The organism is Streptomyces sp. NPDC047853 (genome assembly GCF_043204535.1).
GTDB lineage: Bacteria > Actinomycetota > Actinomycetes > Streptomycetales > Streptomycetaceae > Streptomyces.
Genome location: NZ_JBIDCI010000008.1, coordinates 169,754 through 225,439 on the forward strand (window position 1 = coordinate 169,754; position 55,686 = coordinate 225,439).

At 72.2% G+C, this 55,686-nt stretch carries 50 protein-coding genes and 2 pseudogenes (2 of these 52 only partly in view); 22 read left to right on the plus strand and 30 right to left on the minus strand.

Annotated features, from left to right (window positions below; all coding sequences use genetic code 11):
* Both ACGF5T_RS17435 and ACGF5T_RS17440 read right to left on the minus strand, forming a co-directional pair.
* Positions 1-1,236, minus strand: partial view of an aldehyde dehydrogenase family protein gene (locus tag ACGF5T_RS17435; RefSeq protein ID WP_366767068.1) — the 5' portion only. The gene continues 174 nt to the left of window position 1, outside the view; only the first 1,236 of its 1,410 coding nucleotides appear in the window; the start codon lies at positions 1,234-1,236; the stop codon falls past the left edge of the window.
* A 7-nt stretch (positions 1,237-1,243) separates the two neighbouring features.
* Positions 1,244-1,999 carry a (5-formylfuran-3-yl)methyl phosphate synthase gene (locus ACGF5T_RS17440; RefSeq protein WP_356611655.1) on the minus strand — a complete coding sequence of 252 codons (756 nt, stop codon included), beginning with the start codon at positions 1,997-1,999 and terminating at the stop codon, positions 1,244-1,246.
* Between the two features lie 441 nt (positions 2,000-2,440).
* Between ACGF5T_RS17440 and ACGF5T_RS17445 the strand changes: the two genes are divergently transcribed.
* Positions 2,441-2,971, plus strand: a complete 531-nt coding sequence (locus tag ACGF5T_RS17445; RefSeq protein WP_366767069.1) for an EF-hand domain-containing protein — start codon at positions 2,441-2,443, stop codon at positions 2,969-2,971.
* Positions 2,972-3,126: 155 nt separating this feature from the next.
* Here the strand turns inward: ACGF5T_RS17445 and ACGF5T_RS17450 are convergent, their stop codons facing one another.
* Positions 3,127-3,330 (minus strand): cold-shock protein, encoded by a 204-nt coding sequence (locus ACGF5T_RS17450; RefSeq protein WP_356611630.1) that lies wholly within the window; start codon positions 3,328-3,330, stop codon positions 3,127-3,129.
* Positions 3,331-3,537: 207 nt separating this feature from the next.
* Positions 3,538-4,803, minus strand: a complete 1,266-nt coding sequence (locus ACGF5T_RS17455; protein ID WP_392888303.1) for an MFS transporter — start codon at positions 4,801-4,803, stop codon at positions 3,538-3,540.
* A 101-nt stretch (positions 4,804-4,904) separates the two neighbouring features.
* Between ACGF5T_RS17455 and ACGF5T_RS17460 the strand changes: the two genes are divergently transcribed.
* The 3 genes from ACGF5T_RS17460 (at position 4,905) to ACGF5T_RS17470 (ending at position 8,784) form a co-directional block, all read left to right on the plus strand.
* Positions 4,905-5,492 (plus strand): TetR family transcriptional regulator, encoded by a 588-nt coding sequence (locus ACGF5T_RS17460; protein ID WP_366767070.1) that lies wholly within the window; start codon positions 4,905-4,907, stop codon positions 5,490-5,492.
* 311 nt (positions 5,493-5,803) lie between these two features.
* Positions 5,804-6,418, plus strand: a complete 615-nt coding sequence (locus ACGF5T_RS17465) for an SRPBCC family protein (RefSeq protein WP_356611626.1) — start codon at positions 5,804-5,806, stop codon at positions 6,416-6,418.
* Positions 6,419-6,471: 53 nt separating this feature from the next.
* Complete coding sequence (locus tag ACGF5T_RS17470) at positions 6,472-8,784, plus strand: FdhF/YdeP family oxidoreductase (protein ID WP_361013324.1); 2,313 nt, start codon at positions 6,472-6,474, stop codon at positions 8,782-8,784.
* Positions 8,785-8,848: 64 nt separating this feature from the next.
* Here ACGF5T_RS17470 and ACGF5T_RS17475 read toward each other — a convergent pair.
* A pseudogene (locus ACGF5T_RS17475) lies at positions 8,849-9,300 on the minus strand (alpha/beta fold hydrolase); the annotation flags it as partial.
* A 19-nt stretch (positions 9,301-9,319) separates the two neighbouring features.
* Here ACGF5T_RS17475 and ACGF5T_RS17480 point away from each other — a divergent pair.
* Positions 9,320-9,502 (plus strand): annotated as a pseudogene (locus ACGF5T_RS17480) (CGNR zinc finger domain-containing protein); the annotation flags it as partial.
* A 44-nt stretch (positions 9,503-9,546) separates the two neighbouring features.
* Here ACGF5T_RS17480 and ACGF5T_RS17485 read toward each other — a convergent pair.
* Together ACGF5T_RS17485 and ACGF5T_RS17490 are read right to left on the minus strand one after the other, a co-directional pair.
* Complete coding sequence (locus tag ACGF5T_RS17485) at positions 9,547-10,080, minus strand: GNAT family N-acetyltransferase (RefSeq protein ID WP_356611622.1); 534 nt, start codon at positions 10,078-10,080, stop codon at positions 9,547-9,549.
* 73 nt (positions 10,081-10,153) lie between these two features.
* Entirely contained in the window at positions 10,154-11,662 is a 1,509-nt protein-coding gene (locus tag ACGF5T_RS17490) for a DUF4246 domain-containing protein (RefSeq protein WP_366767071.1), read from the minus strand.
* Between the two features lie 227 nt (positions 11,663-11,889).
* On the opposite strand from ACGF5T_RS17490, the gene ACGF5T_RS17495 reads away from it, so the two are divergent.
* Entirely contained in the window at positions 11,890-12,441 is a 552-nt protein-coding gene (locus ACGF5T_RS17495) for an EF-hand domain-containing protein (RefSeq protein ID WP_366767072.1), read from the plus strand.
* A 112-nt stretch (positions 12,442-12,553) separates the two neighbouring features.
* On the opposite strand, the gene ACGF5T_RS17500 is transcribed toward ACGF5T_RS17495, so the two are convergent.
* Positions 12,554-13,477 (minus strand): NADP-dependent oxidoreductase, encoded by a 924-nt coding sequence (locus tag ACGF5T_RS17500; protein ID WP_366767073.1) that lies wholly within the window; start codon positions 13,475-13,477, stop codon positions 12,554-12,556.
* Positions 13,478-13,604: 127 nt separating this feature from the next.
* Between ACGF5T_RS17500 and ACGF5T_RS17505 the strand changes: the two genes are divergently transcribed.
* Positions 13,605-14,630: a helix-turn-helix domain-containing protein gene (locus tag ACGF5T_RS17505; RefSeq protein WP_366767074.1), complete on the plus strand. Its 1,026-nt coding sequence runs from the start codon at positions 13,605-13,607 to the stop codon at positions 14,628-14,630.
* 215 nt (positions 14,631-14,845) lie between these two features.
* On the opposite strand, the gene ACGF5T_RS17510 is transcribed toward ACGF5T_RS17505, so the two are convergent.
* The 10 genes from ACGF5T_RS17510 to ACGF5T_RS17555 form a co-directional block, all read right to left on the minus strand.
* Positions 14,846-16,906: an ROK family protein gene (locus ACGF5T_RS17510; RefSeq protein ID WP_366767075.1), complete on the minus strand. Its 2,061-nt coding sequence runs from the start codon at positions 16,904-16,906 to the stop codon at positions 14,846-14,848.
* Positions 16,903-17,715: a carbohydrate ABC transporter permease gene (locus ACGF5T_RS17515; RefSeq protein ID WP_356611652.1), complete on the minus strand. Its 813-nt coding sequence runs from the start codon at positions 17,713-17,715 to the stop codon at positions 16,903-16,905. The genes ACGF5T_RS17510 and ACGF5T_RS17515 overlap by 4 nt, the downstream gene beginning before the upstream one ends.
* A gap of 125 nt (positions 17,716-17,840) precedes the next feature.
* On the minus strand, positions 17,841-18,776 hold the full coding sequence (locus ACGF5T_RS17520) for a sugar ABC transporter permease (RefSeq protein ID WP_366767076.1): 936 nt from the start codon (positions 18,774-18,776) through the stop codon (positions 17,841-17,843).
* Complete coding sequence (locus ACGF5T_RS17525) at positions 18,773-20,164, minus strand: extracellular solute-binding protein (protein WP_366767077.1); 1,392 nt, start codon at positions 20,162-20,164, stop codon at positions 18,773-18,775. The genes ACGF5T_RS17520 and ACGF5T_RS17525 overlap by 4 nt, the downstream gene beginning before the upstream one ends.
* 146 nt (positions 20,165-20,310) lie before the next feature.
* Positions 20,311-21,327, minus strand: coding sequence for a zinc-binding alcohol dehydrogenase (locus ACGF5T_RS17530; RefSeq protein WP_366767078.1), 1,017 nt, complete (start codon positions 21,325-21,327; stop codon positions 20,311-20,313).
* Positions 21,324-22,181 (minus strand): sugar phosphate isomerase/epimerase, encoded by an 858-nt coding sequence (locus tag ACGF5T_RS17535; protein ID WP_366767079.1) that lies wholly within the window; start codon positions 22,179-22,181, stop codon positions 21,324-21,326. Before ACGF5T_RS17535 ends, ACGF5T_RS17530 begins: the two co-directional genes overlap by 4 nt.
* Before the next feature lie 3 nt (positions 22,182-22,184).
* A complete protein-coding gene (locus ACGF5T_RS17540; protein WP_366767080.1) occupies positions 22,185-23,075 on the minus strand; it encodes a PmoA family protein in 891 nt (296 codons plus the stop codon).
* A gap of 636 nt (positions 23,076-23,711) precedes the next feature.
* Positions 23,712-24,044, minus strand: a complete 333-nt coding sequence (locus tag ACGF5T_RS17545; RefSeq protein ID WP_366767081.1) for a peptidoglycan-binding domain-containing protein — start codon at positions 24,042-24,044, stop codon at positions 23,712-23,714.
* 222 nt (positions 24,045-24,266) lie between these two features.
* The gene (locus ACGF5T_RS17550; protein WP_356611595.1) at positions 24,267-25,217 is read right to left on the minus strand and encodes an alpha/beta hydrolase; all 951 of its coding nucleotides are present in this window, start codon (positions 25,215-25,217) and stop codon (positions 24,267-24,269) included.
* A gap of 137 nt (positions 25,218-25,354) precedes the next feature.
* Positions 25,355-26,341: an aldo/keto reductase gene (locus tag ACGF5T_RS17555; protein ID WP_366767082.1), complete on the minus strand. Its 987-nt coding sequence runs from the start codon at positions 26,339-26,341 to the stop codon at positions 25,355-25,357.
* Positions 26,342-26,688: 347 nt separating this feature from the next.
* On the opposite strand from ACGF5T_RS17555, the gene aceE reads away from it, so the two are divergent.
* The 6 genes from aceE (at position 26,689) to ACGF5T_RS17585 (ending at position 33,477) form a co-directional block, all read left to right on the plus strand.
* The gene (gene aceE, locus ACGF5T_RS17560) at positions 26,689-29,376 is read left to right on the plus strand and encodes a pyruvate dehydrogenase (acetyl-transferring), homodimeric type (protein WP_361013279.1); all 2,688 of its coding nucleotides are present in this window, start codon (positions 26,689-26,691) and stop codon (positions 29,374-29,376) included.
* Positions 29,377-29,486: 110 nt separating this feature from the next.
* Complete coding sequence (locus ACGF5T_RS17565) at positions 29,487-30,527, plus strand: pirin family protein (protein ID WP_366767083.1); 1,041 nt, start codon at positions 29,487-29,489, stop codon at positions 30,525-30,527.
* A gap of 41 nt (positions 30,528-30,568) precedes the next feature.
* Complete coding sequence (locus tag ACGF5T_RS17570; RefSeq protein WP_356611588.1) at positions 30,569-30,775, plus strand: hypothetical protein; 207 nt, start codon at positions 30,569-30,571, stop codon at positions 30,773-30,775.
* 328 nt (positions 30,776-31,103) lie between these two features.
* Complete coding sequence (locus tag ACGF5T_RS17575) at positions 31,104-32,000, plus strand: RNA polymerase sigma-70 factor (RefSeq protein ID WP_366767084.1); 897 nt, start codon at positions 31,104-31,106, stop codon at positions 31,998-32,000.
* Positions 32,001-32,156: 156 nt separating this feature from the next.
* Positions 32,157-32,654: an Ohr family peroxiredoxin gene (locus ACGF5T_RS17580; RefSeq protein ID WP_356611584.1), complete on the plus strand. Its 498-nt coding sequence runs from the start codon at positions 32,157-32,159 to the stop codon at positions 32,652-32,654.
* Between the two features lie 223 nt (positions 32,655-32,877).
* Positions 32,878-33,477, plus strand: coding sequence for a YceI family protein (locus ACGF5T_RS17585; protein ID WP_366767086.1), 600 nt, complete (start codon positions 32,878-32,880; stop codon positions 33,475-33,477).
* Between the two features lie 85 nt (positions 33,478-33,562).
* Here the strand turns inward: ACGF5T_RS17585 and ACGF5T_RS17590 are convergent, their stop codons facing one another.
* The gene (locus ACGF5T_RS17590; RefSeq protein ID WP_366767087.1) at positions 33,563-34,435 is read right to left on the minus strand and encodes a sigma factor; all 873 of its coding nucleotides are present in this window, start codon (positions 34,433-34,435) and stop codon (positions 33,563-33,565) included.
* Positions 34,436-34,620: 185 nt separating this feature from the next.
* A complete protein-coding gene (locus tag ACGF5T_RS17595; protein WP_366767088.1) occupies positions 34,621-35,997 on the minus strand; it encodes an NAD(P)/FAD-dependent oxidoreductase in 1,377 nt (458 codons plus the stop codon).
* A 322-nt stretch (positions 35,998-36,319) separates the two neighbouring features.
* Between ACGF5T_RS17595 and ACGF5T_RS17600 the strand changes: the two genes are divergently transcribed.
* Positions 36,320-37,042, plus strand: a complete 723-nt coding sequence (locus ACGF5T_RS17600) for an alpha/beta hydrolase (RefSeq protein WP_356611578.1) — start codon at positions 36,320-36,322, stop codon at positions 37,040-37,042.
* Positions 37,043-37,258: 216 nt separating this feature from the next.
* On the opposite strand, the gene ACGF5T_RS17605 is transcribed toward ACGF5T_RS17600, so the two are convergent.
* Entirely contained in the window at positions 37,259-38,479 is a 1,221-nt protein-coding gene (locus ACGF5T_RS17605) for a serine hydrolase domain-containing protein (RefSeq protein WP_366769003.1), read from the minus strand.
* Between the two features lie 145 nt (positions 38,480-38,624).
* Entirely contained in the window at positions 38,625-39,425 is an 801-nt protein-coding gene (locus ACGF5T_RS17610) for an endonuclease/exonuclease/phosphatase family protein (protein ID WP_366769004.1), read from the minus strand.
* 202 nt (positions 39,426-39,627) lie between these two features.
* Between ACGF5T_RS17610 and ACGF5T_RS17615 the strand changes: the two genes are divergently transcribed.
* The gene (locus tag ACGF5T_RS17615; protein WP_366769005.1) at positions 39,628-42,150 is read left to right on the plus strand and encodes an SCO7613 C-terminal domain-containing membrane protein; all 2,523 of its coding nucleotides are present in this window, start codon (positions 39,628-39,630) and stop codon (positions 42,148-42,150) included.
* Between the two features lie 117 nt (positions 42,151-42,267).
* Here the strand turns inward: ACGF5T_RS17615 and ACGF5T_RS17620 are convergent, their stop codons facing one another.
* The gene (locus ACGF5T_RS17620; protein WP_361013254.1) at positions 42,268-43,986 is read right to left on the minus strand and encodes an acyl-CoA dehydrogenase family protein; all 1,719 of its coding nucleotides are present in this window, start codon (positions 43,984-43,986) and stop codon (positions 42,268-42,270) included.
* Between the two features lie 88 nt (positions 43,987-44,074).
* The gene (locus tag ACGF5T_RS17625) at positions 44,075-44,647 is read right to left on the minus strand and encodes a PadR family transcriptional regulator (RefSeq protein ID WP_366769006.1); all 573 of its coding nucleotides are present in this window, start codon (positions 44,645-44,647) and stop codon (positions 44,075-44,077) included.
* 104 nt (positions 44,648-44,751) lie between these two features.
* Here ACGF5T_RS17625 and ACGF5T_RS17630 point away from each other — a divergent pair, with 104 nt between their 5' ends.
* The gene (locus tag ACGF5T_RS17630; RefSeq protein WP_366769007.1) at positions 44,752-45,117 is read left to right on the plus strand and encodes a hypothetical protein; all 366 of its coding nucleotides are present in this window, start codon (positions 44,752-44,754) and stop codon (positions 45,115-45,117) included.
* Positions 45,118-45,125: 8 nt separating this feature from the next.
* Positions 45,126-45,392: a hypothetical protein gene (locus ACGF5T_RS17635; protein WP_366769008.1), complete on the plus strand. Its 267-nt coding sequence runs from the start codon at positions 45,126-45,128 to the stop codon at positions 45,390-45,392.
* Between the two features lie 129 nt (positions 45,393-45,521).
* On the opposite strand, the gene ACGF5T_RS17640 is transcribed toward ACGF5T_RS17635, so the two are convergent.
* Positions 45,522-46,103: a hypothetical protein gene (locus ACGF5T_RS17640; RefSeq protein WP_356611564.1), complete on the minus strand. Its 582-nt coding sequence runs from the start codon at positions 46,101-46,103 to the stop codon at positions 45,522-45,524.
* Positions 46,104-46,136: 33 nt separating this feature from the next.
* Positions 46,137-46,397 (minus strand): hypothetical protein, encoded by a 261-nt coding sequence (locus tag ACGF5T_RS17645; protein WP_356611562.1) that lies wholly within the window; start codon positions 46,395-46,397, stop codon positions 46,137-46,139.
* 237 nt (positions 46,398-46,634) lie between these two features.
* Between ACGF5T_RS17645 and ACGF5T_RS17650 the strand changes: the two genes are divergently transcribed.
* Positions 46,635-47,477: an alpha/beta hydrolase gene (locus ACGF5T_RS17650; protein ID WP_356611561.1), complete on the plus strand. Its 843-nt coding sequence runs from the start codon at positions 46,635-46,637 to the stop codon at positions 47,475-47,477.
* A 178-nt stretch (positions 47,478-47,655) separates the two neighbouring features.
* On the opposite strand, the gene ACGF5T_RS17655 is transcribed toward ACGF5T_RS17650, so the two are convergent.
* The 3 genes from ACGF5T_RS17655 to ACGF5T_RS17665 form a co-directional block, all read right to left on the minus strand.
* A complete protein-coding gene (locus tag ACGF5T_RS17655) occupies positions 47,656-48,402 on the minus strand; it encodes an SDR family oxidoreductase (RefSeq protein WP_356611559.1) in 747 nt (248 codons plus the stop codon).
* Between the two features lie 193 nt (positions 48,403-48,595).
* Entirely contained in the window at positions 48,596-50,326 is a 1,731-nt protein-coding gene (locus tag ACGF5T_RS17660) for an FAD-binding protein (RefSeq protein WP_356611558.1), read from the minus strand.
* Positions 50,327-50,427: 101 nt separating this feature from the next.
* Positions 50,428-51,324: an RNA polymerase sigma-70 factor gene (locus tag ACGF5T_RS17665; RefSeq protein WP_366769009.1), complete on the minus strand. Its 897-nt coding sequence runs from the start codon at positions 51,322-51,324 to the stop codon at positions 50,428-50,430.
* Positions 51,325-51,604: 280 nt separating this feature from the next.
* Here ACGF5T_RS17665 and ACGF5T_RS17670 point away from each other — a divergent pair, with 280 nt between their 5' ends.
* The 4 genes from ACGF5T_RS17670 to ACGF5T_RS17685 are packed head-to-tail and all read left to right on the plus strand — an operon-like array spanning position 51,605 to position 55,259.
* Positions 51,605-52,624: a patatin-like phospholipase family protein gene (locus tag ACGF5T_RS17670; protein ID WP_361013238.1), complete on the plus strand. Its 1,020-nt coding sequence runs from the start codon at positions 51,605-51,607 to the stop codon at positions 52,622-52,624.
* The gene (locus ACGF5T_RS17675; RefSeq protein WP_366769010.1) at positions 52,621-53,841 is read left to right on the plus strand and encodes a macrolide family glycosyltransferase; all 1,221 of its coding nucleotides are present in this window, start codon (positions 52,621-52,623) and stop codon (positions 53,839-53,841) included. Before ACGF5T_RS17670 ends, ACGF5T_RS17675 begins: the two co-directional genes overlap by 4 nt.
* Before the next feature lie 3 nt (positions 53,842-53,844).
* The gene (locus ACGF5T_RS17680) at positions 53,845-54,330 is read left to right on the plus strand and encodes a hypothetical protein (RefSeq protein ID WP_356611551.1); all 486 of its coding nucleotides are present in this window, start codon (positions 53,845-53,847) and stop codon (positions 54,328-54,330) included.
* Positions 54,327-55,259 carry a hypothetical protein gene (locus ACGF5T_RS17685; RefSeq protein ID WP_366769011.1) on the plus strand — a complete coding sequence of 311 codons (933 nt, stop codon included), beginning with the start codon at positions 54,327-54,329 and terminating at the stop codon, positions 55,257-55,259. The genes ACGF5T_RS17680 and ACGF5T_RS17685 overlap by 4 nt, the downstream gene beginning before the upstream one ends.
* Positions 55,260-55,500: 241 nt before the next feature.
* On the opposite strand, the gene ACGF5T_RS17690 is transcribed toward ACGF5T_RS17685, so the two are convergent.
* Positions 55,501-55,686, minus strand: the final stretch of a protein-coding gene (locus ACGF5T_RS17690; protein WP_356611547.1) for a carboxymuconolactone decarboxylase family protein. It continues 288 nt past the right edge of the window; 186 of the gene's 474 nt are visible here — the last part of the coding sequence; its start codon lies beyond the right edge, outside the window; it ends in the stop codon at positions 55,501-55,503.

A 55,686-nucleotide genomic window follows, 5' to 3' on the forward strand; every position in this document is an offset into this window, starting at 1 on the left:
CACCGCCTCGGCCCGGTCCAGGTCGGTGCCCCAGACCGATCCGCCGAGTCCGAAGCCGGTGCCGTTGGCGGCGTCGACGGCTTCGTCGAGGCTCCGGTACGGCAGCACCGGCAGGACCGGTCCGAACTGTTCCTCGGTCACCACCGGGCTGCCGGGTGGTACGTCGGTGAGGATCGTGGGAGCGAAGAAGTAACCCGGGCCGTCCAGGCGGTGGCCGCCGGCCGCCGCCCGGGCACCGGCCGCTCGTGCCTGCTCCGTGACCCGTTCGACCCTGGCCAGCTGAGGGGCGTTGTTGACCGGGCCCAGCCGGGTCGCCGGGTCGAGGCCGGCCCCGACGGTGACCGTCCTCGCGCGATGGGCGAGGGCTTCGACGAGCTCGGCGTGCAGCCGGGCCGGGGCGTAGACGCGTTTGACGGCCATGCAGACCTGCCCGCAGTTGCGGAACGCGGCCCAGAAGAGCCGGTCCGCGATCCGGTCCACCTCGACGTCGTCCAACAGCACGGCGGCGTCGTTGCCGCCCAGTTCCAGGGTGACCCGGGCGAGCGAGGCCGCCGCCGCCCGGGCGACGGCACGTCCGGTGGGCACCGAGCCGGTGAAGGTGACGTGCCGGATGCGCGGGTGTGAGGCGAGGCGGGCGCCGAGGGGTTCGCGACCGGTGACGACGGTCAGGACGTCCTCGGGCAGGACCGCGGCGAGGACGGAGCCGAGCAGCCGGGTGGCCACCGGGGTGAACGGGGAGGGCTTGAGGACCACGGTGTTGCCCGCAGCGAGCGCGGGCGCGAACTTCGCCGCCGCGAGCTGGACGGGGAAGTTCCACGGCACGATCGCCGCGACGGGTCCGAGCGAGCGCCAGCGGATCTCGCTGTGCACGGGCCGTCCGTCGGTGATGCGCCGCGTCCTGGGGGCCAGGTCCGCGAAGTAGCGCAGGCGGGCGGCCGTGCGGGCGATCTCCGCGTGGGACTCGGTCAGGGGTTTGCCCTGCTCGCGAGTGAGCAACCGGGCCAGCTCGCCGCCGGCCGTTTCCACGGCGTCGGCGGCCCTGTGCAACGCGGCGGTGCGGGCGGCGGGATCGGCCCGCCAGCCTTGCCAGGCCCGGTGTGCCCGGTCGACCACCGCGTCCAACTCGTCCGGCTGCTGGTCGGGGACGTCGTCGAAGGTCTCCTCGGTGGCCGGGTCGACGACGGTGATCCGCGCTGTCGGGCGTCCGGGACACCGGTCTGTGACCGTGGTCGGCATGCGGTGGTCAGTCCGCGGCGGGAACGCCGGCAGCGTGCTTCCGGAACTGCTGGTCCATCTCCGCCCGGAAGGCGGCCACCAGATGCGGCCGGATCCTCCCGGCGTTGCGGTCCCCGCCCTCGCAGACCGCCCCGCGTACGCCCACGATGTCCGTACCGATGCGTGTCAGCGGGCCCAGGTCTCTCGGTCCGACACTGCCCGCGAGGGCGGCGAGCAGACCGGATGCGTGGGACAGCCGGACGAACTCGGCACAGACGTCCGGAGGAACATGGTCGAACAGGCGTGTCCCGTCCTTGACGGCGGTGTCCAGCATGGCCGCGTCGGCACCGGAACGGGCGGCGATGTCGGGCAGGGCCAGTGGGTTGACGCAGCCGATGCGGTGGGCGTCGGCGTAGCCGGAGGCGACGACGAGCGCTTCGGGGCGGTGGTCCTTCACCGCGCGGACGACCGCACGCATGACCTCGATGCCCTGCTGGGGCGTCGTGCACCCGAAGAGGCCGACCTTGATGTACGTGGCGCCGGAGACGACCGCGCCGAGCGCCGCCTGAGCCACCGTGCCCGGCTTGTACGGGACGTCTCCCACCGTGGCGGACACGGGCTTGTCCGCCGGGACCGCGTCGCGGATCTCCCGGATGACCCAGGGGAAGTTGGCGCCGAGCGAGCCTTCGTCGGGCTTCTTGACATCGACGATGTCGAGGTGTTCCGCCGCCTTCGCACAGTCGAGGGCCTCCTCGACACCGTCCGGGGAGATGAGAAGCAACACCATGAGCTCCTTCCACCGCATGTCCGCCTGGCCGGGGCACAGGGGTGCGGATCACCTGGTTCACGTGCGGTGTGCTCATCATTTCCGCCGCCCTTGACCGCTGGTAGAGCGCGCGGAAAGGGAACGGGGCACGGCCGGCCTGTCCAGTGCGCCGTGCGCGCCGGTCCGAATCGGCTCTCGCCCGAGCGCGCGTTTCATGCGGCGAGGGAGCCATGTTCATTCGTTCTGCTGAAGAGAACGCCTTCCCCGGGGCCCTTGGATCCGCAGCCCGCATAGTGACAGCGCGACGGCGGTACGACGGGCCGGGCGGGCACGGCTGCCGCCCCGGCACACGTGCCCGCCTCATTCGCCGCAGGCGCACCGCCGGGCCGTCGCGCACAGATACGGAGCGGCTGTCCTGCACGGCCGTCCCGCCCCGAATCCGAGGAAAGGCAAGAGCCCATGCGCGAGGAAGCGATCAACCGGGTCAAGCTCGTGTTCACCCTGTTCGACGCCGACGGGAACGGTGTCCTGGAATCCGACGATTTCGAGCTGATGAGCAGCCGGGTCGCGGCAGCCGTCCCCGATGCCGACGAGTCCCGGAAGCAGGCCATGCGCGCCGGGTTCACGCGCTACTGGAACACGCTGGTCAGCGAACTCGACGCGAATCACGACGGCCGGATCACCTACGACGAGTACCAGGCGTGTGTCCTGTCGCCGGAGCGCTTCAGCGGAGCGATCGACGCGTTCGCGTCCGGCTTCGCGCACTTCGGCGACGTGGACGGGAGCGGGATGGTCAGCCGACCGGTGTTCACCGGGATGCTGCGAGGGGTCGGCTTCGACCTGCCGAACATCCATGCGCTCTTCGAAGCCTTCGAGCCCGATGCGGAGGACCGGGTCCGGGTGGACCTCTGGGAGGCCGAGATCAGGAACTTCTACGCCCCTGACATGGGCGGTATCCCCGCCGATCTGCTGGCGCCTGCTGCGGCCTGATCCGGGCACCCGCACCGGCCGCACGTCCAGGTCCGGCAGCGGCGCGGCGAGTGTGGGTGGGTGGGGTGCCCCGGTCTCGGGCACCCTCGGGAACCGCACGGCCCCGTGAAGCGGGCGGTGGCCCCGGGGCCGAAGCCGGGGCCACCGCCGTACGGTCAGCCCCGTACGATGTTCTGCGCCTGAGGGCCCTTCTGGCCCTGTCCGATCTCGAAGGTGACGTGCTCGCCCTCGGTCAGCTCGCGGTAGCCGTTGCCCGCGATCTCGGAGTAGTGGGCGAAGACGTCCGGGCCTCCACCATCCTGCTCGATGAAGCCGAAGCCCTTCTCGGAGTTGAACCACTTGACGGTGCCGCTGGCCATGCTGTCGATCCTTCGTTCTACCCGGGAACAGCCCTGTGTGCGTGTTCCAGCTCCTGGCAGCAGGAGCCAGCAACTGTTGTACCCCGTATCGCCCCGCATACCCGGCCGACGACACCCCGAGCGCGAGGTGCCGCACTTCTGGCTCCGGGCGGCGAGCCCGAGTGAGGGGCCGGCCGGGCCGCCGCGCGCCCGCCGTGGCCGCAGGGCTCAGGGCAGCGGGGCCGGGGACGCGTCCGAGTCCTCGGACCGGGGCGCCTCCTCGTGGACGGCCGTGGAACCGCGGCCGCGCGCGTCGGCGGCGGGCGCCAGGAAGGCGGCCACGACGACGAAGGCCAGCACCAGCGTCATCGCCGGGCGCAGCCCGTAGTGGTCCCCGAGGAACCCGAGGCCGGGCGGTCCCACCAGGAAGGCCGTGTACCCGATGGTGGCCACCAGGCTGACCCGGGCGGTCGGGTCGGGGCCCGAGTCACCCGCCGCCGACATCGCCACGGGGAAGCCCAGGGACGCGCCCAGCCCCCAGAACAGGACGGCGGCCGACGCCACGACGACGTTGTCGGAGAAGATGACCAGGACCAGGCCCAGGGCGCCCGAGACGGCGCTGGCGCGCATCACGGCGCCGCGGCCGAACCGTTCCAGGAAGAACTCTCCGCTGAAGCGTCCCACGGTCATCGCCGCGGCGAAGCCCACGTAGACGAGCGAGCCGACCGTGGCGTCCAGCCCGTGGCCGTCGACCATGAGCAGCGGCAGCCAGTCGTTGGCGGCGCCCTCGGCGAGAGCCATGGCCAGGATGATGGCCCCGATCAGCAGGAGTCTGCGGTCCCGCCACAGCGGGGGCGCCGAACCGCGCTCCGCCTCGGGGGTCTGCCGCGCACCGCGCCGGCCGACCCCGGAGGGGACACCGGCCAACGCGTAGGGGAGGACGGCGGTCGCGACCAGTGCGGCGGCGACCAGGTGCCAGTGGACGGGGAACGCCACGGCGGTGGCGGCCATGCCCAGCAGGCCTCCGACGACCGTGCCGAGGCTGAAACCGCCGTGCAGCAGGGGCAGGACCGCCTTGCCGGCCGTGCGCTCCACGTCGGCACCGTCCACGTTCAGCGCCACCTCCCCCGCCCCCATGCCGATGCCGAAGACGCACAGTCCCACGGCGACCAGGGGTGGGGACGGCACGGTGGCACCGGCGCCGATGACCAGCATGCTCACGGGTATCAGGAGGGCACCGAACCCGATGACCGGTCTGGTGCCGAACCTCGACACGAGGCGGCCGGAGCACAGCAGCCCGCTCATGGAGCCGACGGAGAGACCGAAGAGGACCAGCCCCATCTGCGCGGTGGACACCTCCAACTGGTCGCGGATGTCCGGTGTACGCGTGATCCAGGACGACATCGCGATGCCGGGCAGGAAGAAGAACAGGAACAGGGCCGTACGGCGTCGGTCCACAGTGCGTTCTGTCAAGAGAGAGCTCCGCTGGGTCATGGAGGAGGGAAGCGCGGGCACGGGCCTCGGTCCAGGTATGTACAAACGTACACACTACGATGGTGCCGGTGGAAGACGGCATTGAAGGGCGGGCCAGGGGCATGGCAGGGAACACCCGCGGACCCAACGACCCCCGGCGGCGCGAGCGGATCCTGGACGCCGCGCTCGACGTCATCGCCGAGCACGGCGCCATCAAGGTGACCTATCGCAGGATCGCCGAGACGGCGGGAGTGCCGCTGGGCTCGCTCACCTACTACTTCGACGACATGCAGTCCCTGCTCACCTCGGCTTTCACCCGTCTCGCGGAGTCCGTGTCCTCGCGCTACGGGGCTCTGCTGGACGCGGCCCGGACACCCGAGGAGGCGCGGGAGGCGGTGGTGGAGATCATCAGCGGCAAGGTCTGGGGAACCGACCGCAACCTGCTGCTGAGTTACGAGCTCTACGCCTTCGCCTCGCGCCATCCCGAGGTGCGTGAGGTCATGCGGTCCTGGATGCGGGCCAGCAGGGAGTCCCTGGCCCGGCACTTCGACCCCCTGACGGCGCGCGCCCTGGACGCGCTGGTCGAGGGCTTCTCGATCCACAACTCCGTCGACCCCCGGCCCACCGACCGCGCGGGGGTGGCGGCCATCGTCGACGCCATCGCGGACCGCCGCCCGACCGGAACCGGCGGGAGCGCCGCGAGCGACTGAGCCGGCTGCCGGGGGTGGTCCCTGCACCTGGAACCGGGGCTGGCAGTGCAGCATCCACAGCCCGGATTGTCGGCGTCCAGGGCGACCACCGGCTTCCGGTGCGGCAGCACGACCGCGCGGGCGGACTCCCCCTCCGGGGCGGGGCGGATCGCGGGCCCCTGCGGCGGCCGGGGGCCGGGGCCGGGTGGGTGCCTTGGCGCACCGGAGTGACTCGATGGGCGCGATGGGGGAACCGTAGGAGCAGCCCTGACGCACGGAGGAGGCCGGCAGCCCGGTCGTCCGGCTCCGCAGACACCGGAAGGTGGATCACGATGGCGCATGCCGACGACGCACGGCAGGTCGTGCCGAACACACCGGGGACGCGCACCGACGGTGTCACGCGTCGCCGTCCGCTGCGGGAGCGGCACGTCGAGGAGACGGTGCGGATCGCGGTGCCGGTGCGGACGGCGTACGACCAGTGGACGCAGTTCAAGACCTTCCCGCGCTTCTCCGACGTGGTGCGGGGAGTCGAGCAGATCAGGCCCACCGTGACCGCCTGGACCCTCGGCTACGGACCCCTGCGCCACCGCTTCGCGATCGAGATCGTGGAGCAGGACCCCGACGCCTACCTGGCCTGGCGCGGTCTGGAGCAGCACCCTTCCCACCAGGGTGAGGTCGAGTTCAGGCCGACGGGTTCCGGCGGCACCGCGCTCACCGTCCGCGTGCTGCTGGAACCCCGGGGAGCCGCGAGGATCCTCACCCGTTCCTCCGCGGCCACCGGCCTGACCGCCCGGCTGGTACGCGGCGAACTCGGGAAGTTCAAGCAGTTCATCGAGGGGCTGGGGCAGGCGGGAGGGGCCTGGCGCGGGACCATCCGCAACGGCCGCGTACAGCACGATCAACCGGAACCGCCCAGGAGCCGCGTGGCCCAGTGGCCCGTCGGCTGACCGGCGTGGCGGACACGGCACGAGAGCGGACACGGCACGAGAAAGGCGAACCGATGCAGAACCCGCCCGGCGAGGAGCCGGAGAAGGCCCTCTCCGTGACACCGCCCAAGAAGTGGGCGGCCGGAGTCCCCGCGGTCGTGCACGCGCTGGAGTACTCCCTGGAGCAGACCTCCCCGCGCAAGACGGGGGTGGACCTGCTGACGATGAACCAGGTGGGCGGGGTCGACTGCCCCGGCTGCGCCTGGGCGGACCCGGCCCCGGGGCGGCGCCATCGCAACGAGTACTGCGAGAACGGCGCCAAGCACATCAACGACGAGGCCACGACGCACCGGGTCACCGCCGACTTCTTCCGTGAGCACAGCGTCTCCGACCTCGCCGCCCGCTCCGACATGTGGCTCAACCGGCAGGGGCGGCTCACCGAGCCGATGATCAAGCGGCCGGGTGCCGAGCACTACGAGCCCATCGGCTGGGACGACGCCCTGGGTGTCCTCGCCCGCGAACTCCGGGCGCTGTCCTCCCCCGACGAGGCCGTCTTCTACACCTCCGGCCGCGCCAGCAACGAGGCCGCGTTCGTCCTGCAGCTGTTCGCCCGCGCCTTCGGCACCAACAACCTGCCCGACTGCAGCAACATGTGCCACGAGTCCAGCGGCTTCGCCCTGAGCGAGACCCTGGGGACCGGCAAGGGGACCGTCAGCCTCGACGACCTCCACCACGCCGACCTGATCTTCCTGGTCGGGCAGAACCCGGGGACCAACCACCCGCGCCAGCTCACCGCCCTGGAGGAGGCCAAGCGGGGCGGAGCCCGGATCGTGGCGGTCAACCCGTTGCCGGAAGCCGGTCTGCGACGCTTCAAGAACCCGCAGAAGCCGAGCGGGGTGCTCGGGCGCGGAACCCAGATCGCGGACCGCTTCCTGCACATCAAGCCCGGCGGTGACCTCGCCCTCTTCCAGGCCCTGAACCGCCTGCTGCTGGAGGCCGAGGACGCCCGGCCCGGCACCGTCCTGGACCACGACTTCATCGACGCCCACACCTCCGGCTTCGAGGAGTTCGCCCGGCACGCCCGCACCGTCGACTGGGACGACGTGCGCGCGGCGACCGGGCTGACCCGCGAGGAGATCGAGAAGGTCCGCGACGAGGTCCTGCGGAGCGAACGGGTCGTGGTCTGCTGGGCGATGGGCATCACCCAGCACAAGCACGGCGTGCCCACCATCCGGGAGATCGTCAACTTCCTGATGCTGCGCGGCAATCTGGGGCGCGCCGGGACCGGCGCCTGCCCGGTGCGCGGCCACAGCAACGTCCAGGGCGACCGCACCATGGGCATCTGGGAGCAGATGCCGGACGCCTTCCTCGACGCCCTGCGGGACGAGTTCGGCTTCGACCCGCCGCGCCCGCACGGCCTGGACTCGGTGGACTCGATCAAGGCGATGCGCGAGGGCCGCGTCAAGGTCTTCCTCGCCCTGGCGGGCAACTTCGTCCGCGCCGCTCCCGACAGCGAGGTCACCGAGGAGGCGATGCGCTCGTGCCGGCTGACCGCCCACATCTCCACCAAGCTCAACCGCTCGCACACGGTCTGCGGTGACACCGCGCTGATCCTACCGACCCTGGGGCGCACCGAGCGGGACGTCCAGGCCGACGGCGAGCAGTTCGTCACCGTGGAGAACTCGATGAGCGAGGTGCACACCTCGCAGGGGCGCCTCGAACCGGCCTCCCGGATGCTGCTCAGCGAGGTCGCCATCCTGTGCCGGCTCGCCCGGCGGACCCTGGACGGCAAGGCGGACCTCCCCTGGGACGAGTTCGAGGGCGACTACGGCACGATCCGCGACCGCATCTCCCGCGTCGTGCCGGGCTTCCACGACTTCAACGCGCGGGTGGCCCGCCCGGGGGGCTTCCAACTGCCCAACCCGGTCAACGAGGGCGTCTTCAACAACGGGGTCGGCAAGGCCCTGTTCACGTGCAACGAGCGGGTGGTCCCCCGGGCACCCGAGGGCCACCTGCTGCTGCAGACGCTGCGCTCGCACGACCAGTGGAACACCGTCCCGTACTCCGACAACGACCGCTACCGCGGCATTCACGGCAGTCGCCGCGTCGTGCTCGTCAATCCGGCCGACCTGTCCGAACTCGGGCTCTCCCAGGGCGACCGCGTGGACCTCGTGAGTGTCTGGAGGGACGGCGTCGAGCGCCGGGCCGAGAACTTCCAGGTCGTGCCCTACCCGGCCGCCAAGGGCTCGGCCGCCGCCTACTACCCCGAGACGAACGTCCTGGTGCCGCTGGACAGCGTCGCCGACATCAGCAACCAGCCCACGTCGAAGGGCATCGTCGTACGCCTCGAACGCGTCCTCGACCGGACGGGGGCCGCCCCCGCGTGAGCGAAGGGGCGGTGCCGGCGGGGCCCGCGACGAGGGCGGGCCCCCCTGCGGTGGCTCCGGGCTCCGTCTCGAACGGGCTGTCCTCGGTGTCCGTCCACTCGGCGACTTGTCGAGGATCCGGGCGAGGAGTCCGACCGGTGAGTCGACGAGCGAGTAGCCGATGGCCTGCGGCCGGGTGGCCTGCTGTTTCGCGTACGCCGCCCGGTGGAGCCAGAAGGCGCGGGTGTCCTCGGCCCAGGCGTGTTCTGCCGCCGTCAGCGCGTCCGTCGTCAGCCCGGGCGGCGCCTGCCCGAGCGTGGTGTGGATGCCGAGGACCTGCGCCGGGAACCTGCCGCCGAGGACCATGGTGATCACACCTCCCCAGTCACCGCCGTGGGCCGCGAACCTGCGGTAGCCGAGCCTTCCCATCGGTTCCACCCGGGCGGCCGCGATCTTCTCGATCCCCCACCCGGTGGTGGCCGGCTTGTCGCTGTGGCCGACGCCCGGCAGCGACGGGACCACCACGTGGAACGCCGGCCCGGCGGACCACCACGTGGAACGCCGGCCCGGCCGCGTCCTGTGTGCGTCGCCGACGTGCAGAGCCGCCTTCTTCGACACCAGCCAGAGCCGCACCCGTCAATGGTGCGACATGAACACATGCGGAAACCGTCAGAAAAAGGCACGGCGCGTGGAAGCCTTCCACGCGCACAGGAACCAGAGCGCCGGATCAGGGGCGTAGTCGTCCCGAGGGGCGCCGGGCCCGGGGCCCACGGCGCCCCGCCGCTACACCTGGTACTGCGTCAGGTCGATACCGTAGATCCGCACCTCGTGGCCGTGGACCGGGTGCGGTGCGGAGCCCTCGGGCCGCATGCCGAGCTTGTCGGCCACGGCCGTGGATGCGCTGTCCTCCGTCCTCAGTACGGCGACCACCCGGTCGAGTCCGCGGTCCTGCAGGGCGAACTCCAAGGCGGCGTGCGCCGCTTCGGAGGCGTAGCCCTGTCCCCAGAAGACCCTCCCCAGCCGCCAGGTGATCGCGACCTGACCGGCTGCCTCGGCGGGCGCGTCGGCCACGGACAGGCCGACGGCACCCGCCAGTTCACCGGAGCCCAGGAGTTCGACCGCGAAGACCCCGAACCCCTCCTCGTCCCACTCCTCCTCCCAGCCCTCGATGTCCTCGGCGGTCTGCTCCACCGAGCGCGGCCTGCCGTCGTCGAGGTGCCGCATCACCACCGGGTCGGCGTGGATCTCGGACAACGGGACGAGGTCGTCGTCCAGCCAGCGGCGGAGGACGAGGCGAGGGGTGCGGATCTCGGTCATGCCCCTATCCTGCCGACGCGGCGATCAGAGCGCGAACCGGGCGGGGGGGAAGCGTGGCCGTGCCGGGCCGCCCTCAGTGCTCGCAGAGGGAGAACTCCCGCTCGTAGAGCTGCTCGTTGTGTTCGTCGACGAAGAACCTGCGTTCCTGCATCAGTTGCTCGCGGTACTCCCTGGCCTGGTCGAGCGTCATGGTCGAGGTGTCGGCCCACGGCTGCTGCGGCGGCACGTCGGACGTCGAGACGATCGTTTCCGACGGGTCGACCAGGAAGAACGCGAGAATCTTGCGATGTCCCGGCCGGGTCGGGTCCGCGAGGCCGAACGGGCCGACGCGGTGTTGCAGGACGTTCGGGAAGGCCAGGCAGCGGCCGGCCGGGGTCGGCACCGATCCCAGCACCTGGTTCAGCGCGTCCTCGTCCTCCAGGCCGTAGACCTCGCGCAGGCCGTTGTCGTCGTTCTGTTCGTAGTCCGGGTCGTCCAGTGCGGAGCGGAAACCGAGCCGGCTCTCGGTGATGTTCTCGCTGTCCCAGTAGTAGATGCCGGTCGAGACGATCCGCTCGTTCAGCATCCCCTCGACGTGCCAGGAACCGCCGGCGTACTCGGGCCTGTCCGGGGTGAGGTGAACGGTGGCGAGTTTGACGATGACCTGGAGACGGCGACCGCGCAGGGAGACCCGGGCGTCCTCGTCGGGCGACTCGGGCGGGGTGAAGGCCGGAGCGTCCGGAAGGACCGGGCGGCGGTTCTCCCACCAGTCGTCCTGGGCCACTTCCCATGCGCGCAGGGCTTCGGCGTAGGCCTCGGCATCGCTGTAGGCGGCCCGGTCGGGGTGTTCCGGCTCGGAGTCGTACCACCCGTAGGGATCTGCCTCGATCCGCAGGGGGCGCGGATGGCGCAGGTCGGTGAGCACGTTCTCCAGCAGCGGGAGCATGCGTGCGAACAGGTCCGGCAGGACGGAGGACAGGGCGCGATGCGTCTCGGGGTGGACGTTGTTGACGTACGACCGGAAGACCACGTCACCGTCGTCACTGACGTCGACGTCCGTGGGCAGCCACTGGAACCTCTCCGAGAACTCGTACTTCGAGTAACGGTTCGTCGGGTTCTGCCAGGCCTTCTCGGGCTCGCCGCTCACCCCTCTCACCAGGCAGAACAGTGAGGGGTGCACCAGGTCGAGCACCTGGCCGCCGGATCCGGGATGCCAGTCCCGTTCGGCTTCGGGTACCTGCTCCAGGACGCGAACCGCCTCGCGCAGCCGGCCCCTGAGCTCTTCGTCGACCTGGGTGTCCGACTGCCACACCCCGTCGACGGCGGACACCTCGGCACCGGTCCGCGCGTCCCGCAGCGAGGCGTAGTGGGAGAGTTCGTCGAGCACGAAACGCACCTGGGCTTCGGTGAGGCCCTGGGCGATCGCCTCTCGCGACCATCTGCCGACGATGTCGGCATCGTGCATCTTCTCGCACCACCCCGGTTTCTCCCTGATGAGCGAGCTGCAACGCATCATCTGGAGTTCCCGCAGTGTGCGGGGCGTCGCGAACGCTATGGAGCGGGAGGCGTGGAACGGCAGCGGGAAAGCAGACAGGCCAGTCAATGCCCTTGATCCTCTGACTCGGTGTGCGGTGGCGGGAAGGATACTTCAGCCGGTGCGGCCGGGCAGGGGCGGCAGCGGTCCATGATCGCGCCTGTCGGAGCACCGGCGCACGGAGCGTGGAACCGGCGCACGGTGTTACCGAGCCTCCGGGGAGTGCGCGCGAGCGCTGTTAGGCAGCCGACGCGCTGGGACAGCCTCTCCTCACTTCCGGCAACGAGGAGGCTCGTATGGCCAGTGAGTTCCAGCGCGTCAAGCTCCGCGCGATGTTCGACGCCTTCGACGCGAACGGCGACGGGTACCTGCAGGAGGAGGACTTCCACGCTCTGGCAGCCCGTTGGGGCCGTCTGCCCCGCGTCACGGCGGAGGCCGAGCTGGCCGACCGGGTGCGGAGCGTGATGCTGGGCTGGTGGCAGCAGCTGGCGGCGGCCGTCGACACGGACCGGGACGGCCGGATCGACATGGACGACCTCCTGGCCATGGTCGACCGGCTCGGTGGCATGCGCGAAGCCGTCACCGCCACGGCCGACACCGTCTTCGACGCGGTGGACGGGGACGGCGACGGCCGCATCTCACGCGGTGAGCACCGACGACTGATCGACGTGTGGCACGGCCGCGAGGTCGCGGTGGGGACGGCCTTCGAGGTCCTCGACCGGGATGCCGACGGCTGCCTCAACCGCTCCGAGTTCGCGGAGCTGTGGGTCCAGTTCTGGATCAGCGACGACCCGACCGAACCGGGCAACTACATGTGCGGCCCGTTGACCGGCATCCCGATCCGCTGACGGGCGGACCGGATCTCCGCCGTGGCCCGGGAGGCCGGCAGACGGGCGAACGCCGGTCACGCCGTCCCCGCCGCCGTCCCGAGCCCGGCCGCGCCTCGCCGGAGCTCAGCGGTCAGTCCACCGTCAGGACGATCTTGCCGGTGGTGCGGCCCTGCTCACCGATCTCGTGTGCCTTCGCGGCCTGGGCCAGCGGCAGGACCGTCTCGACGACCGGCTTCAGACTGCCTCGCTCCACGAGCGCGGCGATCTCCCGCAGACCGTGGTGGTCCGGCTCGACCAGCATCCACATCGCCCGTACCCCCTCCGGGGCGGCGGGGACGTCGTCGGGCCCCGGCAACGTGATCAGCCGGCCCCCCTCGCGCAACACCCGCAGGGACCGCTCGGTCGTACGGCCACCCAGGCCGTCCAGCACGACGTCCACGTCGGAGACCACGTCCTCGAACCGCACCGAACGGTAGTCGATCACCTCGTCCGCCCCGAGTTCCCGTACCAAGGCGTGCTTGGCCGCACTGGCCGTCCCGATGACGTGGGCACCGCGCGTCTTGGCGATCTGCACCGCGAGGTGCCCGACGCCTCCGGCCGCGGCGTGCACCAGCACGCGCTCCCCCGGTCGGACGTCGGCGGTGTCCACGAGGGCCTGCCAGGCGGTCAGCGCGGCGAGCGGCAACGCCGCCGCCTCCACGTGGGTCAGTCCGGCCGGCTTGCGCGCCAGGTGCCGGGCCGGCGCCACCACGTACTCGGCGTATCCGCCGGCCTGACGCGGGAACAGCGGCATTCCGAACACCTCGTCCCCGGGACGGAAGACGCCCACGCCGGGACCGACGGCCTCGACCGTGCCGGACACGTCCCAGCCGACCGCCGGCAGGGTGCCCCACTCGATGAGGGAGCCCGTGGCCCGGGTCTTCCAGTCCACCGGATTCACCCCGGCCGCGCGCACCCGCACCAGGACCTCACCCAACCCGGGCTCCGGGCGTTCGATCTCGCGCTCGCTGAGCTCCTGCGGTCCGCCCCACTGTTCCACGACCACTGCACGCATGTTCCCGGCCTCGTCCTTCGTCTCCATCGGGTACGCGCCGCCGGAGACCCGGCGACGCCCTCCACGATCGGCCTTCCCGGCGGCCCGCGGTGTTGGCCCTAGGGCCACTATGTGACAGGATCTGGCCATGAGCACTGCGCGGCAGGTCACGGCGGGGACGGACCGGAGCCGGACGGCGCGAGCCGGTCGGCGGCACCGGATCGCGGTGCTCGCGCTGCCCGGCGTACCGCCCTTCGAGCTGGGCATCCCCTCCCGCGTCTTCGGCAGTGCGCTGGACTCCGAGGGCCGCCCTCTGTACGAGGTGGTCGTCTGCACCGCCGACGCGGCCCCCGTCCTCAGCGACGCGGGCTTCATGGTGCAGCCCGCGGCCGGACCGGAGGCACTGGCCGAGGCGGACACCGTCATCGTCCCGCCCACCCACGCCATGCCCGAGCTGGGCCGTGGCGGCCCGCTGCCGCCCGAGGTCACCGAGGCCATCGCCGGAATCCGGCCCGGCACCCGGCTGGTGTCCATCTGCTCCGGCTCGTACGTCCTCGCCGCGGCCGGCCTCCTCGACGGCCGTCCCGCCACCACGCACTGGAACCTGACTCCCGAGTTCCGTCGGGCGTATCCCAAGGTCAAGGTCGACGAGGAGGTCCTCTTCGTCGACGACGGTGACGTGCTGACCTCCGCGGGAGTGGCCGCGGGCGTCGACCTCTGCCTGCACCTGATCCGCCGCGATCACGGAGCGGCCACCGCCAACCGGGCCGCGCGCATGTGCGTCGTACCGCCCTGGCGGGACGGCGGGCAGGCGCAGTACGTCGACCGGCCCATCCCCGACCCCACCGTCGCCGGCACCACGGCCACCCGGGCCTGGGCCCTGGAGCACCTCGACGAACCGTTGTCCCTGGCCCAGCTCGCCGAGCACGCCCGGATGAGCCTGCGCTCCTTCACCCGCCGGTTCCGTGACGAGGTCGGCATGACCCCCGTGCAGTGGCTCACCGCTCAACGCCTGGAACTGGCCAGGCAACTGCTGGAGACCACGGACCTGTCCATCGACCTGGTCGCCCACCGGGCCGGTTTCGGCTCCGCCAACTCCCTGCGGGCGCACATGAGGGCCGGCCTCGGCGTCTCCCCCGCCGTCTACCGTCGCGCCTTCGGCGCGCGGCCCTGACGCGTTGCCGGCGACACTGGACAGGCAGCCGCGGCGAGTGCCGTCGTCCGCGACACTCCTGCCCGGATCGGTCTCCGGGCCGCCGGTGCGGGCGTCAGCTTGATCCTGGCCATCGTGGTGACCCCCATGTTCTGGCTGACTGAGCGGCAGGGGCCAGGACGAGACGGTGGTCGTCGCCGCGCTCGTGGGCCGGCCCTCGGCCCACGAGCACGGCCTCAGCCTTCCCGGGTCTGCACGGCGGGAGGCAGAGGCCTTTCGTGCCGCACGCCGTCGTACGTGTCGAGGCGACCGCACATGCCGTGTCTGCCGAACTCCGACGGTGCGGACAGGTGACGCACCGCGGCGGACCGGAGGTGCGGCGCGGTCCCTGCCGACAGCGCCTCCAGTGCCGCTCCGGTCCGGTCGGCGAGTCGCCGGGCCCCCTGCTCCCACGTGCCGCGCCAGTGCGGTACGAGGGGACGGACGATGCGGACGGCCGCGCGGTGGAAGGCCTCCAGCGCGCCCGGCCCTTCCTCGTCGTACGCGGCGCGCAGTGCCGCGAAGCCCTCCAGGGCCAGATCACGGCGGTGGACGGCGGAGGCCGTCCGGGCTTCTCCCTCGCCGGTGAGCGCGGCCGCCTCCAGGTAGGTCTCACGGTCGACGAGGAGGTGCGGCGGCAGAGTGAGCACGGCGTCCCCGGCCTCGGGCAGTCCCGAGTTGGACATGATGACGAGGATCTCCAGTCCACCGCCGTTGACCAGCCGGTGGATCGTTCCCGGGTCGAACCAGACGAGGGCGCCCGGCCGCAGGGGCGTCGTGGCGAACCCGCTCGCCACGCCCAGGGTCTGCACGGCGCCGGAGCCGGACAGTACGTAGTACCCCTCGGCGCAGGCGAGGTGGACGTGCGGGGTGCCGCCCGCCTCGCCGTGCGCGTCCTCGACGTCGTACACGCGGAGCCGTGAGACGCCGATTCCTCCCGGCAACGCGGGGAAGGACGCGTCGGTCTGCTCGGTGTCGACCGTGCACATGTGGGTCTCCTGCATCGTTGTCGGGTCGGGTGTGTGGTGGTTGTGGCGTCCTGTCGGCCGGCGGGGCCCTCGGCCCACAGGACGCCCGGGGCACCGCGCGGACAGGCGCTGGTCGACCGCCTCGGCGCCGAAGACCTGCTCCCGCACGGTCGCCGTCGCGCCCGCGATCCCGACGCGATCGCCGAGTTCGCTGGTGGCCAGTGTCAGCCCTCGCGTGGCCAGCGGCTGGGTCCGTCGCAGCAGCGCCTCGTGCACGCTGCGCAGGAAGTGTTCGCCCGTGTCGGCGATGTCGCCTCCGAAGACGAGGGTCCGCGGATTGACCAGGCTCACCACCGTCGCCAGGACTTCCCCGAGCAGCGCTCCCGCCGCCTGGACGGCCGCGCGTGCCCGCCGGTCGCCGTCGCGGACCAGCCGTACGACGTCCCTGCCGGAGCCGGCGTCGATGCCGAGGGCGCGGAGGTCCCGGCAGATCGCGGAACCGCCGGCCCCGGCCGCCAGGCAGCCCACGGCTCCGCAGGCGCAGAGGTGGGTGATGCCGGGGACGCGCACGTGACCGAGGTCGCCCTCCGCGCCGTCCACTCCGCGCAGCAGCCGGCCGCCGACGACGATGCCGGATCCGACCCCGGTGCCGACCTTCACGAAGATCAGCGAGGAGGTGTCGGGGTCGGCCTGCTCGTACTCCCCCATCGCCATCATGTTGGCGTCGTTGTCCAGCAGGACCGGGACGTCGAACCGCCGTCGCACGAAGCCGCGGACGTCGAAGCCGTGCCAGCCCGGCATGACCGGTGGCCGGACCACGCGACCCGCGCGGAAGTCGACCGGCCCCGGCACGCCGATGCCGATACCGCACACGCTGTCGGTGCTGCGGGCCGCCCGCTCCAACAGCCCTTCGAAGGCGTCGCAGGCGCTCGACAGCGCGCGTCGCGGACCGACGTCGATCCGGCTTTCCAGGACGTCCTCCGCGAGGATCCGGCCGCCCGCGTCGGTGACCGCCACGCGCCCCCGGGAGGCGCCCAGATCGGCGGCGAGCACCGTCGGCGTCCGGTCGTCGAAGGCCAGGAGTGTCGGCGGGCGCCCACCGGAGGAGGACGCGGTGCCGCCCTCCCGTAAGTAGCCGGCGCCGATCAGCTGGTCGACCCGGGCGGTCACGGTGGTACGCGACAGGCCGGTGGCGTCACCGAGTTCGCGGCGGGTCGACACCCGCCCCTGACGGAACAGCTGGAGGAGGCGGCCCGCGCTGTCCGGTGGGAGTGGGCGCTCCTTCCTCATCCCTTCTCCGCGCCCGAGGTGAGGCCCTCCACCAGGAGTCGCTCACCGGTGAAGAACAGCACGACGATGGGCACGGTCAGCACCACCGAGCCGGCCATCAGCACCGTCGTCGGGACCTCGATGCTCCCCGAGAGCTGGGACAGCCCCAGCGAGACGGTCCACTGGTCGCGTCTTTCCACCAGGAACAGCAGGGCGAACAGGAACTCGTTCCAGGCGATCATGAAGACGTACAGGGCGGTCGCCATCACCGAGGGCTTCGCCAGCGGCAGGCTGATGCGGCGGATGACCTGGAGGCGGGTGCAGCCGTCGACCAGGGCCGCCTCCTCCAGGCTGACCGGGATGGTCGCGAAGTAGCCGCGCAGCATGTAGATGGCGACCGGCGCCGTGTGCGCCACGTAGACGATGGCCAGTCCGACGAGCGATCCCCGCAGGCCGAGGCGGGTGAAGATGACGAACAGGGGCACCGCCACGATGACGGACGGGAAGAGGTAGACGGCCAGGAAGAGCGCGCTCACCTGCCGCCGCCCCTTGAACGCGATCCGGCTGATGGCGTAGGCGCCCGGTATGGACGCGAGGAGGGTGACGACGACGGTCAGGCCGGCGACGACCAGGCTGTTGCCGATCAGCGCGAGGAACCCCTGGCCGCCGGCCTCGGTGGAGCTGAGGACGCGCTCGTACGCGTCCAGTGACACGGTGCGCAGGTCGACCCACAACGAGGCGGGGTTGAGCAGGACTTCGTCGATGCTGCGCACCGAGAGAAGCAGCATGTAGTAGAAGGGCAGTGCGGAGGCGAGGACGAAGCAGCCCATGGCCACCCACCGGAGTACCCGCAGCACTTCGGTCTCGACGCGCTCACGCGTCCACGGTCTGCGGGGCGGACCGGCCGGCGCCGGGCCGGCCGCGGTCCGGGCGGAGTTCTCCCTGACGGTGGTCGTCACAGTTCCGACCCTCCCTTTCGTCGGCCGATCCACCACTGGAAGACCAGGTAGCCGGCCAGGACCAGGGCGAGCACCGCGGCCTGGGCCGAGGCGGCTCCGACGTCCTTGTGCGCGGTGAGGAAGTCGAAGACCCTGACGCTGACCACTTCGGTACCGGCGCCGCCGCCGGTGAGCAGGAACACGTCGTCGAACTTGTTGAAGGTGAAGACGAAACGCAGGGCGAAGAGCACACCCATGGTGGGCAGCAGCTGCGGCAGGATGATGTGCCAGAACACCTGGAGCGGGGTGGCGCCGTCGACGCGTGCCGCTTCCTCGATCGAGTCGGGCACGGCCTGGAGCCTGGCCATCATGAAGAGGAACGCGAAGGGGTAGTAGCGCCAGATCTCGAAGGCGATGACGGTGAGCAGGGCGGTCGACGGCTGGGACAGGAAGGCGACCGGGGTGTCCCACCCCAGGTACCGGGTGCCCCACTCGTTGACGATGCCGAACTGGGGATTGAGCATCACCGACCAGACGAAGGTGACGGCGACGACCGGAGCGACGTACGGCAGCAGCATCAGTGCCCGTACCAGGGACCGGCCGCGGAACTTCCGCCGCACCACGAGGGCGGCGACCATGCCGACCACGATGGAGCCGGCGGTCGATCCGAAGGTGTAGAGCAGGGTGGTCCACAGCGCCGAGTAGAACCCCGGGGACGTGAGGACCGCGCGGAAGTTGTCCAGGGTGAACGTGCCGAAGAACCCGGCGTAGCTGATGTTCAGCAGCGTGATGGGCTGGAAGGCCAGCGAGAGTGTCCACGCCAGGGGGATCAGCACGACCAGCACGACCACGACGAGTGTGGGGGTGATCAGTGCGAGGCCGGTTCTCGCGTCGCGTTGGCTCAGCGTCCTGCCACGGGGCGCCGTGGTGCGCTGTCTCCTCGGTGTCCTCACTTCAGCGACTCGGCGATCTCGGTCACCGCGGCGTCGGCCTGCTCAGCCGCCTTCTTCGGTGCCGTCCCGTTGACCATGTCGTTGACGGCCTCGGCGACGGGGAGCCGGCCGTTGGTGGCTCCGACCAGCGCGCCCTGCCCCTGGCTGAAGCCCCAGGGGGCGACCTCGTCGGGGCCCGTGATCAGGGTCTCGATGACGTCGGCGGGATAGAAGTCGGTGAGCGGGGCCTTGCGGTCCACGCCCGCTTCGAGTCCGCCCCACGCCTTCACGAACTTCTGGGGGTCGCCTGCGGTGCCCTTGCGCACCGGCACCTTGCCCTCGGGCGCGACGGCGAGCCAGTCGGTGTAGGCCTCGTCCATCATGTACTCGACGAACTGCTTCGAGGCGGCGGCGTTGCCCGCCTTGGTGAGCGCCCAGGAGGTGACCCGGCCGTACTGCGCGGGCTTGCCGGAGGGGCCGCTGACCGGACCGACGACGCCGGTGTTCTTCGCCAGGAACCCGGGGTCGTCCTTGCATTCGGGGCAGGTGGGGAGCGCGTCGTCGCGCAGTCCGGCCAGTTCGTCCAGCAGGAAGGTGGACCAGATCACCATGGCGGCCTTGCCGGAGAAGTAGTTGGCCCGGGTGGTGTCCACGTCCTGGTTGCCGTCGGCCGAGTACGAGCGGGCGAGGTCGCCGTAGAAGGCGAAGGACTCCTCGCAGGCCACGCTGTCCAGTGTCACGGTGCCCTTGCCGTCGACCATCTCGCAGCCGTTGCCCAGCGCGAGGTGCTCGAAGGACTGGTGGGTGAAGGGGTCGCCCGCCTTCGTCGAGAGCGCGATGCCCGAAGTGCCGCCCTCGGTCAGCTTCTTGGCGGCCGCCTCGATCTTCTCGTACGTGTCCGGTGCCTCCAGACCGGCTGCGGCGAAGAGATCCTTGCGGTAGAAGAGGAGCTGTGTCCAGGCGTCGCTGGGGACGGCTGTCTGCTCCTCGCCGTCGCGGGTGAGTTCCAGCGCGGCCGGGGAGAAGGTGTCACGGCCGAGGCTGTCGACGACCTCGCCGGTGGCCTTGGTGTCCAGCAGGCCGCTGACCGCCATGGACTGCACGCCGGCGGGGCTGAGGGCGGCCACCACGTCGGGCAGGGTGCCGCCGGCGGCGGAGGTCGTGACGACCTTGTCGAACTGGGCCTCCGAGATGGCGACGAGCTTGACCTTGATGCCGCTCTTCTCGGTGAACCCGGCGATGATCTTCTCGGTGGCCGTGATCCGGTCCTGCACGTCCTCCACCGTCCACACGGTGATCTCGTCGGCGACCCCGGTGTCGGCGGCCGCGTCGTCGGGTGGGGCGCCGGTCGTGCAGCCGACGGCCAGCGAGAGGAGGAGTCCCGCCGCGATGAGGGGTCTGGTTTTCATGCGAATCGCTCCTGAAGGCAGGGAAAGCCTGGTGGAAGTGGGGTGGGGAAGGTGCTGGGGGTGCGGTCCACGCCCGGCAGCCCTGCCGGGCGCCGGGGCGGGGACGCGTGGGGGGCGTAGGTCGGACCGGCGTGCGGCCGCCTGTGTCAGGCCGACCAGTCGATGACCACGCCGAGGTGGGCGGCCGGTTCCTCGGCCAGGGCGCGGAAGGCCTCACCGCCCTGGTCCGGTGGCACGACGTCCGTGATCAGCGAGTCGACTTCGAGGACCCCGTCGCGGATGAGTTCGAGGATCACCCGGCGGTTGGCCGCCTCCGTCCACCTGTCGTGAACGGTCGCGTTCTTCGGTGCGGTGGAGACGTGGGCACCGATCACGTGCAGGCCCTTGAGGTGCAGTGCCGAGTACGGGTCGAAGTTCTCCACCCGTCCACGGGTGCTGCCCAGCAGGACGACCCTGCCGCCGCGGGCGGCGAGTTCGAGCGCCGGCACGAAGGCGGAGGGCGCGCCGGTCGCTTCGACCACCACGTCGAACCCACCCGGCGCGAACGCGTGCAACCGCTGGTCCGTGCCCGGGTCCGCCGGGTCGGCCACGAGGTCCGCACCGGTCGTGCGGGCGGCCTCGCGCCGGGGCGCCAGCAATTCCACCACGGCCAGGCGGTGAGCGCCGTCGAGGCGGGCGAACCGCGCCGCCAGCAGGCCGACGAGTCCGGCGCCGACCACCGCCACCCGGTCCCCGAGCTGGATGGCGGCCGGTCGGACGGCGTTCAGCGTGATGCAGGCGAGCTGGGTCATGGCCGCCTGGCGCGAGGTGACGCCCTCGGGGATCGTCGTCATGCGGGCGAGACGTTCCGGACGGTCCTCGACGGCCCGTGACGCGTGCGGGAGCGGCCCGCAGATCCGGTCGCCGGGACGGAAGGCGTCCACTCCCTCGCCGACGGCCTGCACGACGCCGGCGAACGAGTAACCGGGGTGGTAGGGCTCGGTGCTGGTGAGCGTGCGCTGCGCGGTGCGGCCGAGGTAGTTGGCCACCTCCGTGCCGGGACTGATCAGTGTCACGTCCGCCTTCACCAGGATGCCGCCCGGCGGCGGCTCATCCGGGATGTCGTGGCGCTCCAGTTCCATGTGGCCGGGTCGGTGGGACACCAGTCGGCGGGCGGTGCTCATCGTGCTGCTCCTTCGTCGGGGGTGGCGTCGCCACGTGCGGCGCGCACCGCGCAGTCGCGCAGGTAGGTCAGGCTCCGGCGGGCCACGGTCTCGGCACCGGGGGTGGCGTCGAACGCCTCGACCGACATGTCCCCGTCGTATCCGACGGCGGCGAGCGCCTGGAACACGGGCACGAAGTCGGTGGTGCCGAAGCCCGGGCCGCCCCGGTTGGCGTCGTTCGCCTGGAAGTAGGCCAGGTGCGGTGCGGCGAGTTCGACGAGCCGTGGGATCGGCACCCGCTCGTCGCTCATGCTCTTCACGTCGAGCACCATCCGCACGGCGGGCGAGTCGATGGCGCGGACGACGTCGACGACCTCCTGGGTCGTGTTGAGCATGTCGGTCTCCGCGACGGGCAGTGCTTCGAGGCATACGGTCACGCCCAGTGCCGCGGCGGTCCGACCCCAGGTGGCGAAGGTGTCGACGGCACGGGCGAGGTTTTCCTCGGGGGGCGTGCCGGGCGGTGTGGAGCGCTGTCCGGGCGATCCGAAGACCAGGACACGGCCGCCGAGATCGGCGCACAGGCGCGTCAGGTGTGTCAGGTGGTCCAGGGTCCGCCGGCGCCGTTCGGGGTCGGCGGCGCCGACGTGCAGATCCCGGGTGCCGGCCAGCAGCCAGTGCAGTCCGGTGAAGTCGAGACCGTAGCGGGCCGCGAGACGCGCGGCCTCCGCGGCCCGCTCCGGTGTCACCGTTCCGTCGCTCTCGGCGATGGTGTAGGGCGCCAGCTCCACCGCTTCGTACCCGGTTTCGGCGATGAAACGGAAGGCGTCGTCGAGTGGCCGGTCGTCGAGGAGTTCGTTGCAGAGGGCGAAGCGCATCCGTCACACGCTCCGCTCGGCGGCGTAGTCGACGAAGCGGTCCGCGACGTGTCCCGCGGCCGCGTCACCGGTGTGCAGCACGAGCCGGTACTGGAAGGTCACCGGTGCGTCGGGGTCGAGGAGAAGGCTGCCGTCGCCGTCCTGACCGGGGAAGAAGTCCTTGTGGCCGAAGGGGTTGGCGGCGAGCAGGCCGTAGTCGCGCACGTGCCACGGTGTGGGGTGGCGGGGATTGTCCGGGTGATCGAGCACCGCGACGCCGACGACCTCGCCGTCGACCGAACCGGAGTAGTCGCACCACGCCGCGGGCCGGCCCCAGCACCGGGCTTCTCCGACGGCCCCCTCGGCGTTCTCGATGCGCCCGCCCCGCGCCTCCTCCATCGGCGGAGCGACGCGCAGCGCCACCATTCCGGCTTCCTTGGTGTCGCCCAGCCGGAGCGGTCCGTCCACCGGCGCGAGCGTGGTGCTCACGTCGATGAGCCGGGACCCGTCCGGCAACGGGCTGTGGAAGCACAGTGTCCTGCGCTCGGTCAGGCGGGGCGCACCGGTTGCGTCCAGCCAGTCCAGGGTGTGGCGTACCCGGGCCTCGCCGGGCCTCTCGGTCAGTTCGTCGAGCGAGCGGTGCGCGATGCGGCCGTGCCCTGCGAACTCGGTCCAGAAGTCCGTGCCGTCGACATCGCGGTGGCCGGTCCAGACGCCTCGGTGGTGCGGGTGGTCGGCGTTCTCCCCGGCCGGATGGCGTCTGGTGAGCCGGCGGTCGCGCGGGCCGACGAGGTCGGTCAGGTAGGGGCGGGGCCCCGACACTCCCAGGTGGTAGGTGGCCAGAGGTGACTCACCGAGCAGCACACGGATCGACGAGGCGTCGGCACTGAGAAGGACAGTCGGTTGATCGATCACTGTGTGGCTCCGATCGCGCGCAGGCGTGGGGTGGGAGACATACGTCTGGTGGCTGGGCAGAAGAAACCTACATGGCAATCGAAAGTTTGGTAAGCGCTTTCTCACAATGTTTGTGTGCCACCGTGTGGCTCGGGAGAACGAGCGTCAGTACCGAGGCGTCAGCCGTCGAGGTACTCGCCCGATCCGGACCGGGTGGCGGGACTGCCGGCGGCCGTGTCCGGAGCGGCCGGACGGGGAGAGCCGAGGGCGCGAGTCGACCCGCCGCTTCGAAGGACCTGCCGTACACGCACCGAAACGGCAGCGCTGCGACCTGCTCTTCGGACCGAGGATGGCGTCCGGGAACGGCTCAGGTGCACCACGCGTCCACCGGCTCGGAGTCGGCCGGGACGGCAAGGGCGGGCAGGCAGGGGCGGGCCGGGGCGCAACGAAAGAAGCCCCGGTCGCCGCCCCACGGGGGAGCGGGCCGGCGACCGGGGCACCGTACCTGCTGGGCGCTGGACACAGGTACGGCAACACATGTTCCCGCACCGCCCCACGGGATCGTCCTGCCGTGCGGGAACACTGTTCACACTATAGAGGATGGTGTCGATTCGGGGTCACGCGGTGGGACGGGGTCCGGACAGGGCGGCGCGCCGGTCAGACCCCGAGCACCGTGAAGCCCGCAGCGGACAGCCGCGCGCTCAGTTCGGCCAGGGCTGCCGGGTCCTGGCAGGAGCCGTTCGGGTCGAGGCCGTTGTCGTTCTGGAACGCACGGACCGCGCCCTGGGTACGTGGCCCGTCGGCCCCGTCCTGGGCCCCGGGGTCGTAGCCGAGAACGAGCAGCGCGCCCTGCACGCCGAACACGTCGGACAGGTCGAGGGCCAGCCGGTCGGCGGGCAGGCCGCGGTCCTCCACGGTCCCGGCCGGCAGGAAGTGCGCGCGGTCGAGTCCGTTCCGCTGGGCACTCGGACCGGCTTTCCGGCTCCACATGCTCGGCGTCCCGAGTTGCGCGTTGGCCGGCCAGGAGGCGAACCCGGAGAAGTCGGGGGGCCGCGCCGTGAGGAACGCATCACAGAATCGAACCTGTGGGGGCTCCGTACACGCGGGGCCATCCCGTTCGCCCACTCCTCCCCTCCCCCAAGGCCGTCGGTCCGGGGCGCGTGGAACGCACCCCGGTCCTCGTAGGCCGTGCGCTTGCCGGGTCCCGGCGCGTCAGTCGGTCCCCAGTGCCTGGCGCAGCACGTGGACGGCCTGCTCCACAGCCGCACTCGAGGCCCGGGTCCCGCGCACCGGGTTCAGCATCATGAAGTCGTGCAGGGTCGCGTTGTAGCGGACGCTCGTGGTCGGCACGCCGGCCTGTACGAGTTTGCGGGCGTACGCCTCCCCCTCGTCGCGCAGCACGTCGTACTCGTCGACGATCACCAGCGCCGGCGGCAGTCCCCGCAGGTCCTCCAGCGTCGCGCGCAGGGGGGAGGCCGTGATGTGCGCGCGCTCGGCGGGATCGGTGGTGTAGGCGTCCCAGAACCACTCCATGGCCTTCGCCGTCAGGTGCGGGCCGTCGGCGAAGATCCGGTAGCTCTCGGTGTCCTGGGCCGCGTCCGTGACCGGGTAGTACAGCGACTGGTGCAGGAACGTCACGTCACCGCGCTGCTTGGCCATGTGCGCGAGGGCCGCGGCCATGTTGCCGCCGACCGAGTCACCGGCCACGACCATGCGGCTGCCGTCCAGGCCCTCCTCGGCACCCTCGCTCACGACCCACCGGGCGGTGGCGTAGGCCTGTTCGATGGCGACGGGGTACTTCGCCTCCGGGGAGCGGTCGTACTCCACGAACACCAGGGCCGCGTCCGCGCCCACGGCCAGCTCACGCACCAGACGGTCGTGGGTGCCGGCGTTGCCCAGGATCCAACCGCCTCCGTGCACGTAGAGGATCACGGGCAGGACGCCCGTGCTACCGGCCGGCCGGACCACGCGCACCCTCACGTCGCCGACCTCGGCGGGAACGGTCGTCCACTTCTCGTCGACGGCGAGCTTCTCGACGGGTTGCGCCTGCACGTCGTCGAGCAGTGTGCGGGCGCCGTCAACTCCCAGTTCGTGAAGCCGGGGCGGTTTCGCCGTGGCGTCGGCGAAGGACTGGGCGGCGGGCTCGAGAACGATGTCGCTCACGGTGTTTCTCCTCCGGATGGTGCGGGCGTTTCGGGAGCTTGTGCCCCATGTGACCGAAGACGGAGTCGATGTGTGACGCCTACACGGAAACGGGCGGGCCCGGCCGGCCTGCGGGCGGGTGGCCCGCACCGCCCGGGTCAACGGTTGGTCGACGCCAGCTGCTGCGGGGTGTAGCGGGCTCCCCGTACGGCCTCGGGCCGGACCACCGCGTCCAGGGACGCGAGGTCCTCCGCGGTGAGTACCAGGTCGGCGGCGGCGGCGTTCTCGGTCAGGTAGGCGCGGCGTCTGGTGCCCGGGATGGGGATCGCCCCCTGGGCCGACACCCAGGCCAGCGCCACCTGGGAGGGGGTGGCCCCGTGCCGCTGGGCGACGGCCCGGACGTGGTCGACCAGCTCGAGGTTGGCGGCGATGTTCTCCGGGGCGAAGCGCGGCAGCTCCCGGCGGGAGTCGTCCTCGTCCAGGTCGTCCACGCTGCGGATGGCTCCGGAGAGGAAGCCGCGGCCGATGGGCGAGTAGGCGACCAGCCCGACGCCCAGCTCGTCCAGGGTCCGCTTGACGCCGGACGCCAGCGGGTCCCGGCTGAAGAGCGACAGTTCCGACTGCACCGCGGTGAGCGGATGCACCGCGTGGGCACGGCGGATGGTGTCCGCGGAGACCTCCGAGAGTCCGATGTGGCGCACCTTTCCGGCCGCCACCAGTTCGGCCATGCCGCCGATCGTCTCCTCCACCGGAGTGGCCGGGTCCAGGCGGTGCATGTAGTACAGGTCGATGCGGTCCGTGTTCAGGCGCCGCAGGGAGCGCTCGACGGCTCGTCGGATGTGTGCGGGCCGGCCGTCCAGTGGACCGGGCTGCCCGTCGTCGGAGAAGTCCAGGCCGAACTTGGTTGCCAGGAGGACCTCGTCACGGCGATGGGCCAGGGCACGGCCCAGCAGCCGCTCGTTCTCGAACGGGCCGTAGGACTCGGCCGTGTCGAACAGGGTGATGCCCAGGTCCGCCGCGTGGTTGAGGGTGGCGACGGCCTCCTTCTCGTCGGCACTGGCTCCGTACGCCCCGCTCAGGCCCATGGCGCCGAAGCCCTGGGCCGACACCACGGGGCCGTGATCACCCAGGCGAACTTTTCTCATGTGCTGTCCCTCGCGTCGTCGAGGGCTTCCGCGCGGAGCGGAAGCACCTGCGCGGGTCGTCCGACCCGGCACATGCGACCTTACACACCGTGTTACTGGTGCGAGCAGCGGCGCGTGTTCTGGAGTGTGGGCGACGCGGAGCACGCCGATCGCCCGGTCCGGCCGACGGTGGGACGACGGCGGCCGACGGTCTCCGTGTCACAACATCCGGGGCCGTCCGGTCATGGGGGTTGTCAACACGGTGGTGCGTCGCCCGTTCGCGAGGGCGTGCGGTGCGCTCACCGGCTGCTGCGCGGCACCGTCCGCGTCCGCCGTTCCCACCGCCACGCAGTGCCAGGAAGGCCGCCATGAATGACCCGTCCCGGCTCACCGGGGCCTCCGCGCCCAGTGAGCTCGACCAGCTGCCCGACCGTGACCGCGAGGAGACCGTCGAATGGCAGGCCTCACTGGACGCCGTCGTACGCAACGCCGGACCCGAGCGAGCGGTCTACCTGGTACGACGGGTGCACGAGTTCGCCGCACGGTCCGGGATGTCCCTGCCGGGCCTGCTGTCCTCCGACTACATCAACACCGTCCCGGTCGCCGCCCAGCCGACGTTCGACGGTGACCTGGAGACGGAGACCCGGATCACCGCGCTCAACCGGTGGAACGCTGCCGCGATGGTCAGCAACGGGGCGCCGCTGGGGCTCGGCGGGCACATCTCCACGTACGCGTCCGCGGCCTGGCTCTACGAGATCGGCTTCAACCACTTCTTCCGCGGCAAGGACGGTGACGGATCGGGCGACCAGCTGTTCCTCCAGGGGCACGCCTCCCCGGGCATCTACGCCCGGGCGTTCCTCGAAGGCCGTCTGGACGAGGAGCAGCTGAACGCCTTCCGCCGTGAGGCCGGTGGCAGGGGCCTGCCCTCCTACCCGCACCCCCGGCGGCTGCCGTGGCTCTGGGAGTTCCCGACGGTGTCCATGGGGCTGGGACCGCTCGGCGCGGTCTACCAGGCACGGTTCAACCGGTATCTGCACGCCCGCGGCATCAAGGACACCTCCGCCTCGCGGGTGTGGGCGTTCCTCGGCGACGGGGAGATGGACGAGCCGGAATCGATCGCCGCGCTGACCCTGGCCTCCCGCGAGGGACTGGACAACCTCACCTTCGTCGTCAACTGCAACCTCCAGCGCCTGGACGGTCCGGTGCGGTCCAACTCGAAGATCGTGCAGGAGCTGGAGGCGCGGTTCCGCGGGTCGGGCTGGAACGTGGTCAAGACCCTGTGGGGTGAGGCCTGGGACCCGCTGCTGGCGCAGGACGCGACCGGCGACCTGGTGACGCGTCTGGGCGAGGTGCCGGACGCGCAGCTGCAGACGCTGGCCGCGCGGGACGCCGCCTACGTGCGCGAGAGGTTCTTCACCGGCGACGTGCTCTCCGCCGTGTCCGCCTCCCTGAGCGACGCCCAGGTGGTCGAGCTGTTCGAGAACTCCCGCGGCGGCCACGAACCCCTCAAGGTGTACGCCGCCTACCGGGCCGCCGTCGAGCACCGGGGCGCACCGACCGTGGTGCTCGCCCAGACGGTCAAGGGCCACACGCTGGGCTCGGCGTTCGAGTCCCGCAACGCCAACCACCAGATGAAGAAGCTCACGACGGCGCAGTTCCGTGCGCTGCGCGACACGCTGGACCTTCCCATTCCCGACAGCGCCCTCGCGGGCGACCGGGTCCCTTACTGGCACCCGGGGCCGGACTCGCCCGAGGTGCGTTACCTGCGCGAGCGGCGGGCCGCGCTGGGCGGTCCGGTGCCGTCACGGCGCGTGGTCGCGAGGCCGCTGCCCGAGCCGCCCGCGAAGCCCTTCGAGGCGCTGGAGAAGGGCTTCGGCAACCAGGAGGCGGCGACCACGATGGCGCTGGTCCGGCTGGTGAAGGACCTGATGCGGGACGAGCGGACGGGTGCGCGCTGGGTGCCGATCATCCCCGACGAGGCCCGCACGTTCGGCATGGAGTCGATGTTCCCGACCGCCGGGATCTACTCCCCGCTGGGGCAGACCTACGACCCGGTCGACGCCGGCCAGTTGCTCTACTACAAGGAGAGCAGGACCGGCCAGGTGATCATCGAGGGCATCACCGAGGCCGGTTCCGTGGCCGAGTTCACGGCCGCCGCGACCTCGTACGCCACCCACGGCGAGCCCATGATCCCGTTCTACATCTTCTACGCCATGTTCGGGTTCCAGCGGACCGGCGACCAGTTCTGGGCGCTGGCCGACCAGATGGGCCGCGGCTTCGTCGTCGGCGGCACCGCCGGGCGCACCACGATGACGGGTGAGGGACTCCAGCACGGGGACGGCCACTCGCACCTGCTGGCCTCCACCAATCCGGCGGCGATCAGCTACGACCCGGCGTTCGCCTTCGAGATAGCGGTGATCGTGCGGGACGGCCTGCGCCGCATGTACGGCGAGCGGCCCGAGGACGTCTTCTACTACCTGACCGTGTACAACGAGCCCAAGATCCAGCCGCCCATGCCCGCGGTACCGGGCATCGAGGAGGGCATCGTCCGGGGCGTCTACCGGTTCCGGCCCGCCGAACCCACCGCGACCGGTCCGCGCCTGCAACTGCTCTCCTCGGGTACGGCCGTCCACTGGGCGCTCCGTGCCCAGGAACTCCTGGCCGCCGACTGGGACGTGCACGCCGACGTGTGGTCGGTGACGTCGTGGACGGAGCTGCGCCGCGACGCGATGCGGGCGGACGCGGCACGGATGCGGGGTGAGGACAGGACGCCGTACGTCACCGCCGCGCTGGCCGGCGCGCCGGGGCCGGTGCTGGCCGTCAGCGACTGGATGCGGCAGGTGCCGGACCAGATCAGCCAGTGGGTGGAGCAGGACTACTACTCCCTGGGCACCGACGGCTTCGGGCTCTCGGACACCCGTGAGGCCGTGCGTCGCCACTTCGAGGTGGACGCCGAGTCGATCGTGGTCACGGCCCTGGACCGGCTGGCCCGGTCCGGGCAGGTCGCCCCGTCCTCGGTCGCCCTGGCCCGTGAGCGCTACGGCCTCGACCGGTGACCGGCCCGTCGGTACCCCTCCCCCGGCACCGACGGACCCGGCCCACGCAGACCCGACCCACGCGGACGTGGCACACGCGGACGTGGCCCAGGCAGTAAGGACACAGCACCATGAGCAACCTGGAGACCCGGCCGGTGGAAATGCCGCGCTCGGGCGGAAGCCGTACCCGAGGGGTGGAGGTCCTGACGGCGCGGAGCGTGCCTCTGGGCGGTCCGCGGGCCATGACCGTACGGCGGACGCTGCCGCAGCGGTCGCGGACGCTGATCGGCGCGTGGTGCTTCGCCGACCACTACGGCCCCGACGATGTGGCGCTGACCGGCGGCATGCGGGTCCCGCCGCACCCGCACACCGGGCTGCAGACGGTGAGCTGGCTGTTCAGCGGCGCGATAGAGCACCGCGACAGCATGGGCACCCACGCCCTCGTCCGTCCCGGAGAACTCAACCTCATGACCGGCGGCTTCGGCATCAGCCACTCGGAGTTCTCCACGGCGGACACCACCGTGCTGCACGGGGTGCAGTTGTGGGTCGCGCTGCCCGAGGCGCACCGCGCCGCCGCCCGCGACTTCCAGCACTACGTCCCCGCCCCGGTGCCCCTGCCGGGCGGGCTGGCCCGCGTCTTCCTGGGCGCGCTGGCCGGTGACGCGTCCCCCGTGGCCACCTTCACGCCCCTGCTGGGCGCGGAGATCACCCTGGAGGCGGGTGCCTCCGTGACCCTCGACGTCGACGGGGCCTTCGAGCACGGCGTCCTCGTCGACACCGGCGAAGTCGCCCTGGAGGGCGCCGCCCTGCGTCCCACGGAGCTGGGTTACGTGCCTCCCGGCACCACCCGGCTGCACCTGTCGTGCTCCGCGGATCAGCCGACCAGGACGGTGTTGCTGGGCGGTCCGCCGTTCGGGGAGGACATCGTCATGTGGTGGAACTTCGTGGGCCGTACCCACGAGGACGTCGTCCGGGCCCGGCAGGCGTGGCAGGAGGGCTCCGACCGGTTCGGGCACGTGGACGGACACGGCGGGGAACGCCTGCCCGCGCCCGAACTGCCCAACGCCACGCTCACGCCTCGACGCGCCCCTGCCCCACCACAGACGTCCGGCGGACCGGGGGTTGTCACAACTCCCGAGGTTGTCCGGTCTATGCCCATGACGGCCGGGTGACGCCGCCCGGAGTCCTCGCCGCCAGGAAGGAAGTGACACCCGTGCTGTCCGGTATCCCTACCACTCGAAGCCAGGACGTGCCGGAGGACACCACCGACCTCGGGGTGTCCCTGGCCGCCCAGGCGGCTCTGCTGGAGACGCGTGCGCTGATGCTGCGGGAAGCGCTCGACGCCGTCGACGCGAGTATCCGGGAGACCTCAGAGAGACTCGGCCGGCTGCGCCGGCAGAGCGGCGACGGCGCACAGTAGGCGTACGCGGCCCCGGGTGTCGGCTCACGGGGGATCGAGGGGACACCCGGGGCGCTCACCCGCTCGGCTCTTGAGGCGGGTGCGCACGTGCTCCGGGCCCTCCTCGGGTACCGTCCACCGGTGTCCGGAGCACTGCCATGAACCTAGCACACTGTGACACCGTTTGCAGCAGTGGCAGAGAGGAACCGTCCCCGAGGAGCACCTCTGAGCAGGTGGGCGGCCTTACCCCCGGCCACGACGGGCCGCCGACATCACACGGTGTGCCCGCTGACACGGTTGTCAGGACCCGCTTGTAGCATGTCCGGTGCCACGCGAGAAGGGACGATCCATGCACGCTGGCGCTCACCCCGACCCCCTCGACCATGCGACGCAGGACTTCCTTGCGGTACGCCCCCGGCTCTTCGGCATCGCCTACCGCATCCTCGGCAGCGCGGCCGAGGCCGAGGACGTCGTCCAGGACACCTGGGTGCGATGGCAGAACACCGACCGCGGCGCCGTTCACGAGCCAGGCGCCTTCCTGACCACCGTCACCACCCGCCTCTCCATCAACCTCGCCCAGTCCGCCCGGGTGCGCCGGGAGACCTACGTCGGTCCGTGGCTGCCCGAACCGGTCGACACCGCGCAGGACCCCCAACTGGGAGCGGAGCGCGCCGAGGCCGTCGAGATGGCGGTGCTGCTCCTGCTGGAGAAGCTGAACCCCGTGGAACGCACCGCCTACGTGCTGCGGGAGGCGTTCGACTACCCCTACGACCGCATCGCCGCGATCCTGGAGACCAGCGGTGCCAACGCCCGCCAGCTGGTGAGCAGAGCCCGCAGGCACCTGACCGACGAACGCAGGGAGCGTGTCGACCCCACGACCCACCGGCGCCTGCTGGAGGTGTTCCTCTCCGCCGCGCAGACCGGCGATCTGACGGTGCTCGAAGACGTCCTCGCCGCGGACGTCGTCAGCTACGCGGACGGCGGCGGGATCAGGGGCGCGTCCAAGATCCCGGTGGTCGGGCGCCCGCACGTCTCCCGTTACCTCGCTGCCTTCGCGCCCCGGTTCTGGCCGCAGGCGGACACCCGTTGGGTCGAGGCGAACGGTCGGCCCGCGGTGCTGGTCCGTGCGGGCGGTACGGCCGTGGCCCTGCTGTCCGTCGACGTCTCCGCCGAAGGCATCGACCGGATCATGTGGGTGATGAACCCGGCCAAGCTGTCGCCCTACGTGGCGTCCCTGAGCGGCTGACCCGCCGCGGCCGCTGCCCGCGGCGTCGGGCGCATGTCACAGGAACGGCGGCTGATCGGTCACCCGGGAGTCCGGACCCGGACCAGCGCCATCCCCGGTGCACGTGTCCCCGGCCCCGCGCCGGGACACGCACCACGACGCCATCGGAGCCTTGCCGTGACCGAACGGATCCCGCTGCCCTCCCTGTCGACCGAGAAGGACTTCGACGGGGACACGTTCTCACCCCTCTACACGACCACCGTGACCGTGCACGGCGGTGTGGCCGCGCACGGGCGGGCGTCCGGCAGGGCCCGCTCGGCCGACGGAGTCCTGGACCTCGAACTGCGCATGCCCGCGGAGCTCGGCGGTGACGGCCGCGGGTCAAACCCGGAGCAGCTGTTCGCGGCCGGGTTCGCGGCCTGCTTCCATGGCGCGCTGGCCCTGGTGGCGCGGCAGGAGGGCCTCGACCCCGCGGAGATCTCCGTCGCGGCGACGGTCGCCTTCGGACGTGACCCCGGGGACGGGGGCTACCTGCTGAGCGTCGACCTCGTGGTCCGGTGGCCCGGCGTCACCAGGGAGGTGGCGGCCGCGCTGCTGGAGAAGGCCGACTCGCTGTGCCCGTACGCGCGCATGGCCGACAAGGGGACGCCGACGACCATCACCCTCGTGTCCTGACGGCTCGCCCGTCCGCCCCGCCGGCGAGCGCGTCCCGCACCTGTCACAGAAGACGACCGCATCCGGTCATTCCGGATGTGGACGCCGACGCACCCGGCCGGTCCACGGGCCCCGCGCCGCCGGGACCGAGCTGCCCGGTGACGGGAGTCCAGGGGTGGCCGGCGCCGCCGTGCGGGCGTGTGCCGGTCACCGAACCCCCGCGACCTCACAGAAGGCCACCATCATGTTCCTCCACCGTCACCGGGCCGCGCTGCACAGCACGGACTCCTACGCGGCGGCCACCGGTGTCTACACCATCGACCCGACGCACAGCACGATCGGCTTCTCCGTCCGGCACGCCGCGCTCTCCGACGTCCACGGTACGTTCGACCGTTTCGAGGGCCTGCTCAAGCTCGACGGCTCGGCGCCGGTGAGGTCCGAGGCCTACCTGAGCGTGCAGACCGACAGCCTCGACACGGCGGTGCAAGAACGCGACGCGCGGTTGCGCGGGCCCGGCTTCCTCGACTCCGCCACGTACCCGCTGATGGTCTTCGGTTCCACCCGGACGGTGTCGCTGGGCGGGGGTGCGTTCCGCCTGGCGGGCACCCTGCGCGTCAAGGACCTGGAACTGCCGCTGGACGTCGACGTCGTCTTCGGCGGCGTCGGCGAGGACGCGCAGGAGCAGCACCGGGTCCACTTCTCGGCCTCCGCGGTCCTGCGCCGGTGGGACTGGGGGCTCAACCGGAGCACGGCACCGGACGCGAGCGGTGTCCTCGACGGTGACGGGATGACCCTCACCCTGGACGTCTCGGCGGTGCGCGTCGACCACGACGCGGCGGCCTGACCCCGACGGCCGGGACACCTGCGTCTCAGGCACCCGCCTGTCAGGCGCCCGCGTCTCGGCCACTTGCGTCCAAGGCGCCCGCGTCTCAGGCGTCGGAGGGGCGCGGGCGGTTCCACTCGCGCAGTTTGTCGGGGTTGAGGACCACCCAGACCTGCACCACGTGCGAGCCGGCGATGTCGAGGGTGATGACGGCCGCGACCTGGTCGTCGTAGCGGGCGACGAGGCCCGCGCGCCCGTTGACGGAGTGGGTGTCCAGGGTGGTGCGGGGGTGGCGGGAGAGCAGCGTCAACAGGCTCCGGGCGACCCGTTCGCCGCCGTCGACCGGACGGCTCAGGGCGCGGAGCTTGCCGCCCCCGTCGAAGTAGGCGGTGGCGTCGGGGGCCAGCAGGGAAGCCAGCCGGCCGCTGTCCGCGTCGGCGCACGCCTGCCGTACGGCGTTCACGACCTCTGCGTGCCTGCGGGGCGAGGTGGGGTGTGCGCCCTGGGCGCGCAGGCTCCGGCGGGCCCGGTCCGCCAGCTCGGCGCACTGCGGTTCCGACTGCCCGACGACGCCCGCGACCGTGCCCGGCGAGGCCCCGAAGACGTCGTTGAGCACGAAGGCCGCCCGCTCCGCCGGCGCGAGGGACTCCAGTGCCCGCAACAGCACCGCACTGGCCTCGTCCTCGACCCCCGTCTCCCGGACCTCGGTGTCCGGCCGGGGCCGCCGTGCTTCCTCGCCCCGGTCGGGCAGGGTCAGCCGGTCCAGGCAGATGCCGCCCACCACCTGTGTCAGCCAGGCCCTCGGCGTGGTGACCCGCGCCCGCTGCCCGTCCGTGAGCCCGTACCACTGGCGGTACGCCTCGTCGACGACACCCTCGGCCGAGACCCGGCTGCCCAGCATCCAGTGGGCGACCTCCAGCAAGTGCCGTCGCTCGTCGAGCAGTTCCGCGATCGGCACCGCCTCACCGGCGTGTTCCATGTCGCTGCCTCCACTCGAACGGACCTCGGGCGCCACTGCCGCGGCGGCGGGCGCGGGCCGCCCTCCGCGGGGTGCCACGCCCAGCGTGCAGCGGTCGCTACGGTGTCCTCTTCTTCTTGTCGGTATGGAAGGTGGACCGGGCAGGGGCACGGGTTGTGACACCGCTCCCACCACGCCCCGCGGAGTCAGTGCCGAGCCCTGTCACGGTCGCCTCGTTCGGCGCCGGCGCTCGTGGCCCCCTCGCCGGGCCGTGGGGCCCCGTGGGAGACGAAGGCCTCCCGTGGGCGCTGGACCGAGGCGAGGGAGACGATGTCCCGGCCGAAGAGGGCGGCGGTGATCCACACGGCGAGGACACGGGCCTTGCGTTCCCAGCTCGGTACGGCGAGGACGTGGTAGCCGCGGTGCATCAGCCAGGCCGGGAACCCCTTGATCACCAGGCGTCGGTACTGGAAGACGCCCCGCCCCAGCCCCAGGGTCGCCACCACCCCCAGGCTGCGGTGCACGTAGTCCTTGGTCGGCCGGCCGCGCAGCGACGCCAGGATGTTCTTCGCCAGGCGCTTGCCCTGGCGGACCGCGTGCTGCGCGTTGGGCACCGTACGGGCCCCCGGACGCCCCACCGCGAGGTCCGGCACCGACGCGTCGTCGCCCGCGGCCCAGACGTCCGGCACCGCCTCGGTGTCCGTGCCGACCCTGAGGTCCGCGCGGACGGTGAGCAGGCCCCGCTCGTCCACCGGCAGGTCGGTGTGGTTGTGCACGATCGGGTTGGCGGCGTTGCCCGCCGTCCACACGATCAGACCCGAGTCGTAGGCGACGCCGTCGGACAGCTCTACGTGTCCGTCCTCGGCGGAGACGAGCTGGGTGTTCAGGTGGACCCGCGCGCCCCGTTTCTCCAGCGACCGCACCACCCACTCGCCGGGACCGTCGGTGACCTCGGGCAGGATCCGTCCCCGCGCCTCGACCAGGTGGAAGGAGAGTTCCTCCGCGCCGATCTCCGGGTAGCGCCGCAGCAGCGCCGTCGCCAGGGCCAGCAGCTCCCCGAAGCCCTCCACGCCGGAGAAGCCGCCACCGACGACGGTGACGGTCAGCAGCTTCCGGCGCTCCGGACCGTGCGGCAGGGTCGCCGCGCGGTCGAACGAGGTGAGCAGGCGGTCGCGGATCGCCACCGCCTCCTCGACGTGCTTCAGGCCGTACGCCTCCTCGCTCAGCCCCGGTATGGGGAAGGTGCGGGTGACCGCGCCCGCCGTCACCACCAGGACGTCGTAGTGGAGGTCGAAGTCCGGCCCGCTGTCCGGGCGGACCGTGACCGTGCGCGCCGCGTTGCGGATCTCGGTGACCGAGCCCGCGATCAGCCGGGTCCGGTGCAGGTGCCGGCGCAGCGACACCGCCGCGTGCCGCGCCTCGACGGACCCGGCGACCACCTCGGGCAGGAACGGCTGGTACGTCATGTAGGGGCGAGGGTCGACGACGGTGACCCGTGCCTCGCCCCGGCGCAGCTTCTTCTCCAGGCCCCACGCGGTGTAGAAGCCGGCGTAGCCGCCGCCCACGATCAAGATCTCTCGCACGGTGTCCTCTGTTCCTGTCGGCGTCCTGGAGAAGGACCGGTCGCCCGCGAGGCGGGACCGGTCGTCCGTGAAGAGGACCGGTCGGACCCGCCCGTTGTGACAGGCGCGAGCCGGACCGGTGGGAGGCGGGCCGCGGCGTCTGCGCGAAGAATGCGTTGGCGGGCCGCGGTGGGCCGTTGCTACGCTCCCCGAGGCCGTGCGGATGCAGGAGGAGGTGGTACCCGTGAACGCAGTATCGACATGGGTGCTCCCCTTCGGGGTCACGGTCGGGCGATAGGTCGCCCGGGAGCGCCGTTCACGCGCACTCCCGAAAGGCACGACCATGCAGTTCACTTCCGAGCGGCGCCTGGACGACGGCGTCCTCGAGCGCGAGTTCACCCTCGGAGAGATCCCCGGCACCCTGTGGACGTCCGGATCCGCGCCGGCCCCGCTGGTCCTCATGGCCCACAACAACGGTCTGCCCAAGGCCGACCCCCGGCTGGTGGCCCGGGCCAGGTACACCGCGGCGCGCGGCTACGCGGTGGCCACCATCGACGCCGCCGGGTGCGGTGACCGTCCTCGGTCCGCCGCGGACGAGCGGGCCCGTGCCGACCTTCGGCGGGCGATGCGGGCCGGCGAGCCGGTCGACGAGATCTTCGAGTCCGTCATCGGCCCGCTGGTCGAGAACGCGGTCCCGGAATGGCGGGCCGCACTGGACGCCCTCCTGGAACTGCCCGACACCGGCGGAGCGGTCGGGTACTCCGGGGGGTGGACGGCCCTCGGCATCCGGCTGGTGGTGGCCGAGCCGCGCATCGCGGCCGCGGGCTTCTTCGCCGGGGGGTACGTGCCCCGCGCCCAGCGCGAGGAGGCCCGGCGGGTCACCGTTCCGCTGCTGTTCCTGTTGCAGTGGGACGACGAGGGGAACCCCCGGCAACGCGCCCTGGAGCTGTTCGACGCCTTCGGCAGCGAGGAGAAGACGCTGCACGCGAATACGGGAGGGCACACCGGCACCCCGTGGTTCGAGCTGGAGGACGGATGCCGGTTCCTGGACCGGCACCTGAAGTGACGCCGCGCGTCCCACGGGCGGCGGACGGCGGGCGGTGCGGTCGCGGGAAGGCCGTCGTCGAGGACCGTCCCGGGCCCTGAGCGGCAGCGCCCGCCGGCTCCACGACCGCCCCGGCCCGCCGGTACCGCCCGTGAGCGGTACCGGCGGGCCGGGCCGTGCTCGGCCGTCGGCCGGCGCCCCGCGTGCGACCGTTCCCGGTCACCCGGCGGGACCGTGTCAGTGCCGTACGACCTGCGGAGCGATGTCCTCGGTGACGCCCCCGCCGGCGGCGGAGCGGGCGAGGGTGCTCGCACGGGTCGGGTCGGTGCCGCAGAACGCGGCCTCGAGGGTCCCGCCGAGGATGGTGTTCACCGTGCCGTTGTTGGAGGTGTTGGCCATCGACGTCATCCGGCGCTTGCCGTCGGCCGTCGTGAACGCGTAGGTGTAGTAGCCCTGGACGGTGCCGGTGTGGCCGTAGACGGTCACGCCGCAGGAGAGCTTGCGGCCACGCAGTCCGAGTCCGTAGGACTGGGTGCCGTCCGCGTTGACCGGGACCAGGCTCATCATCTCCCGCAGCTGCGCCGGAGCGACGAGCTTGCCGGTGACGAGGGCGGCGAAGAAGCGGTTCAGGTCGGAGGAGCTGGAGATGACCGCGCCGGCCGACTGGGCCCAGGAGACGGTCTGTTCGGTCGAGTCCACCAGCGGCAGCGTGGTGTCGTCCTCGCGGACGTAGCCCCGCGCGTACGAACCGGTGAGGGTCGTCCGCGGGTGCACGTACGAGGTGTTCCGCAGGCCGAGCGGCTTGAAGATCCGCTGCTCGTACTGCGCGGCCATCGGCTGACCCGTGAGGTGCTCGATCATCTGCCCCAGCACCACGAAGTTGGTGTTGGAGTAGCTGTAGGCGGCACCGGGCTCGTTGGTCGGGGCGTGAGCGGTCGAGAGGTCGATCAGCTCCTGGTACGTGAACACCTTGTTCCGCACGGCCTCGAAGCCCGGAACGGTGTGGTAGAACATGTCGTTCGTGTAGTCCCACAGTCCACTGCGGTGGCTCAGCAGGTGGCGCACGGTGATGCGGTCGTCCGGCAGTGCCTCGGGAAGGTAGTCGTTCGCCGGCGCGTCCAGGTCGAGGCGGCCCTCGGCGACGAGCTGCATCAGCACGACGGTGGTGAAGCTCTTGCTGACGCTGCCGACCCGGAACCTGCGGTCGGCGTCCATGTCCGTCCCGGCAGCCCGGTCCGCCTTGCCCATGGAGAGCCGGTAGACCGCGGAGCCGGAGTCGATCCGGGTGAGGGCGCCGGGCGCCCCGGCGGCCATCGCCTGCTTCTGCACGGCGAGGACACCGGTGAGCGAGGGCTGGGGAAGTGTGGGGGTGGATTCCGCGACGGCCGGCGAGGCGGTGACCAGGGCGGCCACCATCGCGGAGCCTACGAGCGCGAGGCTCGTGTTTCTGATGCGCATCCGATTCTCTCTACGTGTGATCGGGCGGAGGCCCTGGACTCCGTTCAGGAACTGTGAATCCCGTCTGTACAAGGGCGTGTTGCCGCACCTTGTCCGCGCGACGGACGTGATCTCCAGGGCGCTCAGAACGATAGCCCAGACCGGATCACGCGAGGTCGAGGTCGGCGTACAACTGGTGGTGGTCGGAGTAGCGGGAGGGGTGCACGCGGTGCTCGCCGGGGGCGATGCCGCGCAGGAAGACGTAGTCGAACTTGCTCTGCCAGTCCGTGGTCACCCCGCAGGTGCCGGCGGCGGTGCGCGTGGGATGGCACCGGGGGTCCGTGTCGACGGCCAGGGCCCACAGGCGCGAGAGTTCGGGGGCGTCCGGCACCGCGTTGAAGTCGCCGAGGACGACGGCGCGTTCGTGCCGGGCGACCTCGGTGGCGAGCACGGCGGCCTGCGCCGCCCGGAAGGACTCCTGCCGGCGCTGGGCGAGGTGCGTGTTGAAGACCCGGATCTCCTGGCCGCCGATCTCGGTGGTGACCGCCATGTAGCCGCGGTCCTCGGAGCCGCCCTCGGGGTACTCCTTGCTGACGCGGTCGGTCATGGGCGCGGCGGAGAGGACGGCCTGGCCGAACGCGCCCGGGTTCCACGGCGTTCCCCCGCAGCGGCTCCGCTTCTCCAGGACCATCCCGTACTCGACGTGGTAGACGAGTCCGTGGATGTTCTCCAGGTGCTCCCGGATCGCCTCGACGTCCCGCACGCAGGCTTCCTGCACGCCGAGGACCTGAGGGGCGAAGGAGGCGATCTCCGCGGCCCGGTGGACGTTGCTCTCCTTGCAGGGGTTGCAGAGGTTCCACGTCATGACGCGGTTCGCCACCACGTCCCGCACGGGCTCCACGGGCCGGCCGGAGTCGGGGCCGCCGGAAGAACCGGAGCCGACGAGGATCACGCAGAGTACGGCCATCGCCCCCACGAACCACCGTGTCCCTCTAGCGAGCACCATCGCCTCCCCCGGTGTCGACGCGCGGAGCGTCCGCCGTCCTCCCACACGAGGTTATGGGACGGGCCCCTTCCGTCACAGGCGGGGTCTCGGGGGTGCGTACCTGAGTAGGGACTGAGTACCCGCGCTCATGTCCGGTGGGGTGACGGGGAGCACACTCCGTGGCATGACGAACCTTCCGCCCCCGGCCGAGGAGCTGCGGCTTCTCGACGCCGAGTTGTGGCACCTGGACGCCCGACGGGCCGTCCTGCTGCGGCGCCGTGCCTGGCTGCTCGACACGCTACGGGCCGCGTCCGCGGCCGGAGGCGGCCGGGTCCACGGGACCACGCCACCCGTGTGGCCGGTGCGGGACGCCGCCGCACACCGGCCGGAGACCACCGCGCCCGGCGTGCAGAACGTGCTGCTGGTCCTCGGTGGCGTGCTGCTCACGGTCGCCGCGATCGCCTTCACCCTGGTCGGCTGGGGCCACATGGGGATCGTCGGACGGTCGCTGGTGCTCGGCGCGGTGACCGTCGGCGCGCTGGGTGCGCCGGTGCTGCTGCTGCGGCGCGGACTGGAGTCCACGGCCGAGGCGGTCGCCTGCCTCGGTCTCGCCCTGACCGTGCTCGACGCCTACGCACTGCGCGAAGTGGTGTGGACCGGCACGGACGCGCTGACGTACACGGCCGCCGCGTCGGCGCTGCTGGCGGGAGCCTGGGCCGCCTACGGGCCGGCCGTGTCCGCCCTCGTGCCGGCGGCCGCGCACGGCGACGGGGGCGGGAACGCGGATCAGGACGGTGTCCGGGGTGAGGACGGGCCCGGTGCCGAAGGCCATGGGCCGGGACGGGCTGTGCTCCGTCTCCCCCTCCCGCTGGCGACGGCCACCGCCCATCTCCCCCTGCTCCTGTGGGCGCTGGCCGCCGGCGCGGGTGCCCACACGGTCACGGCCGCGCTGTTGGCCACCGCGGCAGCCGGCACCGCCGTCGCGCTGCGGGCGCCGGCGCTGCCGGTCCGTATCGTCGCGGTCGTCGGCTCGCTCTGCACCGGCGTGGTGGGGGTCGTCTCGGCGGGCCTGCTCGGGTGGAGCGCGGACGGTCCTGGTGCCGCCGCGCCGTCGGCGGTGCTGCTGCTCCTCGCCGCGGCCCTCGCCCTGGTGGCGGCCCGGTCCGTCCGGGAGCCCGGTGTCGCCGTGGCCGCCGCGACCGCCGCGGGGCTGTGCGCGATCGCCGGAGCGGGCGGGGTGCTGCGGGCGTCGCTGCCGGGAGTGTGGACGGTGCCGGGGTATCTGGTCTGCGGTGCGGCTCTGCTCGCGGCCGTGCGCACACCCCTCGACCGGGCGTCCCGCCGGGGGCTCGTACTCGCCTCGCTGACCGTCCAGGGCCTCGCGGTGCTGTGGTCCGTGCCGCTGGTCGCCGGGACGCTCCTCGGTCCGGTGACCGGGCTGGAGCGGCCCTGGTCCGGTGTGCCGCGTGACTTCCGGGCCGCCGTGTTCCAGGACGTGCCCTGGCCCCCCGACGCGGCCACCGTGCCGCTCGTCCTCGCCGTCGTCGCGGGCGCATGGACGGTGGTGGCCCGGCGCCGCGCGCAGGAGTGGCCGCTCGCGGCGGTGGGGGCGATCGTCCTGGGCTGGGCGACGCTGCTGGTCCTGCCAGGCGTCCTGGAACTGCCCTACGGGGCGGGCCTGGTGGCGCAGGGTGCTCTGGTCGTGGCCGCGCTGGGTGGTGCGGAGCGGGCCCGTCGTGCGGTCGGCGGCACGTCGCCGCTGATGCTCACGGCCCTGGTGCTGGCCCTGGTCACCTCCGTCGATCTCGTCCTGGTCTCGCTGGCGTCGGAACCGGTGACGATCGGCGTGCTCGTGGCGGCGACCCTCGCGTTCGGCGCCGCCGCCGCGCGCCCGGGGTTCGGCCCGTTCGCCGCGCCCGCCGCCTTCGTCCACGCCACCGCGCTGGCCTGCGCCATCGGGGCGTCCGCCGGTTGGCATCCGCCGCGGACCGCGCTGCTGGTCCTGCTCGTGCCCGCCGTCGCGGCCCTCGTGGCGGCCCTCCCGGTGGGCCGCGCCACGGCCGTGTCCGCCGAAGGGGCGGGCGCGGCGGCGGGGCTGCTCGCCCTCGCCCTGGCCGCGACCGACCCGCCGATGCTGGCGCTGGTGCTCTCCCTCTGCGGACTCGTGGCGGCCGGGACCGCCCTCCGCCCGGACCGGCGGCCGGCCGCCCAGGTCGCCGCCGTACTGCTCCTGCTCGCCACCTGGGTGCGGTGGGCGGCCTGGGACGTCACCACTCCGGAGGCCTACACCCTGCCGGTGACCGTGCCCGCACTCGTCGTCGGTTTCCTGAGGCGCCGCCGCGACCCGGACCTCTCCTCCTGGCTCGCGTACGGCGCCGGCCTGGCCGTCACCGCCGTGCCGAGCCTGCTCATGACGTGGGGCGACCCGCACTGGCTCCGGCCCCTGCTGCTCGGTACCGCGGCCCTGGCCGTCACCCTGGCCGGAGCCCGCCACCGACTCCAGGCGCCGCTCGTCCTCGGGGGGACCGTGCTCGCCCTGGTGGCACTGCACGAACTCGCCCCGTACGCCGCCCAGGTCGTCGGCGCGCTGCCCCGGTGGGCGCCTCCCGCACTGGCCGGACTGGTGCTGCTCGCGCTGGGCGCCACCTACGAGCAGCGCCTGCGCGACGCGCGGCGGGTACGGGAGGCTCTCGGGCGGCTCCACTAGCGCCTGCCCGACGGGGCCGGGAGCCCCGTCGCGCCCCGGCGGACGCGGCGGCGGTCACTCGAACGTGACGGCTCCGGTACCGGCCCCGCGCGCCGGTACCGGTGCCGCCCGTGTCGGCTACGGGGCCATCTCGTAGGCGCCGGACAGCGCTTCGACCCGCTCCCAGACGCGCGCCGAGCGCGCCTCGTCGACGACGGGCCGCCGGACGGCGCCGAGGGCCCAGTCCTGCTGGAGCCGCGTGGCGGAGTCCTTGCCGTGGAGCTCCACGGCGTGGTGCGAGAAGTCGCGGACGAGGACGGCGAACAGCTCGTCGAGCACGTCCTCGTCGAGGCCGGTCGACTCGGCCTGTTCCAGGATCAGCTGACCGTGCACGACGAGGGCGAACAGCTGGCCCACGGAGAGCAGCAGGTCCAGGTCGCGGCTCTGCTGCTCGTCGGGTGCCGCGGTGGTGACGAACGTGCACAGGGCGTCGGCCTGTTCCCGGAAGCGGGCCACGTTCGGCACCCCGGCGTAGGTGTCGAAGGCGGTGCGCCAGTCGTGGAACCGGATGGAGCCGAGCCCGCGGGCCGGGCCCTGCCGGAAGAGGAAGGTGTCGTCGCCCGCGTCGAGACGGGTCGGGACCGGCGGGTGATCCACGGGGTCGAGGAGGTGGTTGCGCAGGAACTTCAGGATGAGCGCCAGGTTGACGTGGACCGTGCCCTCGAGCTTGGGCAGGCTCCGGATCTCGACCGCGGCCTGGGCGAAGTAGGTGTCCTTCTCGAACCCCTTGGCGGCGATGACGTCCCACATCAGGTCGACGACCTTCTCGCCCTCGGTGGTGACCTTCATCTTGGTCATCGGGTTGAAGAGCAGGTAGCGGCGGTCGTCAGGCCCGGCGGACCGGAAGTAGTCGACGGCCCGGTCGCTGAACAGCTTCATGCCGACCAGGCGGACGTAGGCGTCGATCAGCTCACGCCGGACGTGCGGGAAGGCGGTGACGGGGCGGCCGTACAGGATGCGGTGGTGGGCGTGGGTGACGGCCTCGTACATGGCGTGTTCGCAGATGCCGATCGAGGCGGTGCACAGGTTGAACTTGCCGACGTTGACGGTGTTCAGGGCGGCGTCGAAGGCGGCACGCCCGGTGTGCAGCACGTCCTGGGGCCCGACCGGGTAGTTCTCCAGGCGGAACTCGCTGACGTACTTGGAGGAGTCGACGACGTTCTTGACCAGGCGGTAGTCGGGGTGACGGCTGTCGGCGGCGAAGAAGACGTAGCCCTCCGGCCCCTCGACGTCGGTGCGGCGGCCGAACACCGACACGAGCCCGGCGGCGTTGCCGTTGCCGATGTAGTACTTGGAGCCGGTCGCCCGGAAGCCTCCCTCCCCGTCGGGTTCCAGCAGCATGTCGGTGGAGTAGATGTCGGCGCCGTGGCTCTTCTCGGAGAGGCCGAACGCGAACACCTCGCCCCGGGAGAGCAGTTCGGCCGCCCGGGCGCGGGCGTCGGCGTTGTCGCTCTGCCAGACGGGGCCGAGGCCGAGGATGGTGACCTGCCAGGCGTACCAGTAGTCGAGGCCGTAGAACCCGAGGATCTCGTTGAGGGCGGCGATGCGGGCGGTGTCCCAGCGCTGGTCCGGCCGGTCGCCGTCGGCCTCGGGGGTGAGGAAGGTGGCGAAGAGGCCCTCCTTCGCTGCGAAGGCGAGGAAGTCCTCCAGCCACGCGCGGGAGCGGTAGTCCTCGATCAGCCTGCGCTTGCCGCGCGCCTCGAACCAGTCGACCGTGGCGCGCAGCAGCCTGCGCGTCTCCGGGTCGAAGTGCGCCGGGTCGTAGGTGCGGGGGTTGAACAGGAGTTGGTCGGCCATGAGGGGTGCCTTCCGGGGATCGGGTCGGACGGGGCCCGACGGATACGGGTGGGACGGGTAACGGGGTGGGTGCGGGCGGCGTTCGGGGTCAGCCCCGGCCGCCGCGCGGCGCGGCGCGGAGTCTGTGCAGGGTGTCGAGGACGTCGTCGAGCCACGCGATGGTCATCCGCTCGAAGGCGATGCCGCCGCGCAGCACGACGTGCTGGAGCTCCCGGCCGGCGTCGAGCGACCGCGGTGGGCCGGGAGCGCCGAAGTCCCTTACCTCACCGGCGAGGTAGCGGCGGAGGCGGTCGTCGTGTGCCTCGCGGTGGCGTTCGACCTCGGTGATCAGCGAGGACGGGTCGCCGAAGGCCGCGCCGCGGATCTTCACGGCCAGCTCGTGCCGGATGCTCTCCGGCTGGACCGGCTCGTGCAGCCATGCGGCGAGTGCCGCGCGGCCCGGCGGCGCGACGGAGTACTCCTTCTTGTCCGGTCTCCCCCGCTGCGCCACTTCGCGGACGTCCAGCAGGCCGTCCGCCTCCATGCGCCTGAGCACGCGGTAGATCTGCTGGTGGGTCGCGGTCCAGAAGTACCCGATGGACCGTTCGAAGCGGCGCGCGAGCTCGTAGCCCGAGCCAGGTTGTTCCAGCAGGGAGACGAGGATCGCGTGTTCGAGCGCCATGCTCCGGATCTTTCTATGCAACTTGTTGCATAGACAAGCCGCCGAGCTGCGATGAGACACGCCTCACTCGCCTGCCGGGGGCACCGCCCGGGGGGGACGACGACATGACGCAATTTCAGGAACAGCCGCGTACACGCGGTTCCGGCCGGCCGCACCCGTTGACCCGACGCGTCGTCGCGGTGCTGGGCTGCTGCCTCGCCGGTGTCACGGCGGTCACGGCGTGCGGCGGCGGTGACGGCTCGGGAACGGCCGGCTCCACCACGAGCACGAGCAGCACGCCCACGACGATCGTGACCAGCTCCGAGCCGGCCATCGACACCCTGCTGGAGGCCGGGACGCCACCCACCGAGCCCGAGCCCGCGTTCACGGCTGTGGTCGTCTGCTTCACGGCCGTGGCCCTGGTGCTCGCGGGCGATCCCTCGTCCTCCGATGTGGCCACCAGTCTCGACCTGGCCCACCGTGACGTCTGACGGTTCCGTTGTCGTCCGCTCTGGCGGGCCTGGCCGTCGTGTGGCCGTGGCTGGCCTCGCACTGGGGGCGGTTGTGGGGCGCGGGAGGGCCGGGGAGCGGGGAAGCCGGTGGTCCGGCCGGCCGGAAGGCCGACGGACTCGGCCGGCGGGCGCGAGCCGCGGTGATCGCGCTGCCCGCCGTCGCCCTGGCCGTGGCCCTGCTGCCTTCGACCGGTGCCGTCGAACGGGACCCGGCGCTCCGCCCGGCGGCCTCGGCCGCGGAAGCGGACCGCTGACCGTTGCCGGACCTCAGGAACGGCGACCGGCCGGGTCCGCGAGCCTCCACGGGCCCACCCGGGGGCCTCCCATGCTGTTCACAGCGTTTTTCACACCGTGTGGACGCAGCGCCGGGCGAACGCGGGACCTCAGGATCGCTCGGCGCGGTAGAGACCCCGGCCGGACCTGCGGATACGGGACGCACCCACGAGGCGGTCGAGCGTGCTGCGGACCGCGTTGATGCTGCCGCTGTCACTGTCCCGGCCCAGGGCCGCCGCGACGTCACGGGCGCGCACGTCCACGTCGCCGACACCGGCGAAGTAGTCGAGGATCTGCTCGGTCAGCCTGCCGTAGCCACGCTGGTCCGGCTCCGCGCCGGTCCCGGAGGGGCGCTGCTTCCCGGTGGCCCGGCGTCCCGACCGCCGGTCGGCGGGTGTCCGCGTCGCGTCCGGACCGGGGGCCTGTGCGGGGGCGGCGGTCCGGGCCGCGGTCTCCTCGGCGGGTGCCGCTGCCGCCGGTGCGCCGGAAACGGCAGGCGCCTCGGCGGCCGACGGGGCCCGCATCAGCACCTCGAGCGCGCTGAGCGCCCGCTGGACGGAGCCGAGATGGGCCACCACCGCCGCCAGTTCCCTCTCCAGCGCCTGCTTCTGGAGTTCGAGGCGCGCCAGGTCTTCCTGGAGACTCTCCGCGGTGACCTCGATGTTGTGCGCGGCGCCGGTTGCCGAGACCATGTGTTCCTCTCATCCTCGACTCTTCCCCGGCCATCATAGGCCGCGGCCGAACTCCGGGTTCCCTTGACAGGCGTCGAGAGGATGCCTCATCAATTGTTGCCACTGTTGGGACGTCAACGCAACAGGCGTGCGGTACATCCTGTGCAGCCTCTCCGAGATCGCCGCCATGCGTGTGTCGATCAGGTGGATCGCCTCCTGGAGCATGCTGATCCGCGCCTCCAGCAGGGCTGACTCGGCTGCCAGGGAGACACTGACGACAGCGGGATCGGGGGTCTGGCCGGGGTCCGCGGGCATGGTGCGTCCTTCGTTGCGACTGGGCCTGGGTGCGCTGCAGAAGCGTAGGCACAGGCTCGGTGGCGCGGCGACACCGGTACGGCGTGAGGAAACACAATCACCGCCATCCGTCACAAGATGAACATGTGCCCTGTCATAAGGGCGAAAGCCGCACACAGGCTCTCTGCCGGACCACGGCATCACCGTCGCCCGGGCACACCAACGGCTCGGCCGATCAACCCCGAAGAGGTTTCCCCCATGAACCGTCGTTCCCTCCTCCGGCGTGTCCGCATGCCGCTCTCCCTCGCGGTCACCGCCGGTGGTGCCGCGGCGCTGCTCGCCACGTCGGTCGCCCCGGCCGGCGCGGACAGCGGACCGTCCTCGCAGCACCGCAAGCCCACCGTCGTACTGGTGCACGGCGCTTTCGCCGACTCCTCCAGCTGGGACGGGGTCGTGAAGGAGCTCAAGCGTGACGGCTACCCGGTGGTCGCCGCCGCCAACCCGCTGCGCGGACTGAGCACCGACGCCGACTACGTCAGGCAGGTCGTGGCCGGCATCGAGGGGCCGGTGATCCTCGTCGGGCACTCCTACGGCGGTGCGGTCATCAGCAACGCGGCCCGGGGCGCCGACAACGTGAAGGCACTGGTCTACGCCGCCGCCTTCATGCCCGACAAGGGAGAGAGCGCGCTGCAGCTGGCGTCGAAGTACCCCGGCAGCTCGCTGGGGCAGGCCCTGCACCCGGTCCCGATCACGCACCCCGACGGCACCGAGGACGCGGACCTCTACATCCAGCAGCCCAAGTTCCGCGGCCAGTTCGCCGCGGACGTGGCACGGAGCACCGCCGACCTCATGGCGGTGGCCCAGCGGCCCGTGACCAACTCCGCGCTGGAGGAGGCCTCGGGAGAGCCCGCCTGGAAGACGATCCCGTCCTGGGCGCTCGTGGCCACCGAGGACCTCAACATCCCGGCGAAGACGCAGCGCTTCATGGCCGAACGGGCCGGGGCCCGCACGGAGGAGGTCCGGGCGTCGCACGCGGTGGGCGTGTCCCAGCCCGACGACGTCGCCCGGCTCATCGGGAAGGCGGCACGGACGGTCCGATGACCGACCGGTGACCCGGGAGGGCGGAGTGGCGAGGGATCGCCGCTCCGCCCTTTCGCTGCGCCGCCGGCCGGGTCGGCGGGCCGGCCGCGGGAACGGAACAGCGGCAGGAGACGACAGAAGAGGTGGCCCCTGCGGACAGGGGCCACCTCACTGCGGACGGGTCACGACTGCGGGCAGGTCACGCCTGCGCGGCGAGCCAGTCCGCGAACCGGGTCTCGGCGATGTGGGCGTCGGGGCCGGGCAGGAGGCTGGTCTCCTGGAGTTCGGCGCCGAAGTACGGGGCGTGCGGGTCCGTCACCACCGTACGGGGGTCGTTCTGGGCGGCGAGGGTGTCGCGCAGGAGCTCGTCCAGCTGGAAGGCCTCGGGGCCCGCCACCTCCACCACGCCGTTGACCGGCGCCCCGGTGGCCGCGCGGCCCACGGCGGCGGCCACCTCGTCGGCGGCGATGGGCTGGATCCCGACCGGGGCGAGGTGCACCGTGTCGCCGACCGTCGACGACGCCGCGATACCGGCCATGAACTCGAAGAACTGCGTGGCGTGGACGATGGAGTACGGGATGCCCGACTCCTTGATCAGCTCCTCCTGGGCCACCTTGGCGCGGAAGTAGTCGCTCTCGGGGAGCCGTTCGGTCCCCACCACGGACAGGGCGACGTGATGGGTCACTCCGGCCTCCGCCTCCGCTTTGAGGAGGTTGGTGGTCGAGGTGCGGAAGAACTCCATGACGGCGTCCTTCTCGAAGGACGGGGAGTTCGAGACGTCGACCACGACGTCGGCTCCCCGCAGAACCTCGGCGAGTCCTTCGCCGGTCAGTGTGTTGACGCCGGTGTTGGGCGCGGCGGGGACGGCTTCGTGGCCCTGCTCCGTGAGCTTGGCGACCAGCTTGGAGCCGATGAGGCCGGTGCCTCCGACGACTACGACCTTCATGATGTCTGTCCTCTCGGTACGTCTTCTCGTAAGGGGGTGCGGGGCACGCCCGGAAGGCGGTCCGCCCGGCCCGGTCGCTTCCCTCACCAGGAAGGACCGGACGGCGACCGCGCGTGTGACACGGCAGCGGGACGCGCAGAGCGACCCGCCACCCGCGGAATGCCGGAGCGCTGGACGCGCCGGGGATTTCCGCCTATTCGACCAGCTTTCCTTCGGCGGACACCTCCTCCATCAGGGTCGCGATGTCCTCGGGGATCGGCGCGATGCTCTCGTGGGTGATTCCGGCCGTCGGGGACCACACCAGGTTGACCCGCAGTGCGGGGTCCATGTCCGGGTGGTCGCTCCGGTTGTGGCAGCCTCGGGTCTCGCGGCGTTCGAGGGCCGCCTCCAGGGTGGCCCGGGCCGCGAGGGCGGCGGCCTTGAGGTCGAAGGCGTGCGCGAGGTCCTGGAAGCCGGCGATGTCCGGGTGGACGCCGACGTCCTCCATGCGCTTCTCGATCACGCCGAGTTCGTCCAGCCCGGCCCGCAGCCCCTGCTCGTCGCGGACGACACCGGCGTGCTCGGTCATGGTGTTGCGGATGGCGCGCTGCAGGGCGCGTACGTTCTCCGGCCCGTCCGCGGCGAGCAGGTCGTCTATCTCCGCGCGCGCGAGGGCCACCGCTGCCGCCGAGCGCGGCTGCGCGGTCAGCGCCTCGGAGTAGGCGGCCGCCGCCCGTCCGGTGATGCGGCCGAAGACCAGCAGCTCGATGAGGCTGTTGCCACCCAGACGGTTGGCGCCGTGCAGTCCGCTGGACGCCTCACCGATGGCGTACAGGCCGCGTACGTCGGTGCTGTGGTCCTCGTGCCTGACCCAGACCCCGCCCATCGAGTAGTGCGCCGTCGGCGCTATCTCGATCGGCTCGCGGGTGATGTCCAGCATCTGGAGGTCCAGCAGCGTCTGGTACACCCGGGGCAGCCGGTTCATGATCGTCTGCCGGGGCAGGTGGGAGACGTCGAGCCAGACGCCGCCCTTGTCCGTGCCGCGGCCTTCCTTGATCTCGGTGTAGGAGGCGAGGGCGACCCGGTCGCGCGTGGACAGCTCCATGCGTTCGGGGTCGTAGCGGTTCATGAAGCGTTCGCCGAGGGCGTTGCGCAGGATGCCGCCCTCACCCCGTGCGGCCTCGCTGACGAGGGTGCCGGCCGCGTTCTCCGGCTCGATGATGCCCGAGGGGTGGAACTGGACCAGCTCGGGGTCGCGCAGCCGGGCTCCGGCCTCGACGGCCAGCCGGAAGGAGTCACCGGTGTTCTCGTCGCGCCGCGAGGACGTACGCCGCCAGATGCGGGTGTGCCCGCCCGCCGCCAGGATGACCGCGTCGGCGTGGATGAGGTAGCGCTGTCCGTCCGTGAGCCCGAAGCCGTAGGCCCCGAACACGGCGCCGTCGTGCACCAGGAGCCGGGTGATGTACACGCCGTCGAGCACGGGGATCCGGAGCTGGTCGGCACGCCGGATGAGCGTGCGCTGGATCTCCAGGCCGGTGTAGTCGCCGGCGAAGGCGGTGCGCCGGAACTTGTGCGCGCCGAAGAAGCGCTGGGAGATGCGGCCGTCGTCCTCCCTGGCGAAGGCCATGCCGTAGCGCTCCAGGTCGTCGATGCCCAGGGCGGCGCCCTTGGTGACGATCTCCACGGTCCGCGGGTCGGCGAGCAGGTAGCTCTCCTTGAGGGTGTCCGCCGCGTGCTGCTGCCAGCTGTCCTCGGGGTCCATGGTGGCCAGGGCCGCGTTGATGCCGCCCGCGGCGAGGGCCGTGTGGGCGTCCTCCTTGGCACGCTTGCCGACGGCCAGGACGTCCATCCCGGCCTCCGCCAGTTCGATGGCGGCCCGTAGGCCGGCGCCGCCCGTACCGATCACGAGCACCGACGTGGACAGACGTTGTTCGGTGAGAGCCATGTTTGTTCCGATCACTTGGGTCGTCTTCCAGTACGACCGGTCGATCGGGCCGTTTGTGACACCGTGTGCGCGCTCGCGGCCGACGAGTCCCGACCGAGGGCTCAGCCGCTCGACGACGCCACGTAGGACGACAGCTTGTCCGGGTTCATCACCCACATGAGCCGGTCGATGCCCTGCGCCGACGCGTCGATGCAGAGCAGGGCCACGGCCTCTCCCCCGGACCGGACGAGCACGGCCGGGCGATCGTTGGCCTCGACCCAGCTGACGTAGGAGCCCGGCCAGAAGCGGGGTGCGAAGGCGGCGAGGTACTTGGAGACGTGCGGACGCCCGACCACCGGGATCCGGGACGCTCCACGGATGCCTCCGCCGTCCGTGTAGCTGACGACGTCCGCCGCCAGGACCCGCTCCAGGGTCTCGAGGTCGCCCGTCTGCGCCGCGGTGAGGAACACCTCCAGAAGACGCTGGTGCTGGGACCGGCTCACCTGCTCGCGGCGTTCGGTGGCGAGGTGTTTGCGGGCCCGGCTCACCAGCTGGCGGGTGTTGCCCTCGCTCGTCTCGAGGATGGCGGCCACCTGCTTGTAGGGGTAGTCGAAGGCTTCCCGCAGGACGTAGGCGGCCCGTTCCACGGGGTTGAGCCGCTCCAGCAGGAGCAGCACCGCCATCTCGACGGCCTCCGCCCTCTCCGCCCCCACCTGTGGGTCCGAGCTGGTGTCGACGGGCTCGGGGAGCCATGGGCCGACGTACGCCTCACGCCGGACCCTGGCGGACTGGGCCGTGTTGATCGCGAGGCGGGTGGTCACGGTGGCCAGGAAGGCGGCCGGCTCGACGATGTCCGAGCGGTCGGCCTTCTGCCACCTCAGCCACGTCTCCTGCAGCACGTCCTCGGCCTCGACGGCGCTGCCGAGCACGCGGTAGGCGATTCCGAAGAGCCGCGGCCGCGCCTCGACGAACCGACGTGTCGCCTCGTCGAGAGAGCCGGAGTCGTCGACTGCGTGCATGGTGCCCCCTTCGGCACAGCTACCGGCCATGCTACAACCGGCCCGCCGGGAGCGCCGGGCGAGGAACGGGGCCGGTCGCACGCGCCCGCGGACCGTCCCACCGCTCGCCGGCCAAGCCGTCGGCGGCCGGCCGGGGCCCCGCAGTGCCCCGCCCCGTCTCGCGGGCCTCGCCCACTGCTCCGGGTGCGGCGGGAGCCCCGCTGTCACAGATCGGCGTGCTGCCCGGTCCTGGTTCCAGCACAGCGATACGACGCCCCTCCACGGGTGAGAGAGGTACATCATGATGCTGACCCGCCGCCGGGACCCGTCGGCTCCGTCGCCGCGCACCGGCTCCAGCGAGGGTGACCCGAGAGACCCGGAGCCGGTGGGTCTGGACGCCCTCCCCCGTCCCGTGGCCGTGGTGGTGGGCGCCGGTGGCGTGCTCGGAGCGGCTCATGTGGGTGTGGGGCACGCTCTGGAGCAGCGCGGATTCCGACCGGACATGATCATCGGCACCTCGGTGGGCGCACTGAACGGGGCCATAGCGGCGGCGCATCCCGACCGGGCCGCCCCGTGGCTGGAGCACGTGTGGACCGAACTGCGCCGGCGCGACGTGTACCAGCTCGGTCTCCCGTCCTCGCGGGCCAGCATCTTCACGGACCGGGGCCTGCGCCGCCTGATCGCCCGGGCCGGGCTGCCGTCGAGGATCGAGCGTCTGGCGGTGCCCTTCACGGCGGTGGCGATGGACCTGGTCACCGGTGCTCCGGCACTTCTCGACCACGGTGACCTCGAGACCGCCCTGCTCGCGAGCGCGGCCATCCCGGGCATCCTCCCCCCGGTCGACCGCGAGGGCCGCACCCTCGTCGACGGCGGGTTGATCGCGTACGTCCCGGTCCTGGCGGCCTTGCGGGCGGGGGCGGCCAGCGTGGTGGTGGTGCCGACCGGCCCGGAGAGCTCACCGCTGCCGGACACCACGCCGCCCCCGCGGGCGGGTGCCATCGCGGCGCGGGTCGGCCTGGTGCTCATGCACCGTCAGATCGAACGGGACCTCACCGAGGTGTCCCGCCGGGTCCCGACCGTCGTCCTGCCGACCGGGACAGACGTCTGGCCCGCCCCGTGGGACTTCCGCCACAGCCGGCGGCTCATCGACGCCGCAGCCACGACGGCCGGACGCTTCATCGACGGCCTGCGGGTCAGCGGGCCGGGCCTGTACCGGGCCGATCAGGCTCCGGCCGGCCCCGCCGGCACCGAGCCGGAACCGGCCGCGTCGACCGTGACCGGGTGGGCACCGAACCGCACCGCTGCGAGGGCCGGCCTGTGAGTACCATCGCGTTCCTCAACATCGGCATGCACGGGCACATCAACCCGACGCTGCCCGTCGCGGCCGAGCTGGTCCGGCGCGGCCACACCGTCACGTACCACACGTCTCCCGCGTTCCGTGAGGAGATCGCGGCCACCGGTGCGTCCGTGCGCCTCTACCCGGGCGGCGACCAGCCGCTCCCGGACCCGCCGACGCCCGTCACGTTGGTCGAGGCCCTGGCGCGCACCGCACTCGGTCTGCTGCCCGCCGTCCTCGCCGACCTGGGCGACGACCGGCCCGACCTGGTCGTCCACGACAGCGCCTGCCTGTGGGGCGCGCTCGCCGCCCGTGAGCTGGGCGTGCCGGCCGCGTCGTCGTTCACCACGTTCGCCTACAACCGCCACGTGCCCAGCCCCACCCGCGGCTCACGGGAGTTGCTGACCGCGGCGGCGGCCCGCCCCCGCAGCTTCCTCGGCTACGCGGCGGCACGGCTGGCGCTGCACCGCCGCTACGCCACGTCGGGGGTGCCCCTGCTCGACCTGGCCGACATACGGCAGCCGCTGAACCTCGTGTACACCTCGCGGGCCTTCCAGCCCGCCGTCGAGGAGTTCGACCGGTCCTACCGGTTCGTGGGCCCCAGCATCGGCGCCCGGCCGGACGACCCGTCCTTCCCGTCCGACCGGCTCAGGGACCCGGTGCTGTACGCCTCGTTGGGCACGGTCTTCAACGCCGACCCGCGGCTGCTGCGCACCTTCGCCACGGCGCTCGCCCCACTGGGCGGAACGGTGGTGGTCTCCACCGGGCAGACCGACCCGGCGGCGCTGGGCGCCCTGCCCGTCAACGTGCTCGCCCGCCGCTCCGTGCCGCAGCTGGAGGTGCTGGACCGTGCGGCGCTGTTCGTCACCCACGGTGGAATGAACAGTGTCAACGAGGCCATGTTCGCGGGTGTGCCGCTGCTGGTCGTCCCGCAGGGCGCCGACCAGCCGATGGTGGCCCGCCGCGTCGTGGAGCTCGGAGCGGGCCTGTCGATCCGCACCGAGAACGTCACCGAGGACTCGGTGCGCGCGGTCGCCCGGCGCCTGCTGGAGGACTCCCGGTACCGGGCGGCCACGGCCGGTCTGCGGGCCACTCAGCGTGAGGCGGGCGGGTACCGGCGGGCCGCCGACGAACTGGAGCGGTACCTGCGTCCGGCCGGCCCGGCCGCTCCCCCGGCCCCCGTCCCGCCGCAGGAGGGTTGAGCGATGCCGCCTGTCGTCGTCGCCCTGCTGATGCTCGCCGGGCTGTCGGAGGCCCTCGGGCGCGTCACGCCCGTCGCGGTGGGCCGGCCCGGCGTGCCCCGCAGGCGGATCGTCCGGCTGTTGCTGGCCGGCGCGGTCGTCGAGGGTGCCGTGTTCGCGCTCTGGCCGCTGACGGCCTGGACCCTGGCCGAACTCCTGCTGTCCTCGCCACCTCCCGGTGGCGGGCTGGAGTGGACCCCCGGCCTGCTCATCCCCCTGGCCCTCTCGGCCGTGCTCGCGTTCCCCCTGCTCGGGCCCCTGCTCCACCTCCTGCTCTTCGTCGGGGTGGGCGCCGGTCTGACCGGTCCGCTGTCCGCGGAGACCGGTCTGGGCTGGTGGACCGCCGCCGGCTGCGTGGCCGTGGCCGGAGTGCTCCTGGGGGTCACGGTCGAAGGGGTACGGCGGCTGGTCGTGCGGATCAGCGCCACCGACGCGGTGGAGACTCCATGAACGACTTCGTGCTCTGGGCCGTCGCCCTCGGGCCCGCCCTGCTCGCCGAGGGCCTGCTGGCCCGCTACGAGGTGCTGGCCTACGGTGCCGGCTGGCGGGCCCCGATCACCGAGCTGCCGGAAGGCGTGCCGTACGCACGCGGCGCGGACCCGGACCGCCCCCCGGACGCCTACCTGGTCTATCTGGACGGGATCGGCAAGCGCCGGGTCCGCGACAGCCGGGACGGCGGCCAGTTGGTCAGGGCCGTGCTCGACGGGGCGCCGGAACTGCGGGTGCTGGGGCAGGTCCAGCCGTACTCGCCGCTCGCCGACCCGCTGGCCGACCGGCCCGTGTGGTCGTGGCTGCGCCGGCGCGTCGGTCTGCTGCTCTTCCTGCACAACGTCATGCAGATCTTCGTGGCCGCCGACCACCGCTACCGGCCGCTGTACAACCGGGCCGTCGGTTCGCAGATCGCCACCCAGCTGCGGCTCGCCGGGTACCGTTCCGGCAGCGGCGTACCCGTGGTCCTGCTGAGCTACAGCGGCGGGGCTCAGGTGGCCACCGGTGCGGTCGACGAACTGCACGAGCGGCTGGGCTGCCCCCTGCTGCTCATCATGTTCGGCGGCTTCCACAACGGTGCCAACGACCTCACCCGCGCCGAGCACGTGCATCGGCTCACCGGGTCGGACGACCGGATCGAGCGGGTCGGTACCTGGATGTTCCCGCAGCGCTGGCCGCTCTTCCGCGGCAGCGGCTGGAACCGGGCCGCCCGCGAGGGAAAGATCACCGTGCACCGCTTCGAGCCGGCCACGCACGTCGGGCCGCGGAGCTACATCAGCCGGACGGCTCTGCTGCCCGACGGCCGCAGTCATCTGGCCCACACCGCCGACACCGTGGTCGCGCTGATCCGCGCGCACTGCCGCCGTGCGGAGGAAGCACCGGGCCGGTGACGGGCTGAGCCCTCGGTGAGGTTCTCACCGAGGGCTCATGCGGTTCCGGGGCCGAGGCTCCCGGGTTCGTCGCTCCCGGAGCGGGCCGTCCCACGCTCCGGGGCCACCTGCTGGGGCGTTCCGTCGGCCGCTGGCGACCGGCGTTGCCGTGCCGGGGGCCGACATGACGCCACGCCAACGGGTGGAACACACCGTTGGCGTGGCGGGTGGTGTACCGGCGGCGGCCGCCGGGTCCCGGGCGTCAGCCGAACTGACCGGGCTGGTAGTCGCCGGCGGGCTGCTGGTTGATCACGTTGATGCGGTTGTAGGCGTTGATGATGGCGATGAGGGAGACGAGCGCGATGAGCTGCTCCTCGTCGTAGTGCTTGGCGGCGTTCTGCCAGACCTCGTCGGGGACTCCCCCGGCCGCGTCGGCGATCCGGGTGCC

Bases quoted from the DNA above. Each gene is read 5' to 3' on its own strand.
- ACGF5T_RS17590 (WP_366767087.1), bottom strand. From the start codon at position 34,435: ATGGAACACGCCGGTGAGGCGGTGCCGATCGCGGAACTGCTCGACGAG.
- ACGF5T_RS17585 (WP_366767086.1), top strand. From the start codon at position 32,878: ATGTTCCTCCACCGTCACCGGGCCGCGCTGCACAGCACGGACTCCTAC.
- ACGF5T_RS17465 (WP_356611626.1), top strand. From the start codon at position 5,804: ATGGCGCATGCCGACGACGCACGGCAGGTCGTGCCGAACACACCGGGG.
- aceE (WP_361013279.1), top strand. From the start codon at position 26,689: ATGAATGACCCGTCCCGGCTCACCGGGGCCTCCGCGCCCAGTGAGCTC.
- ACGF5T_RS17515 (WP_356611652.1), bottom strand. From the start codon at position 17,715: ATGGGCTGCTTCGTCCTCGCCTCCGCACTGCCCTTCTACTACATGCTG.
- ACGF5T_RS17625 (WP_366769006.1), bottom strand. From the start codon at position 44,647: ATGGCGCTCGAACACGCGATCCTCGTCTCCCTGCTGGAACAACCTGGC.
- ACGF5T_RS17670 (WP_361013238.1), top strand. From the start codon at position 51,605: ATGATGCTGACCCGCCGCCGGGACCCGTCGGCTCCGTCGCCGCGCACC.
- ACGF5T_RS17630 (WP_366769007.1), top strand. From the start codon at position 44,752: ATGACGCAATTTCAGGAACAGCCGCGTACACGCGGTTCCGGCCGGCCG.
- ACGF5T_RS17555 (WP_366767082.1), bottom strand. From the start codon at position 26,341: ATGAGAAAAGTTCGCCTGGGTGATCACGGCCCCGTGGTGTCGGCCCAG.
- ACGF5T_RS17575 (WP_366767084.1), top strand. From the start codon at position 31,104: ATGCACGCTGGCGCTCACCCCGACCCCCTCGACCATGCGACGCAGGAC.
- ACGF5T_RS17485 (WP_356611622.1), bottom strand. From the start codon at position 10,080: ATGACCGAGATCCGCACCCCTCGCCTCGTCCTCCGCCGCTGGCTGGAC.
- ACGF5T_RS17535 (WP_366767079.1), bottom strand. From the start codon at position 22,181: ATGCGCTTCGCCCTCTGCAACGAACTCCTCGACGACCGGCCACTCGAC.
- ACGF5T_RS17650 (WP_356611561.1), top strand. From the start codon at position 46,635: ATGAACCGTCGTTCCCTCCTCCGGCGTGTCCGCATGCCGCTCTCCCTC.
- ACGF5T_RS17605 (WP_366769003.1), bottom strand. From the start codon at position 38,479: ATGCGCATCAGAAACACGAGCCTCGCGCTCGTAGGCTCCGCGATGGTG.
- ACGF5T_RS17600 (WP_356611578.1), top strand. From the start codon at position 36,320: ATGCAGTTCACTTCCGAGCGGCGCCTGGACGACGGCGTCCTCGAGCGC.
- ACGF5T_RS17500 (WP_366767073.1), bottom strand. From the start codon at position 13,477: ATGCGTGCAGTGGTCGTGGAACAGTGGGGCGGACCGCAGGAGCTCAGC.
- ACGF5T_RS17610 (WP_366769004.1), bottom strand. From the start codon at position 39,425: ATGGCCGTACTCTGCGTGATCCTCGTCGGCTCCGGTTCTTCCGGCGGC.
- ACGF5T_RS17655 (WP_356611559.1), bottom strand. From the start codon at position 48,402: ATGAAGGTCGTAGTCGTCGGAGGCACCGGCCTCATCGGCTCCAAGCTG.
- ACGF5T_RS17545 (WP_366767081.1), bottom strand. From the start codon at position 24,044: ATGTGGAGCCGGAAAGCCGGTCCGAGTGCCCAGCGGAACGGACTCGAC.
- ACGF5T_RS17645 (WP_356611562.1), bottom strand. From the start codon at position 46,397: ATGCCCGCGGACCCCGGCCAGACCCCCGATCCCGCTGTCGTCAGTGTC.
- ACGF5T_RS17505 (WP_366767074.1), top strand. From the start codon at position 13,605: ATGAGCACTGCGCGGCAGGTCACGGCGGGGACGGACCGGAGCCGGACG.
- ACGF5T_RS17470 (WP_361013324.1), top strand. From the start codon at position 6,472: ATGCAGAACCCGCCCGGCGAGGAGCCGGAGAAGGCCCTCTCCGTGACA.
- ACGF5T_RS17450 (WP_356611630.1), bottom strand. From the start codon at position 3,330: ATGGCCAGCGGCACCGTCAAGTGGTTCAACTCCGAGAAGGGCTTCGGC.
- ACGF5T_RS17615 (WP_366769005.1), top strand. From the start codon at position 39,628: ATGACGAACCTTCCGCCCCCGGCCGAGGAGCTGCGGCTTCTCGACGCC.
- ACGF5T_RS17455 (WP_392888303.1), bottom strand. From the start codon at position 4,803: ATGACCCAGCGGAGCTCTCTCTTGACAGAACGCACTGTGGACCGACGC.
- ACGF5T_RS17665 (WP_366769009.1), bottom strand. From the start codon at position 51,324: ATGCACGCAGTCGACGACTCCGGCTCTCTCGACGAGGCGACACGTCGG.
- ACGF5T_RS17660 (WP_356611558.1), bottom strand. From the start codon at position 50,326: ATGGCTCTCACCGAACAACGTCTGTCCACGTCGGTGCTCGTGATCGGT.
- ACGF5T_RS17510 (WP_366767075.1), bottom strand. From the start codon at position 16,906: ATGAGGAAGGAGCGCCCACTCCCACCGGACAGCGCGGGCCGCCTCCTC.
- ACGF5T_RS17460 (WP_366767070.1), top strand. From the start codon at position 4,905: ATGGCAGGGAACACCCGCGGACCCAACGACCCCCGGCGGCGCGAGCGG.
- ACGF5T_RS17530 (WP_366767078.1), bottom strand. From the start codon at position 21,327: ATGAGCACCGCCCGCCGACTGGTGTCCCACCGACCCGGCCACATGGAA.
- ACGF5T_RS17640 (WP_356611564.1), bottom strand. From the start codon at position 46,103: ATGGTCTCGGCAACCGGCGCCGCGCACAACATCGAGGTCACCGCGGAG.
- ACGF5T_RS17525 (WP_366767077.1), bottom strand. From the start codon at position 20,164: ATGAAAACCAGACCCCTCATCGCGGCGGGACTCCTCCTCTCGCTGGCC.
- ACGF5T_RS17620 (WP_361013254.1), bottom strand. From the start codon at position 43,986: ATGGCCGACCAACTCCTGTTCAACCCCCGCACCTACGACCCGGCGCAC.
- ACGF5T_RS17680 (WP_356611551.1), top strand. From the start codon at position 53,845: ATGCCGCCTGTCGTCGTCGCCCTGCTGATGCTCGCCGGGCTGTCGGAG.
- ACGF5T_RS17685 (WP_366769011.1), top strand. From the start codon at position 54,327: ATGAACGACTTCGTGCTCTGGGCCGTCGCCCTCGGGCCCGCCCTGCTC.
- ACGF5T_RS17565 (WP_366767083.1), top strand. From the start codon at position 29,487: ATGAGCAACCTGGAGACCCGGCCGGTGGAAATGCCGCGCTCGGGCGGA.
- ACGF5T_RS17445 (WP_366767069.1), top strand. From the start codon at position 2,441: ATGCGCGAGGAAGCGATCAACCGGGTCAAGCTCGTGTTCACCCTGTTC.
- ACGF5T_RS17495 (WP_366767072.1), top strand. From the start codon at position 11,890: ATGGCCAGTGAGTTCCAGCGCGTCAAGCTCCGCGCGATGTTCGACGCC.